The sequence below is a fragment of the Thermococcus sp. genome (assembly GCF_026988555.1).
Lineage (GTDB): Archaea > Methanobacteriota_B > Thermococci > Thermococcales > Thermococcaceae > Thermococcus.
On sequence record NZ_JALSLB010000054.1, the window covers coordinates 54,889 to 108,452 of the forward strand.

Genomic DNA, 53,564 nt, shown 5'->3' on the forward strand with positions numbered 1-53,564 from the left:
TGAACCCAAGAAGCTCCGCGGTGTGGAAAGCCAGGGAATGCTCTTAGCGGCCGACGACGGCGAGAACGTTGCTCTCCTCATGCCGGATAAGGGGATAAAGCTTGGCTCAAGAATAAGATGAGGGGCTCAAAACCTGAGCTCCACCCAGTTCTCTTTCTTTCCCTTCAGTATCCTCACGAGACCCTTCCTCTCGAGCCTTCTGAACATCCTCCATGCGGTCGTCTTCGGGAGACCAAGGGCTTCTCTGACCTCCGCCTGGCTGGCCTTTCCGCCCCTGTCGTACACGTAAAGTAGGGACCTTCTCTCGTCATCGTTCAGGTCAAGATCCCCCAGCATTCGTTCAAATTCCTCCCTGCTTAGTGCCGTCTTTTTTGTTTCCTCCCCTCTGGTGCTTTTTCTTCTCCTCGTGAAGGTCAGATAAGCCCCAGCGATTCCTCCCGCCAAGAGGACCAGAAGAACCCACGTCCAATCACGGGCTCCCCCCCGCTGTGCGTTCTCCGGGGTGTACGATTGTGTAGTGGAGTATATGAGGGCGTAGGAGATGCTTTGATTCCCTGGCGGCATCGTTATCGAGTTGCCCGCGATCTCAATGGGGATATCGCTCAGGTCGACGACCACCGCGCTCTTAGGGAGGACAACCGTGAAAGGCACGCTGAGGTTAACACTGAGTGTCCACACCAGACCTTTCTTGGAAGTCAGGTCGGGGGTTACGTAAGAAACGTTAACTAGACTATCTTTCTCAAGGTAGACAACGAGGGTGCCGTTCTCGTCCTGGAAGTTGAGGGGATCCCCGTTTTCATCGGCCACGAACAGGTTCTCAACGTGAGATCCCAACAGTGGAACACTGATCTGAGAGGTGTAGTTCGGGGGGACGATGTCATATTCCACACCAACGTACCCATCAGGGTACACCGTCAGTGTCACGGAGGATGTGGTGTACTCTGCATGCACAAGGCCGAGCAACAAGATCATGACCAGCACCGGGGATACAAGCCTTTTTAGCACACCATCACCCCCCGTTCGACGAGTGAGCTCTTATGAAGTACTCAACGCGGTTCAGAAGAAACCTCGCCGCCAGGAAGTGCTTCATTGCTTCCACCCTCTGGTCCCTTTGGTAAAACATAACCGCCGCGTTGAACTCCCTCACGGCCGTCATCAGCTGAAGCTCCGCGATTCTGGTGTTTGCTCCCATTTCTTTGAGTCTTTCAAGTGAAAGTCTGTCCGTCAGGATCCTACCACGGGTTTCGTTGATGAGGGTCCCCACGTCCGCCGTAGTTCCTCCCTTCCCCACCACCCCAAGTCTCAGCCGTACGTACATGATGTTCGTCTGGAAAGATGTTATGACCCTTCTGTTTGTTTGGATGACCCTCAGCGCCCCCTTGTAATCCCCCGCACTTTTCAGCTTCAAAACCTGCCCGTAGACGCGTTCAAAGGCAACGAGTTGCACTTGGAGCATCTTGGTATCTATCCCTTGTTGAGATGCAGTATCCACGATGTTTCGGGCCAGGTTTATCGCGCTTCCCCCGCGGGTTATAAAGCCCTCAACGATTTTGACCGATGCTTCATCCATCAACGAACCCCGCAGTGGAACAAGCACCTCCTCCAGAAGGGCCCGCTTCGTCTCCAGTGTTCGAAGGTCTGCCGGGAGCCCATCGAAGTTCCCTTCCCTCAGGTCTTTCCACACCTTCTTGTAAGCGACCACCGTCTGGTTGTATGCCTCGGTGATGTTGCTCACATTGAGTCCAAGAGAGCCAGCAAATTGGATCAGCCTTCCAACGGACTTCAAATAATATCCCATCCTCACAAGTTTGGCCCGAGCGTTCTCCCCTGGAGGGATGTCCGTTCCGTTCAGTTGGCTCAGAACCGCTCTGTAATAGTGCATAGCCCGCAGAGCATCAGCAATGGCCGAAGGATAATCCTTGGAGTGGTACTCCTCAAGTGCCCTCACACGGTAGGCCTTCGCTGAGGCATATCCCGGGGATTGCTGAGAATGAGCGGACGCCATTACCCCCTCGGTGAAGTTGGCAACGGCGTTCAGCTTTTCAACTAGGGCCCCCGCCGTTTGCGCCTCTTGAAGGGTCTCCCCACCTGGTGATGAACCATACGTACCATTCACGGCCCCGCTCCACTGAAGCGTTCCAACGGCGAGAAATATGGCAAGCAAAATCACAGCGAGCCCCTGCGCCCTCATGGTATCACCGCACCTCTCTCACTTATCCTCCAAAACGTTCTTCGATACTTCAATCCCCTTCACGAGGAGTGCCACATTGCAGATGCCCTCAAGAACGCTCCTAAACTGAGGGTTTTTCCCGAACTGAGCAAAGAGGCTTCCGAAGTCTTGGTGCCATGCATCTACCTGATTCCTTCCCTTTGAGGTTATTATGTAAACCACCCACCCCCTCTCCTTGAGGGCCTCTACCAGCTTCCAGGCGGAGGTCATATCATTCGAATCACGAATTTCAATGTTGTACTCATCCTTTATCCTCGTGAAGAGGTCCTCCATCATCACCAACATCTCCTTCGGCATCGGTGGTTAAAAACATGTTTCGACGGTCGGTTAAACGAGCATCTTGAGAGCAACCAGGATGAGGAGCAGTGCAAACGTGAGCTTGAGCTTTGTTGGACTTACTGAGTGGGCAGCTTTTGCCCCGATGTGTGCACCAATTATAAGCCCTGGTGCAAGTAGCAGAGCGGTTTCAACTCTAACCTGCCCCAGGTGATAGTGCGCCCACGTTGCGGCAAAGGCCGTAAAAAATAGCGCTAAGCTGGAGGTACCAACAGCGTACCTCATAGGCAGCTCTATAAAGGTGTGAAAGAGGGGAACGTTCAGAACCCCCCCGCTGATTCCCAAAAGGCCAGATGTGAGGCCCGATATTACTCCCACAATAGGAACACGGCGGTACCTGACGCCGGCTGTCCCAGTCCGGGCGGAACACTCTCCCCTCCGGACCATCGTGTAGGCAAGGTAGATGAGGAGAAACGCAAAGATGCCGCGAAGGAGCCCCTCCGGAAGCATCGCCGCCAAGTACGCACCCAGGACGGCAGAAGGTACTGAAAAGGACTCTTTTACTATGACTACCCTAAAGAGCACTGCACCTTTCTTTAGATGGGTGTAGGCGGAGGAGAGGGAGCTTATAGTTATGCACGCGAGGCTGGTCCCGATGGCTTGGTGTACCGGGAGTCCCATGAGGGTCAGGGTAGGCACTATTAGAAAACCTCCCCCCACTCCAAGGAGACCTGCAACGCTCCCAATTGCGAGACCGATGACGAAATCGATGAGATACTGAATCATGGGAAAACCTCCGCCTCGGCCCTTAAAAGGACTTCTGTGAACAGGACTTCAGGGGACTGGCAAGCCGATTCCCTTCAGTATCATCCTCAGGGCAAGGAGGGCCATAACGACCGCGAAAGCTCTTTTCAGGGAAGACGCCCTCGTCCTCTTCGCTATCCTCGCACCGAGCTGGGCGCCGATTATGAGGCCCGGAACGAGGAGGATCAACCACTGAGTTTCAACGTTGCCCATGGCGTAGTGCTTGAGCGCTCCGGCGGTTGCTGTGAAGACTATCGCAAAGCTTGAGGTAGCGACCGCGTAGTGTATCGGCAGGCCGAGGTACGTCAGGAAAGGAACATTGATTATCCCCCCGCCGACGCCGAGGAGACCGCTGGCGATTCCCGCGAAGAAGCCACCGAGGGGAACGAGCTTGTAGTTGACCTCAACTTCCTCAAGCTTAACCTCGCTCGGCTCGGCTGTCTTCTTCCGGTATATCCTGATGGCCACTACAACGAGGGCCGCACCGAAGATGACCTTGAGCTGACCGGCGCTTATGAAGCTCGTCATCCATGCACCTATGTACGCTCCTATCACGGCCGTTGAAGCCAAGAGGAGGCCGACCTTATAGTGTATTCTCTTCTGCCTTGAGTATGCTATGGCTGAGCTGAGGGAGGTAAAGACGACGGCCGCGCTGGAAGTTCCGACGGCGTGGTGTATCTCAACGCCGAGGAAGTTGAGCGTAGGGACTATCAGGAATCCCCCTCCAAGGCCAAAGAGGGCCGCGAGGATGCCTATGAAAACTCCGACAGCAAAGTATCCAAGGTATTTTAGCAAGGAATCACCCCCAGAGCTCTTTCTTCGAAAGCGCTCGCGGAAAGCCTTTTAACTGTCAGACCTTGATTTCTCCTGAGATGGAGTGCTCCCCCACCTGCAACCCTTCCATTGTTCGCTCCCTTGAGCGTGCCTGGCGGCAAATGAGCGCGAACCTCACCAAAGGCGATCATTTCTTAAACACCCCCTACGAGCTTCTTCGCATTCCCTGCCCATAGCTGACTCATAGACCTTACATCTCCAGCGTTATCGCCTCTATAAGCTTTATCAACGCCTCAAGGTCGGCCAGATGAAGGGTCTCGACCTCGCTGTGGAGGTACCTTATCGGAACGCTCAGGGCGAGAACCTCGCTCTTGCCCTGGAAGACCGACGCGTCCGTTCCGCCGCCGGTGACGCCGATCTGGAGAGGGATGTCGTTCCTCGACGCTATCTCGGCAACCTTTCTGGCGAGCTTCCTCGTGTAAATCGCGGAGTTATCTACGGCCCTTATCACCGCTCCCCCTCCGAGCCTTACGTCTCCGGTTATCTCACCGCAGCAGGCGAATGAATCGACGGCAAAGGCGTACTTCGGGGTGTAGTGCTCCGCCAAGAACTTCGCTCCCTTGAGGCCTATCTCCTCCTGGACGGTGAAGGCGAAAATCCACTTTCCATCGAGGTCATGGTCAACGAGATCCTTTATGGCTTCAATGAGGGCAACGACGCCAAAACGGTCGTCTAGAGAGCGCGTAGAAACATAGCGGTCCTTGAGAACCGCGAAGTGCTTCTTGAAGACCGCGTAATCCAACACCTTAACGCCGAGGGCTTCCGCCTCCTCCTTGCTTTCAGCCCCGATGTCTATTACGAGCTTGTCCCAGGTAACGGTGCCGAACTTCCTTTCAAGGTTCAGGTGCACCGGAAGGACACCTATAACGCCGTCGAGCTTCCCTTTCTCGGTTATAACGTCGAGATGCCTGCCGTAGAGGAGCCTGTCGTCTATTCCACCGATCTTCCTGAAGGTAAGCTTTCCGTCCGGCCTTACGCCTGTTATGAGAAGCCCAATCTCGTCCACGTGGGCCATGAAGATGCCCTTGAGCGCACCCTCGCCGAGCTCGACGGTGAGGTTTCCTATCGTGTCAACCGCATAGTCGGCGTATGGTTCAAGCCACTCAGCTATCTTTTCCCGGATCCTCTCCTCGTAGCCCGAAATACCTGGGATCCCGGTTATTTCCCTCAGCTCCTCAACAAGCATCACGACCACCTCAAAGCATCTTAACGTCCTCTGGGGAGCGTATCTCAACCACCTCGCGGTTCACGAGCGCCTCCAGGACCTCCCCCCTGAGAACGGCGAGGAGATTTCTAACCGCCTGGAAGCCCATGTCCTCCATGGCCTCCCTCGAAAGGCCGGCGTGGTGGGGGGTCAGAACAGTCTCCCACTCATGTTCAAAGAGTTCGTGCTTCTGAACTGGCTCGTTTTCAAAGACGTCCGTTGCGTAGCCCTTCAGCTTTCCTTCTTCAATGGCCTTCACGAGGGCCTTCTCGTCTACCAGCGTCCCGCGCCCGATGTTGACGAGGTATTTGCCTTCGAGGAGTTCCAGCCTCTCCGCGTTTATGATGTGATATGTCTCCGGTGTGGACGGCAGGGCCAGAATCACGATATCGCTTTCCCGCAGAACATCTTCGAGCGGCATATATCTGGCCCTGACTTCCTTTTCAATATCGGGCTTCTGAGAGCGGGACCAGTAGAGTATCTCCGTGCCCATCGCCTTCATTCTTCTCGCTATGGCCTTTCCAATGGCACCCATGCCGAGGATTCCAACTTTCTTCCCGTAGACCGTTTCTATGTCCCTGAACCCGCTCCAGACGGTTCTGTGGGAGTCCCACTTCCCGGCACGAATGAAGCTGTCGGAGTAGGCGATCTTCCTGAGGAGCGCTATGGTCAGACCGACGGCGAACTCGGCAACTGCCTCGCTCAGAACACCGGCTACCTTCGTTACGTAGATTCCCCTCTTCGTTGCTGCCTCAACATCAACGTGGTCGTAGCCGGCGGAATGGCAGCTGATGACCTTCAGCCTTTCAGCCCTCTCGATGACTTCGCGCGGAAACCTGTTCAAAGGGGAGATTATGACGCCATCAACCTCTCCTATCCTTTCTTTGAGCTCATCGACGCTTGGATACAGTATGGATTCAACGTCCGCGTACTTCTTGAGCTCCTCAACGGGCTTGCTCTTCATCTTAAAGAGAACGGCCACCTTCGGCCTCATGGTATCACCTTAAGATGCTTATCGAAACGGCCCTAATAAGGTTTTGCATGGTATGGAGAAATCCTGGTGCCACCGGGAAAACTTAAAAACTTTTCCGGTTTCTCCCTCTAGGTGGTGCAGATGGCGGGTAAAGTTAAGAGGAAAAAGTGGAGCGAGAATTTCAGCGAGTGGTACAACGAGCTTGTGGAGATGGCTGAAATTCAGGACAAGAGATATCCGGTCAAGGGAATGAACATCTGGCTCCCGTACGGGCTGAAAATCATGAGGAACATTGAGAGGTTCATCCACTCCGAGATGGAGAGGACCGGACACGAGGAGGTTCTCTTCCCGGCGCTCATCCCCGAGACAGAGTTCCAGAAGGAGGCCGAACACATAGCCGGCTTCGAGGGAGAAGTTTTTTGGGTCACCCACGCCGGTCACGATCCCCTCGACGTCAGGCTCATCCTCCGTCCTACGAGCGAGACGGCGATGTACTCAATGTTCTCGCTTTGGATAAGGTCGCACGCCGACCTGCCCTTCAAAGTCTATCAGATAGTTAACGTTTACCGCTACGAGACCAAGCACACGAGGCCCCTTATCAGGGTCAGGGAAATCAGCAGGTTCTTCGAGGCCCACACAGCCCATGACAGCTACGAGGACGCCGAGAGGCAGATAAAGGAGGATCTTGAGATATTTGACAACCTCGCGAGGTTCCTCGCGATTCCCTACATCGTCTCCAATCGCCCCGACTGGGACAAGTTCCCCGGTGCCTACTACTCCCTTGGAGCCGAGGTCATGATGCCCGACGGCAGGACGCTCCAGATAGGCACCATGCACAACTACCGCCAGAACTTCGCAAAGGCCTACAACATCCAGTACGAGACGGAGAGCGGCGACCACGAGTACGTCCACCAGACCACCTTCGGAATGAGCGAGAGGCTTTTGGCGGCGGTCATGGCCATACACGGCGACGACAGTGGTCTTGTCCTTCCCCCTACCATCGCCCCGATACAGGTCGTGGTCGTCCCGATACCGAAGAAAGACGCCGAGGCCGACGTCTTTGCCTACGCGAGGGAGATAGCGGAAGAGCTCAGGAACGCCGGGATACGCGTCCATGTGGACGAGCGCGATATAAGACCCGGAAGGAAGTACTACGACTGGGAGCTGAAGGGAGTTCCCCTCAGGATAGAGGTAGGCCCGAGAGACGTTGAGGGAAAGAAGGCTGTCCTCGCGAGGCGCGATACGCTCACCAAGGAGGTCATTGATAGGACTGAACTCGTCGATGCCGTCAGGAGGACCTTCGACGAGATCATGGAGAACCTTTACAGCCGTGCGAAGGCGTTACTTGAGAGCCACATCAAGCGCGTTGACACCATCGAGGAAGCGAAGGAAGTTTTCGAGGACAGGCGCGGTATAGTGGAAATCGCGTGGTGCGGTGAGGAGAGCTGCGGGCTTGAGATGGAGGAAATACTGGACGCCAAGATGCTCGGAACCCCGTATCCGGACGAAGAGGCCAGAGCCCCGGAAGGGAAGAAGTGCCCGGTCTGCGGCAGGGAGGCCAAGTTCATAGCGAGGTTCGCGAGAACCTACTAAACCTCGATCTCCCTTCTTATTCTACGCTAAATATAAAAGGGAGTCAAAAGCCGAAGGTTTTAGTCCAGTTGATTCCCCTCTCCTGAAGGGCGGTCCTGAGCATATTGATCGCAGCCTCAATGTACAGATATGCCTTTCTTATGTGAATGCTAAAGATCATCCATCCGAAGTCCCGGTAGTCCGTGGGTATGCCGTACTGCATGGACTCGTTGTATTCCCTACTAGCGTTTGTGTAGAGGTCCATAGCGAGCTCCAGGGTCTTGTTGCTGACGTTTGCCTGGACACTGAGATTGTAGAGCCCGTTGAATTTCTGGTCATCGCTCCGGTACATGTAGTACCAAGCGAGGGACTGTTTCAGGAAGTTCTTGTAGTTCCACTGGAGCGCTCCGGCGGTTCCTGCAAGAGGAGCCAAAAGGACAAACGCCGCCAGTATGAGCACAGCGACCTTTCTCATAATCCCACCTCCTCCAAATGTATCCATTTGTCAAGACTTTTAAATATTCCTCCGTGAAGCTTTAAAAGCCAGGTGTCAATGGACGACTATGCTGCTCGGAATCCACGACGGTCACGACGCCGGTGCGGTTCTCATAGACGGGGATAGGTTATTCGCTGTCAATGAGGAGAGACTCAACGGGATTAAAAAATATCGAGGATTCCCGGTCTTGAGCCTGAAAAAGGTCATGGAGATAGCCGGAGCAGAACCGGAGGACGTTGAGATTATAGCCGTTGCCGGCATATTCAGGAAGAGGAAGCGCCTTCTTGAGATTGAAGAGAACCTCCGCGCGGTTTTTGGGAAGGAGTTCAAGAGGAAAGTAACTTTTGTTGAGCACCACCTGGCCCACTCAGCCGCGGCCTACTACACCTCGGGCTGGAGAGACGCCCTCTCAGTGAGTATCGATGCCGCCGGGGATGGGCTGAGCGCCTCGGTTTACGCCGCGAGAGACGGCGAGATGATACGAATCGCTCAGAGCACTTACCTAGACTCCCTGGGCGACTTCTACGCCTCAGTTACAGAGCTTCTCGGCTTCAAGCCGATGCGTCACGAGGGTAAGGTGATGAGCTTGGCCGCCTACGGCAGGCCAACCTACGACCTGAGCTCAATAATCGAGCTGAACGGTCTGAGCTTCGACAACCATCTCAGGTTTATCGGGATTGAGGCCACGAGGAAGCTCGCCGAGCTCTTTGACTACCCCCTCAGACACGCCAAGGAGATTGCCCTCCAGATGAAGCGTGGAAATCTTGAGGGTGAGCTCCAGAGGAAGGCCATAGAGATAGCCGCCAGCGCTCAAGCGCATCTGGAGGAGCTGATTGAGGAGCTCGGGCTGAAGCTCGTAGAGAAAAACCTCCCCCTCGCCTACGCCGGCGGAGTTGCCCAAAACGTCAAGGCAAACGCGGTGCTGAGGAAAATCTTTGGCGATGATAATCTCTGGGTCTTTCCGGCGATGGACGACGGCGGTTTGGCATTCGGGGCGGTGGTCTTTGTGAAGGCTCAGCTTGATAGGCTCGACGGAAGGTGGAGGCCGTTCAGGCTTGAGCACGTCTATCTTGGGCCGGGGTACTCAAAGGAGGAGGTCGAGGAATTCCTGAAGAAGGAAGGGGTCAAGTACGAAGAGATAGGGAACGCCTCCGGCTTCGTTGCCGATGCTCTCGTTGATGGGAAGCTCGTTGGCTTCTTCCAGGGAGCAATGGAGTTTGGGCCGAGGGCTCTGGGCAACCGTTCCATTTTAGCCGACCCGAGGGATGAGGGCGTCAAGGATAGGCTCAACGTTGCATTGAAGAGAGACGTCTTCCAGCCCTTCGCGCCCTCCATGCTCTGGGAGAAAGCCGAAGGATACCTCGAAGACCTCGGCGGGATGCCGAACGAGTTCATGACGATGAGCTACAGCGCGAGTGAAAGCTTTAGGGAGCTTGCCCCGGCAGTCGTTCACGTGGACGGTACAACGAGGCCGCAGGCGGTGAGGAGGGAGATAAACCCGGATTACTACGAGATCATCAAAGCCTTCGAGCGGAGAACTGACCTGGGTGCGGTGCTGAACACGAGCTTCAACATACACGGCGAGCCGATAGTCTGCTCACCGAAGGATGCGCTTAGGACTGCCAAAAAAGCGGGTCTTGACGTCCTTATGATTGAGGGTTTTGCAGTTTGACATTGACGACCGTTATCCAATGAACGTCCCTCAATCCTCAGAGGAGGATTCCATCTCGAATACCCTTTCAAAGACCGTCTTGTGGTTTCCAAAGGCCTCGAACATCCTGCTGGAGTAGCTGGTGGACGCGGTTTCAAGAAACTCCCGCAGGTTTCGACTTATCCTCTCGTTCATAGGAACGTGAAGTGGAGCGGGCTCGTAGTAGTCCAGACCTTTCATGAGGGCCGTTGAGAAGTACCAGAGGGTTTTTCTGACTTTTCTACCTTTTATCCGGGAGAAACTGGCTTCCATACAGTTGAACGCCGCATGTAGAAGGACTATCATGTCGATTTCAACGCCCTTTCTAAGCAACTTTTCCCTCCTTTCATCCCCACTCATGTCTTTGATCCGGTATCCGCTCCTCGTCTGCTCATCGTACGGGACCCTAACGTCGTAGATGCCCTCTACCCTTGGGTCGTAGACTAGAACCTCGGTCCCACCAATGATGTAGAGTCCTCCTTCCCTAACCTCGACGACGGTGTTCTCGGTGCTCAACACCGGGAGCCCACGGGCCAGTGCAAGGACGGACATCGTGCTCTTGCCGGTGTGTGGGTAGCCCACGAACAGGACCGCCTTTCCATTCGGTGCAACGACCCCAACGGAGTCGGTTATGAACATCCTACCTTCCTTGGCACCCGCCCTAGCAGCCGCCTGGAGGATGAAGAAAATCGGCGCCTCGTTTCCATAGGCGGAGGGGACATCGGATTCAATCTTGTAAGAATCAACACCTAGGTGATCGTAGCTGGCGCTAAATACACGGAAGTTCCTCCCCTTAAAGCGCTCGACGACAACTTGCGGGCCGCCGGAACGAACCTCAACGTCAGGGAGGTACCGTCTCGCAAAAAGCCCAAAGAAACCGTCTTTAAAGCCATCATCGAGCTCACCCGTGAACCGAATATTAACTCCACCCGTTCTCATGTCTCCCAACCCTCCCCGTATGGAGGCCAGTGGGGGTGTTTATAACGTTTCCGTAAAAAGCCATCGTGGGAAGAACGTGTGACATGGGTCTGAAAATCAAAGTGAAGAAGAGGGCGAGCCTCACTCGAGGGCGGCCAGGAGTTTCTCCATAAACATCTTCTCGGGGTAGGCACCCTCAAATTGGATCTTATCCTCACCGTCCACCTGGATAACTATCTTCGGAACGGCCATGACGCTGTACTGGTCAGCCCACTCCGGGTACTCGATGGCCTCGACCATGTCACCGAGTATCCTGCCTTTGCCGGCATTGGCGTTCTCGATGGCGAACTTATGAGCCATCCTGACGGCAAGCGGACAGTACGGGCAGGTCGGAGTGACAAAGACCAGTATCCTAACGTCCCTCTCTATTTTGGAAAGATCATCCTTGCTCTCCGGCATGAGATCTGTGTTGGTGTTGCTGACGTCCACTATATCTTCAAGGAAGGCCGAGAATTCGTGTCCAGCAGGAAGGCCAAAGAAGCGGACCCCCATGTCCCTGCCGTCCTGTGTTACGGTCGTTGCGGGAGCGCGGTCGATCCTGTACTTCGCGGCCAGCTCCTTTCCCTCGTCGGTATCAAAGTCAACGATCTCGTAGTCGAGCTTGTCGCTCAGTTCGGAGAGCTCGCTAACCAGTTGCTTGAGCTGGTCGCAGTACTGGCAGTGCTCTTTTCCAATGAACACGATGAGTTTTACGGGGTTGGCCATTTTGGAGAAGAACTCCTCTTTGATGACCTTCTTGTCCCCATCACCGATCAATCCCATCCTTACGCACCTCCAACTAAAGGTTTATAACCATCTGAACGCTATATCATGCAACGGGGACTAATCCCCGAGTTTGCAACCTAAGGTTAAATGTTCACTATATAAGCTTTACGTCACAGATATGGGTGGTGTGGGTCATGACTGAACCGGATATATTTTACATCTTGGGGAACAAAGTGAGGCGCGATCTTCTCAGCCACCTCACCTGTACGGAGTGCTACTTCAGCTTCCTCAGCAGCAAGGTCAGCGTTTCTTCAACGGCTGTGGCCAAGCACCTTAAAATCATGGAACGACAAGGAATCCTGAAGTCTCACGAGAAGGAGGGACCATTTATCGGACCCGCGAGGAAGTACTACGACATTGCCATATCAAGAACCTACGTTGCCACGGTTACCCCGAACGTATTCTGGTACCACGGCTTGGACTTAAAAGACCCAAACGAGGGCACCTTCAACATCGAAGTGAGTCTGCCCGAAACCAAAGACTCCGACCTCACTGAGCTGGTGACCCAGTTCCTGCGCCTCAACAGGGAGCTCAACAAGGTTCTCCAGGCCCTGGGATCCGTGGAACATGGCCGTGATGTTCTTATGAGCCGGATAAAAGAACGTTATCTCCGCGAGATAGGTGACATGACCCAGCTGGCCATCCTCCATTATCTGCTCATCGAGGGCACCGCAACCGTTGATGAACTCAGTGACAGACTCAACTTAAAGGAGAGGGAGGTCGTGGCCAAAGCAGAGGAACTGGGCAGATTTATACCGTTAAGGATAAAAGATGGCGTTATCGAGATTGATTCAGAAAGGCTTCAGTCAGAGGGTGAAGGTGATGGTAGAGAAGATTAGAATCGTGGTCAACACGGACAGATGCTACCTCTGCGGGGGCTGTGCCGGAGTTTGCCCAACGCTCGCAATAGAGGTGAGCTCCTCGAGCTGGAACTTCTACCAGGATAAATGCATCTCATGCAGGATATGCGTTAACACCTGTCCCGTTGGGGCGCTGACCGCCGAACCCCTGGAGGGAGAAGAATGAAAGGGATGAAATATGACGTAGTCGTAGTCGGTGCCGGAATCGCCGGCCCGATAATTGCGAGGAACGTTGCCAGAAAAGGATACTCCGTTATTCTAATAGATAAAAAGTGGGCGATCGGTACGCCGAAGCAGTGCGCCGAGGGAATCAGCGTAAAGGTATTCGAGAAGTACGGGATACCCTACGACAGGCGCTTCATCAACCGCGAGGTGTACGGTGCCAAGCTTTATTCCCCAAGCGGCTACGAACTTGAGATGAGGTACAAGGACGTCAGCGGTGTCATCCTGGAGAGGAAGGTCTTCGATAAGATGCTGGCCTACTACGCGGCGAAGGCCGGGGCCGATGTCCTCGCCAGAACTGAGGCGGTGGACGTCATTAGGAGAGACGGTAGGGTCGCTGGAATTAAGGCCAAGCACGAAGATGAGCCGGTAGAAATCTACGCAGACGTTATCGTCGCGGCAGATGGTGTGGAAAGCACAATAGCGAGGAAGGCCGGCATAAACACCTACGCTCCGCCACACGAGTTCGATTCGAGCTATGAGTACGAGATGCTCATCGAAGGCTACGACCCGGATCTGATACACCTATGGTTCGGCAACGAGGTTGCCCCTAGGGGTTACGTCTGGGTCTTCCCGAAGGACGAGGACAGGGCCAACGTCGGCATAGGGATCAACTCGGACAACCCGCAGACGGCCAAGTACTACCTCGACAAGTGGCTGGGGGAGAACAGGATTCCGGCTAAGAAGATCCTCGAGGTGAACGTTGGAGTCGTCCCCGTCGGCGGTTTCGTCAAGGAGCTCGTCAAGGATAACGTTCTCGTCGTTGGAGACGCGGCGAGGCAGGTAAATCCAATGCACGGTGGTGGAATGGGTGAGGCCATGGAGGCCGGAACCATCGCGAGCGAGTGGATAATCCAGGCCCTTGAGGAAGAGAACATCACCCTCCTTCAGAACTACGCCAGAGAGTGGTGGGAGAAGGAAGGGGGGAGACTTGAGAAGATCCTCAAGGTCAGGAAGATTACAGAGAAGCTCACGGATGAGGATCTGGACCTCTTCATCCAGCTCCTCAGCGGTGCCGACGCCGAGAAGATAGCCGGCGGCAATTACTTTGAGGTCATCAAAGCGCTCCTGAAGAACCCGAAGGTTCTCATGAGTCCAAGGAGGATGAAGCTCCTCAGACAGCTCCTGTGATTCTCCTTCTCTTTTCCGGTTACTTGGCCTTTCTGGTGCTCCTTCTATAACGGTATTCATCGCAGTTCATGTCCAGACAAACCTCATACTCCCGTTCACCCTCACGTATCTTAACGACAGGTGCACCGCCACAGCAGGTTTTGTTGGTTGGTATCACCTCGCCGCGCTGGAGCAGAGGGTAGGTGACGTTGCACTTTGGCCAGTTGGAGCAACCCACAAACCTCTTTCCGGTTCTCCGGTTGTACCTCACCACGAGGTCGCCACCGCACTTCGGGCATTTTCCAACGACGAGGGGCTTTTTCCTCCCTTCCCCTTTGTCAATGGTCTTTTTAACTCCCCTTTCCTCTTCCTCGCTGAGCTCCTTCACGGCGCCGGCCGTTCTGGCGGCCGTTTTTGAGGTGGTCGCACCGGTTCCAGTAGTCTCCATGAGCATCTTTCCGATGTCGAGCTCCTTCTCCTTGAAGATCTGGAGGATTTTGATGAGCTGGTTCTTGCTCTCCTCGATGACACCTTCTCTGTCGGCCTTCCCTGCCATAATCTCCTTCATCCTCTCCTCGAAGGCTTTTGTGAGCTCGACACTGACTATGTCGGGCACGTTCCTCTCAAGAGCCTCCACGACCCTCATTCCAAGAGGGGTTACTTTTATCTTTCTCTTACCCTCAATATAGCCGCGGCTGTAGAGGGTCTCCAGAATCTGGGCGCGGGTGGCCTTGGTTCCTATGCCGAGGTCCTCCATCCTCTTGATAACCGCGGCGGGTGAGTATCTCGCCGGCGGTTTCGTCTTCTTCTTCTCTCGCTTTATCTGGATTACCTTGACCAGCTCGCTCTCCTTAAACGCGGGGAGGATCACCTCGTCAAACTTGACGTACCTTCCGTATACCTTCAGCCAGCCCTCCTTAAGGGTCCTGGCCCCACTCAATAGGAAGCGGTGACCGTTGGAGGTTATGACCACCTTCATTATCTCCCTGACGGCCGGCTCCATGAAGAGGGCCAGGAAACGCCTGACCACGAGATCGTAGATGTTTTGCTCATCTTTCGTCAGGTCACCTGGCTTTGGAAGCTCTCCCGTTGGGTAAATGGCCGGATGAGCAGGGTCGTCCTTCTTCCCCTCAACAGGCCTTAGCTTCTCTCTCCCAAGGAGCTCGTGGGCGAAAGGCTTGTACGCCTCAAGCTTCGCTAACCTCTGTATTATCGAGCGGAGGTTGAGGTTTTTGGGAAGCTTTTGAGAAGAGGTACGGGGGTAGGACTGGAGACCCTTCTCATAGAGCTTCTGCGCAAGATCCAGCGTTTTCTTCGGAGAGTAGCCGAATGCTGAGTAGGCCTCCCTCTGGAGGGTTCCAAGATCGAAGGGCACAGGGGGATACCGGTTCTGCTTCTTGACCTCAACTTTCTCGACGAACGCGGGGCCTTTCTTGGCCTCTTCAACGATGCGTTTGGCCGATTCCTCGTCCAAGATGCGCTCCTTCTCATAGACCGCCGTGTACTGCCCCCCATCCTTCTCAAGGAGCATTTTGATAACCCAGTAGGGCGTGGGCTTGAAGTTCTGAATCTCTTTCTCCCGGTCCACAAGGAACTTGAGCGTTGGGCCCTGAACTCGACCCGTGGAAAGAATCATCCACTTGCCGCTCGCACGCTTTATCGCTGATGTTAAGGCCCTTGAAAGGTTGACGCCCCAGTACCAGTCAAGGATGTGGCGCGCTATTCCTGCATCAGCCATCCCGAAATTTATGGTGGGTTCAAGGTTGTACCACGCGCGGAGAAGGTCTTTCTTCGTCAGGGCCGAGAACTTCATCCTCTTTGCCTGGGTGGGGTTGATGCCACAGGCGTACTTGAGGGCCGTGTAACCGATAACTTCACCCTCCGTGTCGTAGTCGCAGGCCACTACGAACTCGTCCGCCTTCTTCGCCAGAGAGGCCAGGGCGTTGATGTAGTCCTTAGCGTAGCCCTTCCCTTTTTCGGCGACGTGAACGGGGACCCACTCCACATCGAATATCGGATAACCGTAAGTCTTTACTCTAGGGGCCAGGGAGAAGAGGTGTCCGACGGCGGGGGCTACCACGGCCTTTTTCCCATCACGGGTGAACTCGTAATAGTTCGCCTTTCCTATACTCCTCCGCAGAGGTTTTCCCTCAGCGAGTGCGTACGCTATCTTTCTGGCAACGTTTGGCTTCTCCGCGATGATGAGCGTGACCATGGCGACACCTCTATCCCATTGGAGCGGTACTATAAAAATCCTGCGGAAAGCTTTGGGGTGCCCTCCTGAGTTCTGGTGCTCAGTAAAAGCCTTCAGGATGTCATGAAGTTCAACCCGGTACTCTGGCCGTTGTTCTCCCTCCTGTATTACCCCATTCAATACCGCCATCTGCTGGGGAGAGGCCAGGAGCGGAACACGAACTGTATGAAGTTGCCAAAATGGAGGTTAACAGATATCAGAATCTGCTGTCGTGGAGCTACTGCTCCTGATGCCACGGCATCGACCTCAGGTGCCGCGCTTTTCTAAAGGGCATCCAAATCCCCCTCGGAGTAGATGCCCAACAAAAGAACAAACACTTATAACCACGTACTCTATTCAAGATAGGTGCGGGATGTGGCTGGAACCGTGAGCAAGATAGTGGGATTTCAGGACGAGGAGGAGTTCATCGATAACATGGACGAGGCTATAGAGCGCTTTTCCTATCTGGCGGGCAAATACGGTCGCAACCCCGTTGAGGGAATTCTCCTGTGGGACTACATCGGAGTTCAGGACGACGAAGGGGTAAAAGTCTTCCGCGTTGGTGAGTTTCCCTACGCTGAGGGAACGCTGAAGGTTGACCTGGAGACTCTCAGAACAATGGAGAGGTACTTCGATGAAATGGAGAGCAAACGGGATGAGCTGACCGTTGAGGACATCGCTTACTTCGTAGAGATGCTCAACGAGGCCCTTGGTAAGAAGATCGTCTACTACGAGGCCTACGACCTCGGCTTGGATCGAAACACCGCTTACATAATTTTAAACCTCGCCAGCCTCCACTACCTCGAGAGCGTTCTCGATGGAAGGGACAGGGAGATACTTGAAGAGGCCGTTGAACTGCTTATGAGATACATTTAAGTTATTTAATTAGTTAATCATGCTATTATTTAATTAATGTCGGAGGTGATGATGGTGCTCTTCAAGAAGGGTGGAACCTTCACCGAGGAGGACGCCCGGAAGGTCATCGAGATCGTGAGCGAAAGGCCCAACGAGCGGGAGATAATCGTTATGGCCGAGCACGTTACAGAGGGAGCCAAAAGGCGCCTCTGGGACTACGCTAGGGGAGTTCAGCTTATGGCCGATATGACCGGTGAGGACCGGAGCGTAAGAGTCGAGATTCTTGAGGGCTACGTGAGCAAACACATGAAGGGCATCGAACTCTGAACATGTTCTCACGCCTTTCCCGTGCTCAATGGGAAGGTTTATATAACAGGTAAACAAACATTTACCCGGTAGAATAAACGTTGACTGTAATGAAAACTGAAGGAGGAATGAAAGATGCCCGTACCCATGCCTCCAGGGATGGACTTCCTGGGCTGGCTCTTGCTCCTGATGGTTGTTGTGGGCGTGGTTTTCCTCATAACCCGCTGTTCCGGTCCATCTGAAACATCGAAACCGATAAACCCCGATACGGATGATGCCATGCCTGCCCTGCTTGAGGAGATAAGGCTTCTCAGAGAGGAAATACGGGAACTGAGGGAGGAACTCAAGGAGTGATGGACTGATGGCCGAGGGGGATGCCGAGGAGAACATCCAGAGACTTTCCGAGACGTTCAAGATCCTCTCCAGTACAACCCGACTCAGGATACTGATACTGTGCATGGATGCGGAAAAAACCAGCAGGGAGCTCAGGGAAGCACTGGGGATATCAAAGCCCCTGCTCATCTCGCATCTCCGGAAGCTTCTGAATGCAGGATTCCTTGAGTATCGGGCCGAAATGGACGAAAAGCGCATGATAGTCAGGAAGTACTACCGAACGCGAAGCGATGTTCCGTGCATCGAGGAAATCCGAAGGAGAGTTAGAGATTGGTCTGAAACTTGAGTGATCGAAAGCCAAACCCTTAAAACCGTTCCGACGTATTGTCTGACATGAAACTCGTAATGGCCGAGGTCTTTAACAGCTGGCAGGGTGAAGGCGGGAGCGTCGAGGGCTCTGCTTTTGGGAGGAGGCAGATCTTCGTCCGATTCGCCGGCTGCGACCTTAACTGTATTTGGTGTGACTCCAAGGAATACATCAACGCCTCCCACGTTTTCCGCTGGCGCTACGAGGTGGAGCCCTTCACAGGGAAGTTCGAGTACAGACCAAACCCTGCGGAGCTCGATGATGTCGTCGATGCAATTATACGCCTCGACACAGGGGACATCCACTCGATAAGCTACACCGGCGGCGAGCCGACGCTCCAGATAAGGGCGCTCAAGGCGATTATGGAGAAAATGAAAAACCTCGGCTTCAACAACTTCCTCGAAACTCATGGGGGCCTTCCGGAGCGGGTTAATGAGGTTGCCCCCCTCACGGACTACGCGAGCGTTGATATAAAGGATGAAACGGCTAAGGCTACTGAGAACTGGAAGGCTTTGGTTCTCCGCGAGGTCGAGAGCATAAGAACCCTGAAGGAAGCCGGGACAGAAGTTTACGCCAAGCTCGTCGTTACGTCAAAGACGAAAATCGAGAACGTTCGATGGTATGCGGAGCTGCTGAAAGGTCTGGCCCCCCTCGTGATCCAGCCGAGGGAGCCGATGGGAATAAGTCAGGAAGGACTCATGGCCGTTTATCGTGAAGCCGCCGTGGTAATGGGGAGGAAGAACGTCGGCCTGAGCTTTCAGGTTCACAAGTACCTCCATGTGCTTTGAGAGAGTTTTTAAAGACCTGGTATAACCCTTTCAGGCAATGAGGATATTGGCCTTTGGGGTTAACGATGCCCGCATCGACCACGGCTGAGCCGCTCCGTCAAATTTTTAAACCCCTCCCTCTTTTAGTAACCCTTGGAAAGATTAAGGGGGTGGGAACATGCCTGTTATCGAGGAGGTCGCCACCAGGAGCTTTGAGAGGGTTGGAAGCCATTCCCACATAAGGGGGCTGGGACTTGACGAGAACGGAAAAGCTCCGTTCATGGCGGATGGAATGGTAGGACAGGTAAAGGCAAGGGAAGCTGCAGGGATAGCGGTCCATCTCATCAAACGCGGCAAGCTGGCTGGAAAGGGGATTCTCCTTGTTGGCCCCACGGGCAGTGGCAAAACCGCCATAGCAATGGGCATAGCAAGGGAACTCGGTGAAGATGTGCCATTTGTCCAGATAGCGGGAAGCGAGATTTATTCGGCTGAGATTAAGAAAACAGAGTTCCTCAAAGAGGCCCTGAGGAGGGCAATAGGGGTTAGGATAAGCGAGGAGAAGAAGGTCTACGAGGGCGAGGTCAAGGAAATACGGATAAACAAGACGCGGCATCCGTTTAATCCCTACGCGGAGGTGCCAGAGAGCGTCACGGTAACCCTCCGCACGAAAGACGATGAGAAATCCGTGAGGGCAGGTAGGGAGATAGCGTATCAGCTCATGGAAATGGGCATCGAAGAGGGAGACGTAATCCAGATAGACGCCGAAACAGGTAGAATATCAAAGATAGGGACAACCAAGGAAGAGGAGGGCCTTTTCTTCAAGAGAAGGGTGAACCTGCCAGGTGGCCCAGTTCTTAAGATAAAGGAGTTCACGTACACAGTCACGCTCCACGACCTAGACGTGGCCAACGCCCGTGGAAATATCTTTGGCCTGCTGTTCAGTACAGGAGCAGAGATAAGCGACGAGGTCAGGGCCCGCGTTGATGAAACCGTTAAGCAGTGGATTGAAGAGGGCAGGGCAACGCTCGTTCCAGGGGTGCTCTTCATAGACGAGTGCCACATGCTCGATGTGGAGGCATTCTCATTCCTGGCTAGGGCAATGGAAGGTGAACTGGCACCGATACTCATCCTGGCCACCAACCGCGGGAGAACGAAGATAAGGGGAACTGACATCGAGGCGCCGCACGGCATTCCAATCGACATGCTCGACAGGTTACTTATAATCAACACAGAGCCCTATGGAAAGGATGAGATCCGCGAGATAGTCAGGATAAGGGCCAGGGAGGAGAATATAGAGGTCAGTGACGAAGCGATGGAGTACCTGGCCGAGCTGGGCGAAAGAACCAGCCTGCGCTATGCCGTTCAGCTCCTAGCACCGGCCAGTATCCTCGCTGGAAATAACAGGGTCGAGAGGGAGCACGTGGAAAAGGCCCAAGAGTACTTCGCCGACATTGGGAGGAGCATGGAATTCGTGGAGAGTCTCAAGGGGATGCTGAGCTGATTTTCTCTTTCCGGGAGTTCTTTCCATAACACTTTTAAGCTTTAATTTCTTGATGTTATTGGTGAGAGAATGCGCCATGTTAGTGCCATCGCTGTTGTGATGGTTCTCATGGGGGCACTCATGAGCGGGTGCATCTTGACCTCGGACACGACTCAAACCCGGACCGGTAATATAGGAGGCAGCGTATCAACAGCTTCCACGGGAAGGAATCTCAGTGGGACTTCATCCTTCACGACCGCTGTCGGGAGCGCCAAGATAAACGGCACCTTCTCCGGCTGGTTAACTGCCCCTATGGGCCTTTTCAACGAGACCCAGAAACTCCTTGAGGATACCAACGCAACACTGTACCTCTTCGAGGTCGAAATCATCGGGAAGGATTTAAACGCGAGTATAACGATTCCTGTTCTGAGACTGGTTCCGCCCTTCGTCCCGGAAAACTTAAACATCACCATCAACGGGGAGCCTCTACGTAGAGTCACCTACGTGGCCAATGTCGAGAAGATGCCTGTTTACATTGAGGTTGAAAGTGGTGGAAAAAGCCTTGGAACAACCTCCTATCTGGACGTTAAGCCCCGGCGCATAGAGAAAGGCTCAGGTGTTTGGAAGGCAGAAGAGCTCAATCTGAAGAACGGCTCCACAATAATGAGGATTGACAATCTCAGTCTGACGGTGACCGTCAGAGGACCTGGCAACTACCTCTTTAAGGTCCTCTACAACGGGAGTGAGGTTTCATCCGGCGGATTGGAGGTGGGGTGAATTAGGAAACCCCCGTACGCGCTTCCGTTCCTACTCTTTGGAGGCTTAGGAGTTCCATCCCCTCATAATTCCCATCAACTTCCTGCTGAGCCTGAGGTGGAATCCGAACTCATTGTAGATCCTGTCTTCTTTCCCAAAGACCAGCTTCAGCTCGTTTAGGCCCCTTTTCCCGCCGAACTCTCCAAAAATTAGGGTTCCATTTACCTCGATTACTCCAAAAACAGCCGCGAGATTGAAGAGAAGTGTTCTAAGCTGATACGCCGAGACGCTATGCCTCCCGATACTGGCACTGGGATATTGGAACAGGAAGTACTCCAATCCTTCCATCTCGGCGACATCGGTCACTGCAACGTCCGCTGTCAGGAAAACAACAAGAACGGGGCTTATATCATCGTACCTCTTGAGTGATTTGACTATTATCTCGTCGTTGTTGTGGGCGATTTCGTTTACATTCTCCGCGATGACAACACGATCCTTAAGGCGCTCGAACTCCTTCAGGGCTATGTATGCCGCCTTGCGGGATTTCTTAACGCGGCGGTTGCTGAGCTCTTTTAACAGCCAAGAGTTTTTCACAGCCCGTTTCATCTCGTCAAGCTGATTTCGCCGATATTTGTAGTTCATGGCGTTCTCTACTTCCTTCTTCACGCCTTCGGCTATTACAATCTGGTATCCGTCCAGCTGTCGAAAATTCGAGATAAATCTGTGGTAGAGGACATTTGTATCCGGCGCAAAAGCAACACCCTTCTTCAGGTAATCGTACAGCTCAAGGCTTCGTTTGAACTCATCAACGTTATCGTAGAGGATTATCCCCGATGCCATAAATGTCTCGTAAAAGTCGCTGTAAGTTGGAAGTTCGTGGCTCAGGTGCTCAATCCCATGCATCGCCTTTGAAAAATCGTGGTAGCCTGCGAGGGCGTCAACAATATACCCATTCTCCCAACGCCTAGCCCTTATAAGAGGGAGCTCGTAGAGTGGAAAGCTGACCTCGACCTCATCGAGAACGTTCAGGAGGATCTGAAGCTCAGGTTTTCTTATAAGTTCCTCATGGTACATCGCTGTCCCACCCGAAGACGTTGAGCCGCTGCATGTGAGCTGGTATCATCATGTAGGGCCGGTTCGGGGAATCCCTGTCAAGGAGGGCCAGGTAGTTGATCTCACCGTTTTTATGCCTCGCCATCTTGAGTACGGCCAACGCGACCATGGCCTTTCTCCCGGATGTTATGTCGAGTTCTATCGTGTACCCCTCGGAGTCCAGGGAGTCAAAGAGGTTCCTCAGCCTCTCCTCAGCGTCCTGCAAGTTGTCGTCTTTGATTACAAGGCGACTTATATCGGGGTTGAACGAGTACGCCCTGGATATCTCTTTCAGTGCATCAACGACCTTTGAAAGTGTTTTCACGTGCCTCTCCCCAGTCACGATGAGGATCCGTTCGGGCTTTTTCCCATTATTGACCACCGCGTAGTATGTGTTCACCAGTGCCCACTCTGAGCGTCCCAAAAGTGCGACGTAAGCGATTTTGACCATGCATCGCCACCTCAAACGGATAATTCCTCTCTAATCAACTAGCACCATCCCGTACAAAACACTTTCGGAGAAGTCAAGTTCCACAAGGGAAGCGAGTTCTATCCCAACCGCATCGATGCTCGGCCTGACCTTAGTCGGCAGTCTGCAGGCCTCTCCCCTTTCGAAGGGACAGTCGTCGCAGAGGTTGCAGGAACCGGGGAAGAGGGCTGTTGCATACATTTTTCCCTCCCGGAAGAACTCCTCCTCCCTCTTCAGAAGATACCGGAGGACCCCCCGTTTCTCCCTCTCGAAGTTGTCCATGTCTATCTCGAACTTCACTATCATGGCCCTCTTGAAGTGCCGCACCCACTCCCTCACCTCCGTCCAGTTCGGGGCATGTGGAGGACAGCTCGGTCTTTTGCCGTACATCGGACAGGAGCGGCACTTCCAGACAGGCCTGGGTGAGACGACTATCTCATCAGCTGGGATTTCCCCCTCCCACAGCACCTTCATGGGGCATCAAGAAAAAGATGGAGGAAGAGCTTAAAAATCAATCCATCAGCCTGCCGCCGTTGACATCTATAACCTCGCCGGTTATGTGGTCGTTTTCGAGGAGGAATACCACAGCGTGGGCTATCTCCTCCGGTTTGGCTATCTCCCCGGTCAGCGAGAGCGAACGGAGCCTTTCCTTTATCTCAGGACTTATCAGCTCTGTATCAACCGGTCCCGGGGCCACTGCGTTGACGAGGATGTTGGGAGCAAGATGCCTTGCGAGGTTGAACGTGAGGGCTATCAGTCCGCCCTTCGAGGCCGCGTAGTGAGGCCCGACCGTTCCACCGTCCTTGCCGGCTATCGAGGCTATGTTAACTATCTTTCCCTTCTTCATGTACCTGAGAACCTCCTGGGTGACGATGAAGGCCCCCTTGAGGTTGACGCCGAGAACAGCGTCCCAGTCATCGTCGGTGACCTCCATGGGCTCCAGGGCCTTTCCAAGGATTCCGGCGTTGTTCACGAGGATGTCTATCCTATCAAAACGCTCGATGGTCCCCTCAACCATCTTCCTGACCTGCTTCCTGTCAGTGACATCCGCCTTTACTAAGAGGGTCTCCGCACCGTGGATCCTGCAGAACTCCGCCGTTTTTCTAGCCTCATTATAACTGTGAGCGTAGTTTATGACAACTTTTACCCCCCTCTTAGCAAGCTCAACCGCTATGGCTCTGCCGATTCCCCTTGCAGATCCCGTAACAACAGCCACTTTCCCCTCAAGCCGCATGGGTATCACCTACGACGGTTTCCCATGAAACCTAAAAAGGGTTCGGGCGAAATGTTTTTACGTTTGGAAATACAATTGTTACCATGAAGGCAGTCCCCCTGCTGGTAGCGTTCGTGGTGTTCCTGGCTGGGTGCCTGTCCTCTACCAATGGAGGTGGTGTTATGAACGCTGAAAAAAGCCTGAAGATTGGTTCTATTTTCCATGACGGCAGCTTTATCCCCTCAAAGTTCACCTGCGACGGGGAAGATATCAACCCGCCTATCTACATCGGCAACATAAGCCCCAAGGCCAGGAGCCTGGTCATAATTATGGACGACCCAGATGCCCCCAGAGGTACTTTTACACACTGGATAGCATGGAACATTCCGCCAAGAGGCGAGATCCCGGAGAACCTCCCCAAGGTGGCGGAGGTTAAGAACCCTATGACCCTCATCCAGGGGAGGAACGATTTTGGCAGGGTGGGGTACGGGGGTCCGTGCCCTCCACGTGGACATGGGACACATCACTACCGCTTCAGAATATACGCGCTGAACGTGGAGCTCAACCTGAAGCCCGGGTCAACAAGGGAAGAACTTGAAGAGGCCATGAGGAACCACGTGATCCAGTGGGGAGAGCTGGTAGGCCTATACAAGCGGATATAAACATCGAGTCACTTTTCTTTAAGCTTTACCACCAGGTTTACCGCACTCTGAAACGCCGATAGGAAGTTGAGGGTAAAGAAGATCCAATCGCCGATCACGTAGGAGTACACCGTAAGCATCGTCGCGGCGGTCACGTAGATGATTATAAACTTCAGATTAAGAGGGCACTGTCGCGTTCTTACTGTTTCGATCGTTTGGGGCACCCATGAACTCACCAGCAGTATCATTCCGATTAACCCTATTATCTCTCCACCGTTCATACTCGTCACCCAAACGGGAGAACCGTAAAGACAAAAAAGCATTATGCACTTCTTTAAGTTAAAAGTGAGGGAATAATTGGGTGGGATAGGCACTTAAAACTAAAGTTGACTCGCAAGCCTTGACATCGCCCAGGTCTTTACATCGTCATCGATTATGCCCTCTATGAGGTTCATTGCCTCGGATACCCTTCCTGACCTAGCCAGAACCATGGCAACCTCCGCCTGTATCTTGGACTTGTTCGAGAGATCCCTCATGTACTCCGCTATCTTCAGGGCCTCATCCGTGTCTCCCATGTTGAGAAACTCAAATGCCAGGCTCATCAGGGCTTTAGTGCTCTCCGCTTCGGTTTCTATGTCCAGGGCACTTTTAATGGCCAGCTCAAGGGCGTCCCTGTAGTCACCACCTTTCCTAGCCAGCTCAAGGGCTATACGGGACATTGCTTTAGAGCGAACAACCTTATCCGGAATGGCCCTGGCCATATTGACAGCTTCATCATAGTTGCCGGCCTGAATAAGCTTTAAAACCGCTTCGTAAAGGGATCTAGAGCGATACCACTCCTGCATGGCTACCCCCAAAGGTTTTAGAGCTCAAAGAATTTAAGCCTCCCGTGGCTAGCGATTGAAGAACCGTGCAGGTCACCAACATCAAGACTTATAACCCTACACGACGAGTGGTAGATAGGTGGGAAAATGAAGAGGTACGCGATCTTTATCGTGCTCTTGGTTCTTGGGGGATTTGCGGCCGGATGCATATCGGGCGAAACTTCACCAGGCACTTCAACAACACAGTCGATGGGACCCTCAGGGTACACGATTATCAACGGCACCAAGATATACTTCAACGAACTCCACTTCTACATGTACGGTATGAAAACGTGCCCGCACTGCAGGCACATGCATACCTTAATTCCCGCAACCTTCGGTGAGAGAAGTCTGACTTATTATGAACTGGTCGGAAACGCCACAAATGACGAGATATTTAGAGAACTCTCAAGGCTGACTGGGATCTCGGGAGTGCCGGCTATTGGAATAACTTACCAGGGAAAGCTTAGAGGGGTCATTGAGGGGGAATTCAACGTAAGCGCCACCCCACAGATAGTGTACCAAGCCATGAAACATTCGGGGGTCTTTCTTGAGGTGGGAGGAGAGTGGTACATCCTGCCCTACAACGACACGAAGTCCCAGGTGTACATAGGGCAGCTCTACACCATCTTCGTCAAGAACCGGCTACCGAAGACGAATCAGACGTCCGGTTGATCTCTTTTGGAGTTATTGCACAGTAGGGGGCCATTAAAACACCCTGGCATAGCCCCATTTCCTTACACTCATGAGGATGGAGGTCTCGGTGCTCCTTATCCCCCCTATCCTTCCGAGCTTCTCTATAAGGAAGTTTTCAAGCTCCTGAAGGTCCCTCACCGTGACTTGCATCAGGATATCGTGAGCACCCGTTGCGATCCCCAAGACATCCACCTCAGGGAGTTTACTGAGCTCCTCCGCTGCCATTTTTATCCTGCTGGCCTCAACATCAACCGCTATAAAAGCGACTATTGAGTAACCCGCCTTGAAGGGATTGATGAGCGCAGAGAACTTTCGTATAACCCCTATCTCCTGGAGTTTTTTGACCCGAAGACGCACTGTGGACTCTGGAACCCTCAACCTCCGAGCCATTTCAGAGTAGCTCGCCCTCCCGTTTTCCTGGAGTATCCGAAGGATGCCCCTATCAAGTTCATCGAGACGAATCTCAGCCATACAAACCACCGATCTTAATATTTCAGCATTTTATTTATAAAGATTTATATGTAATACGTAAAATTTAACCGAAATCTCTATTAATTTCTAAGGAGTATAACATCTAGGGTGTGACCATGGACGAGGAGGATGTTGCCAGACGGTACTCCCACATGTTCCCAACATCATCGCGGGTAACCTACACCCCAATAGTAGGGGTCAAAGCGGAGAACGCGCGTGTTTGGGACATCCGTGGGAGGGAGTACATAGACTTCCTCAGCGATGCTGCCGTCCAGAACGTTGGCCACAACAACCCCAGGGTGGTGCAGGCAATAAAGGAACAGGCCGACAGACTCGTTCACTTCACGTTTATATACGGCTTTCCGATAGAGCCTCTCCTCCTGGCAGAGAAGCTGGCCGAGATCTCACCGATCGAAGACCCAAAGATAGCCTTTGGCCTCAGCGGAAGTGATGCAAACGATGGTGCAATAAAGTTCGCCAGGGCGTACACGGGAAGACGTTCAATTCTCAGCTATCTGCGAAGCTACTACGGCTCCACGTACGGCGCTATGAGCCTTACAGGGCTGGACTTTGAAGCCCGGGCTAAAGTGGGGGAACTCAACGGCGTTCACTTTATCCCATACCCAAACTGCTACCGCTGTCCATTCGGGAAGGAACCCCAAAGTTGTAGGATGGAGTGCGTGTCCTACCTGAAGGAGAAGTTCGAAGGAGAGGTACATGCCGAGGGTATCGCCGCCCTCTTTGCCGAACCAGTACAGGGGGATGCGGGCATGGTTGTTCCACCCAGAGACTACTTCAAAAGGGTGAAGCGCCTTTTGGACAAGCACGGGATCTTACTGGCCGTCGATGAGGTTCAAAGCGGGATGGGAAGGACGGGCAGGTGGTTTGCAATAGAGCACTTTGGAGTCAAACCCGACATAGTAACCCTCGCCAAGCCCCTGGGGGGTGGACTGCCCATAAGCGCCATCCTCGGACGGAGAGAGATCATGGACACCCTGCCCCCGATGGGACATGCGTTCAGCCTGAGCGGGAACCCCATTGCAAGTCGGGCGGCGCTGGTGGTCATAGAGGAGATCGAGGAAAGGGATCTCTTAAAGAGGGCCGAGAAACTGGGGACATACGCCAAAAAACGGCTGGAGAAGATGAAGGGAGAACATGAACTCATCGGTGACGTTCGTGGCCTCGGCCTGATGCTTGGGATTGACCTTGTGAAGGATAGAGAGACGAAGGAAAGGGCATACTCCGAGGCCAGGAAGGTCGTCTGGCGGGCCTATGAGCTCGGACTTATACTGGCGTTCCTGCAGGGCAACGTGCTCAGGATACAGCCACCGCTGACGATAGAGGAGGACCTGCTTGAAGAGGGGCTCAACCGATTGGAACAGGCAATAAACGACGTGGAGGAGGGAAAAGTACCCGATAGGGTGCTCTCAAAAGTTCAGGGATGGTGAAGAAGTTCAGAAGATGACCTCATCCATCCCCGTTTCAGTGGAGCCCTCTCCCGGCCTCAACTTTTCAGGCATGTTCGAAAACGCCAGTATCTGGTAGATCGCGGAGATCAAGAGTAGAATCGCGCCCACCAGGATTATCAAGGTCAACGCCCCCCACCAGAGCCATTTTGCAGTGTCCGCGAATTCTTTGACACCGGTTATGTCGTACATGGCCTCCCACGCTTTTTTCTGGAAGTAGGCCGCCAGGATGAAGACGACAATAACGGCGATGGCCACGATGACGATCAGACCCAGCACAGTGGAGCTTTGAGTCCCCTGATCCAGATCGTAGACCACAGATGTTGACTCCCCTATCCCTATAGGATGGGACCCATGGAAAACAACTCCCTCCCCTGAGCTCGGGTGAAGGGCTAAGACACCGGCCAGCACGATGATAACGGCGAGCACAATACCGCCCACTGCAACTATGAATCCGTAGAGATAGTACCTGAACGGTCTGCCGTCTCCCGCCTTGTCCCCAACTCCTTTGAGAGCTATCAGTATGAGTACAAAGCCCACCAGAGAGAGGATGCTTCCAAAAACCCCTATGTACGGCACAGCACCGAAAAATCCCGCCGCAAGTGCTAGTATGGAACCTATTAGACCAAGGTTCCTTTCACTACTCACGTCAACCTCCACTGATACCACCATAAAATGTAAAGGTGCAACTTCTTAAAAAACTTTAGGAGGGGAAAAGCATACACCAACGATGAAAAAAAGCCGGGGGAGTTACCCCTTCCCTTTCTCGGTCTTTGAGCCCTCGTCCTTCTTGCTTGACTCTGCGGATTTCTGAGCAGGTTTTGCGGCAGGTTTAGGTCTCGCCGCGGCAGGGGGCTTAAGGCCGTAGCCAATTACCTTGAACCTGAACTCTGTTCCGTCCCTCAGGTAGTACGTGGTTTCCTTGGTCTCTTTGTTGAATGTGATCCTCTCCACGGGGAAGCGGTAGTCCCCGAACTTCTCGTTGAGCTCCTGAACCTTCTTGGGATCGATGGGAACCCAGTCGTACAGCTCCAGGTCTTCCTCCATCCCCGAGGTGGTCAGGTAGCAGTTCTCCACGTGCCCGAGCGCCCCTGTGGGACACACATCCACACAGAACTGGCAGAAGGTACACCTGCCGTAGTCCACCTTTGGATGCGGTCTCTTCTCAATTTTTCCATCGATCTCTATCCAAGTCATCTCTATTGCCCTGGCCGGGCATATCTGACCGCAGAAGTTACAGCCTATGCACTTCTTCCAGTCGAGAGTGTGGAACCCCCTGTACTTGGGTGCCGGCTCTATCTTCTCGAAGGGTATCTTTATCGTGACCGGCTTTTTGAAGAGGTACTTGATGCCCAACCATGGTTTGACGAATGACTTCTTGAGCCTGACCTTCTCCTCGCCGACGATCCTAACTCGGGGTTTTTTAACGCTCTCCATCTTCATCACCTGTCTATGTCCGGCGGGCAGTTGTCAAGGGTCTTCAGGATGACCGGCACGTCCGCGAGGCGTGCTCCCTTAAGCAGTTCCTCGAGCACGGTAACGCCGTGGCTCTGGCTCGGTCCGCGAACGTGGACGCGGTAGGGCTTGTGGGTTCCGTCGCTGACTACGTAAGCACCAAAGTCACCCTTAGTGCTCTCGACGTGTGCGTAGGCGTCTCCCTTCGGCGGTTTGAACCTCGGTAGTGCCTTGAGCCTTGGATCCTGTACCATATAAGGTCCGCTTGGCGGCCCCATATCGAGGAGCTGTTCGAGTATGTAAAGGTCCTGCTCAATCTCGTACCTTCTCACAAGGACCCTCGCGAGACTGTCGCCCTCCTTCAAGACCGGAATCTCGAAGTCAAGCTCAGGGTAGAGATAGTAGGGGTCGTCCTTTCTGACGTCGTAGGGAACACCGACCGCGCGAAGGTTCGGCCCGGTGACCGCATGCCTCAGCGCAAACTTCTTGTTCATGACGCCTACTCCCTCGGTCCTCTCTATCGTGATGTAGTTGTCGAAGAGAATCTCGTCAAAGTCCTTGAGCTTGCCCTTGAGGTACTCGACGGTGTCGCGGAGCTGACGGAGCCACCTGTCCCCGGGTATGTCCCTCCTGACGCCACCGGGGACGGTGTAGATGTGGTAAACCCTGCCACCGGTGAGCTCTTCAAAGAGGCGCATGAACCTCTCACGGTAGGCAGCCGCCCACTGACCGGCCGTGTAGAGGCCTATCTCGTTTCCAAAGCCCAGTACCCAGAACATCCATGCGCTCATCCTCGCCATCTCAAGGACCATCGTCCTTATCCACTGGGCCCTGTCTGGAACCTCCCAGCCGACTATCTCATCGACTGCCATTGAGTAGATGTTTTCCGGAACGTCACTCTCGGGGACGCATATACGGAGGAGCAGGGCTATATTCGTGAAGTATGGCCTGCCCTCGGCCAGCTTCTCAAAGCCCCTGTGCAGAAAACCCGGATTGACTATCGCCTTCTCTATCCTGTTGCCGTCCATCTTCAGGATTATGCTGAAGTTCTCGGTGGCCATGTGCTGCGGTCCAAAGAACAGTTCGTAGGTGCTCTTGTCTATCGGATGCAGGTACATGTCGTGCCCCTTTGCTTCTTCCCTAAGTTCCTTCGGTACTTCCAAATCGGCCATGGTCATCACCTCATATCACGTAGTTGGTCTTGCTCTCATCGTACCTGTCGAAGTCCTCGCCGTATATCCCCTTCACGTACCCAAGCATGTTGAAGTCCTTCCTGAAGGGGTGCTTCTCGTATTCCCTCGGTTCAAGGATGAACGGCCCGAGCCTTGGGTTGCCCTCGTACATAACTCCGAAGAACTCATGACCTTCGCGCTCGTAAGTCTCCGCCACGGGCCATATATCCATGACCGTCGGGAGTCTGGGGTCCTCACGTGGAATCCTAGTCCTTACCGCAGCATGAATGCTCTCATCCACGCTCCAGAGATGGTAGATCACCTCAAACTCCCCCTCCTTGAGCCAGTCCACGACGGTTATCTGTATGAGCATCTCAAACTTTTTCTGGGCGGTCTCAAGGAATTCTTTTATCCTTTCTGAGGGAACCTTGAACTCAACGCGCCGCTCGCGCCTGACGTTTCCTTCGGCGTAAGGCGCTTCTCTCAGTATTTCCTCAACGAGCCTCCCCTCTTTGGTCTCGGGAATTTCAGGCTTGGTCTCCTCGGTGTTCGCGACTTTCTCTTCGACCTTGGGTTTCTCGTTCATATCCATGCCAGCCACCTCCTCGCTTCTTTCTCACGCCAGTCTTCACCAAAAAGCTCATCCTGGTTCTTCCTGTAGTACTCGTAGTTCTCCCGGTACCTCTTCCATCCGTCAGCGGTTCCCTCATCTATCTTGCGCATTATCTCCATTATCCCGTCCATAACGGCTTCGGCCCTCGGCATGCAGCCCGCTATGGCAACATCAACCGGCAGGTATCTGTCGAACTGCTTCACCACGTTATAGGAGTCCCAGTAAACGCCGCCGTTTATCGGGCATGATCCGTGTATCATGATGTACTTCGGGTCCTGCATCAGCTCGTAGGTTATGATGATCCTCTTGAGGGTCTTCGGGGTGACGTAGCCTGTGATGAGGAAGAGGTCACCCATCCTCGGCGCAGGGTTGGGCATTACTCCAAAGCGCTCGAAGTCATATCTGGCTGTGGCAAGGGGTGGCATCTCGATACCGCCGCACCCCGTACAGAACGCCACTATCCAGAGGCTCTTCTTTCTGGCCCATCGAAACAGGGGCTCGAAGAGTTTGAACTCCTGGAGCTCGTAGCTTATGAAATCGTCATTTTTCTTCTCGCTCATTCACATCACCTCACACCGTCAGCAACACGGCTATTATTCCGATTATCGTCGGCCACTTCCAGAAGAACTTCGCAGCCTGGTCGATGGTGAACCTCGGGTAGATACTGGCCACGAATATCGCAATGAACAGCACCGCTATCTGCTTGATGAGCAACTCAAGGAGGTTGCTCGCTCCGCCGAGGAACAGTATGGCGAAGAACGCCGTCTCAGCGAAGAGCTGAACCGCGTGCTGGGTGAAGAGTATCGCCGCCTGTTTGCCGCCGTACTCAAGCATTGGACCCATAGAGATTTCCGCTGGGGCGGTTATGATGTCGAAGGGTTCCAGCCCGATCATCGCTTGGAAGACTATGTCAAAGACTATCATCGCCAGCAGGAGTGCAGGAACCAGGATACTCCATCCGTGGATCTGCTGAAGGGCCACTATCTCGCCCAACTTGAACGTTCCGAAGTGCTGGACGATGGCGATTATCGCAAGGCCGTAGGGGAGTTGCATGGCAACCATTGTGAGGAGGCCACGCTGAACACCGAGAGCCGAGTACGGGTTTCCAGAGCTCATGGCACCGAGCATTATACCGAGCATCGGCACCTCAAGGAGGTACGCGACGACTATGAGGTCCGCGTTGCTGCTGAAGAGTTGGAAGTTTGCCAGGGGAAGGAAGAGCAACGCGGTTATGCTGGCGCCGAGGGCAAATATCGGACCGAAGTCGTAGATGAAGCCGTGGCTGATGCTCTCCTTTTTTCCAAGCAGTTTGAGGGTGTCTATAATCGGCTGGTATATCGGCGGACCGACCCTTCTCTGTATCCTCGCCATCGCCTTTCTCTCGATTCCCATAAATATGAAGCCCATGAAGGTGGCGTAGAGCAGCATTCCGATAACTTCAAGGACTAGCCTGACGTCGAAGTTCATTCACAACACCCCCCACAGTGCGAGTATCAGCAGCACTATTGCAAGGTACCATGAGTAGGACTGAACGTTGCCGTTGTAGACGCTCTTCCTGAGAACGTCGGCAAAGTCCTCCGATAACTGGCCCAGCCTCTCGTAGAACCTGTCCCAGCTGTACTTGAGCCAGAAGTCAAGGGCCTCGGCGAGCGGCCTGTAGAAGTTCCACCTTATGCTGAGGTTGTAGTCCTCCGTGACAGGGTTACCCGACTGGTATGTGTCCGTGACCGGAACCTTCCTAGCTCTGGCTCCGTACACGTACAGAAGCCCCGCTATCACTATACCTGCAACGAGCACCAGAGCAACACTCAGGGCGTTGTAGGTTCCGTTGGGGGTTATCATCTTGTAGTAGTTTCCGGTGATGACCGGCTTCCTGAACAGCTTGTTGATGTACTCAACGACCAGACCCGGGGCTATTCCAAAGACTATGTTCAGTATTCCAAGTATGCCCATTCCGATGAGGAGGGGTGCTGGTGCTTCTTTAACGTCGTCAAGGTCACTCGGTCTCTGCCCGAACCACAGAGAGTACAGGAACCTAACAACGTAGGCAAACGCCAGCGCGCTTCCGAGGAATATCGCACCGGCCACCAGGGGCATGTGCGCCTGGATTGCCGCCTCGTAGATCAACCACTTACTGGCGAAGCCGGCCATCGGTGGTATTCCCGCGAGGCTGAGCACCGCCACGAGGCCCATTGCGAAGGTTATCGGCATCTTCTCAGCCAGTCCTCCGAAGTCCTCGAACCTAGTCTTTCCAGTTCTTAGTATGACCGCGGCGGTCACGAGCCAGAACAGCCCCTTGAATATCGCGTGGCTGAGGACGTGGAAGAGCGCCCCGCTAAAACCAAGGGCGGTACCGGTTCCTATCGCCAAGAGGATGTAGCCGACCTGTCCGACCGAGGAGTAGGCAAGGAGCTTTCTGAGGTCCTCCTGAAGCACCGCAAGGAAGCTGGCCACCACAACGGTTATCGCCCCTATCCAAGCGATGATGTAGAGAAAGAGCGGATGGCCGTGGAAGGTCCCGAGGCTGAAGTAAAGCTTGGCACCCATCATCATGAGGAGGACGTAGAATATACCGTAGACTCCAGCTTTGCTGAGAACACCGCTGAAGAACGTGGTGTAGCTCTGATCCGTCTCACTGTAGGCGTCGGGTGCCCAGACGTGGAGTGGAAATGCTCCCGCCTTGACACCGAACGCCGTCAGGAAGAACGTGAACAACAGGATCATGTCGGTTCTGCTGAACGTGAGTGTGGCGTGGTAACCCATGCCGGAGAGTCCGGTGAGCTGGGCATCCTTGGCAAATATCTGGGATATCGTGGTGAAGTCAAGGGCCCCCGTTCTGGCGTACACAAGGGCGATTCCAAGGAGCATCGAGTAGGCACCGATGACGCTGAGGACGAAGTACTTTAACGAAGCGTGCCTGTTGTACTTGAGCACCATCATAAAGCTGGCGAACGTCATGAGCTCCCAGAACAGGAAAAAGCTCACGAAATCCTGGGCTGTGAAGACACCGAGCACGGCTGTGAAACTCATGAGGGCAAATAGCCAGTTGTAGCCGCTTTTCGCGGTCGACACCATGCCGAGTGCCATTGTAAGGCCCAGAACTGCCCCAATGATGGCGAAGTACCACGTCATGGTGTTCAGGGCGAAGCTCATGTTAAAGCTCCCCAGGGTGAAGGAGTAGGTGATGGACTTCCCATCCGCCACCGTGGGGTAGGCTTTTATGAGGTAAGCCACCGGGACGACCGCACCCGCAAGGCCGATGAGCTCCCGCACGCCCTTAACATCGAGCACCCAGGCAAGGATCCCCGCCAATATCGGGACGAAGAGGATTATTGTAACCTCGTTGATCATGCTCCCACCCCCATCAAGGGCACGTTCTTAATGTACTGGGCGACGTTGAAGATATCGGCCCCGGCTTTCTGGGCAAGGTTCCAGACGTAGTCCGGGTAGACGCCGATGACTATTACAACGGCCACCAGAAGCAACATTATGGCACCCAGTGCAGCGCTCTCTGTGATCCTCTCCCCGCTTCTCTCGAACCACATCACGTGTAGCAGCCTCAGGTAATAGACCGCCTCCACGACGCTGGCTATCAGCACGAGGGCCGCGGCCCACGTGTAGCCGACGTCAACTGTCGCCAGTATTATCCTCAGCTTGCTCCAGAACACGTTAAACATCGGGATTCCAATGACCGCCAGTGAGCCGATCGTTATACTGAACGCCGTGATCGGCATCCGCCTCCCGAGCCCTCTGAAGTTCTCCACCTCGTCACCCCCCAACTCCACCGCAACGTAGCCGACGGCGATGAAGAGGAGAGCCTTGACTATCGCGTGGTTCACCATATGGAAGACCCCAGCGTCAACGCCAGCCTGGGTCCCAAGGGCAAGCGCTAGGGCTATGAAGCCCACCTGGGATATGCTGGAGTAGGCTATCATCCTCTTGACGTTCCTCTGTCTCAAGGCCGAGAACTCAGCCACGATCACCGTCAGGGTCGCCATGATGACCACCAGTTTGAGCACGGAGTGCCAGCTGCCCACAGCCTGCATGAGGTAGAGCAGTCTCGCGGCCGCGTAGAGACCCGCCTTGACAACGAACGCTGAAAACATGACGGTCACGGGGTGCGGCGCGGCCTGGTAGGCGTCGGGTGCCCACGCATTGAGCGGGAAGAGCTCGGCCTCAACCGCAAGGCCAAAGATAAGCAGGGCCAGTCCAGCCTGAGCGGCGGTGGCGTTCATGGAACCTGCCAGTTGGGCGATCTGTGCCATGTTCAGGGTCCCAAGGGAGCCGTAGATGATGGCTATGCCTATCAGGAAGAAGCTTGAACCTATGCCACCCAGGATCATGTACTTCATAGAGGCTTCTGCCGCTTCCCCAGTCTTGTTGTAGGCGGTGAGCGCGTACGCGGTTATTGACGTTATCTCCATAAAGACGAAGAGGTTGAAGATATCGCCCGTTGCTATCATCCCAGTTGCCCCAAGCATAAGCAACAGGAACAGCATGGCGTACTTGTCGATCGGCTCGATTTTGATTGTCTTGAAGTTGTATATGCTGAGCAGAAAACTTACCGCGGCTACTATGAACACGAACAGCGCCGCAAAGTGGCCGATGTAAAGGTCGATTCCAATGGGGGGCTGCCATTTACCCGCCATGACGATTATTGGCTTTCCTGTGGTGTAGACCTCATTGAAAACCCATGCAGCCGCTGCCGTCTGAACCGCCGTGACAAGCACCAGAAACGGCATCACTGCCTTCTTGCTTGCGGCCTTGATTACCGGAACGAAGAACGCACTTATCAGGGGTATAGCTATGAGGAGTGATGCGTACTGACCGTTCATCCTCTCAACCTCCTTATCTCCTCGATGTTAAGGGTTCCGTACTTCTCGTACAGGATTATGGCGGCACTAAGGGCCATGGCGGTCGTTGCAACGCCGATGACGATTGCGGTGAGGACAAGGGCCTGGGGAATGGGGTCAACGGCGCCCTTAGGGCCGACCCCCTCGCTGAGAATTGGGGCACTCTTCCCATTGATGTACCCGATGCTTATGAGGAGCAGGTTGACCCCCGTCTCCATGATGCTCAGGCCCACGAGCATCTTGAGCAGGTTCTTCTTGACCAGCACAGCGTACAGGCCGATCATTATCAGGGCTATAGCTCCGAAATAGTAGGCGCTGATTTCAATCATTGCCACTCACCCCTTCCTTGAGCATGTTATCTATGATTCCGCTGAGCTCGGTTCCAACCTTGAGGCCTATCAGGATGTAGATTATTGGAATGAAACCGCCACTGAAGAGCTTTCCAACGGTTCCAACATGCCAAGTCTGCCATATCCAGTCGTACAGGAAGTAGCTGCCTATGAGCAGCCCGATAAGGCCGACCGCTACGTAGCTCATCCCGACCAGTCCCTCGGTCACCTCGAAACCCTTGTGCGGTATCTCGTACACCGTGAACGCCATGTACAGGAGCAGGAAACCCGTTGCTATAGTGGCACCACCAGGGAAGCCTCCTCCCGGAGTGAGGTGTCCGTGGATGAATATGTAGGCACCGAAGAGCACTATGAACGGGAACAGAAACCTCGTACCCGTGGTGAGCACGACGCTTCCAGGGACTCTAGCCGTCCTCTCCCTCTTTCTTTTCCAGAGCAACGCTCCAACGCCGGTGGATGCTATGAAAAGCACCGTGACCTCACCGAGCGTATCGAATCCACGGTAGTTGACGACTATCGCGGTAACGGCGTTTACCGCACCAGTTTGGTCTTTAACGTGGTTGAGGTAGTACTGGCCGACCAGCATCTTATCCTGACCAAAGGGGATGTGGGACATCGCCACGGCCAGCCAGTATCCGATTATCAGTATCGTAATGATGGCAAGAGAGCGTTTCAGGATGCTCACCATCTCACCCACCACCCTGGCTTTTCTTCCTCCTCGGTTTCAAACCTCCTCGTCCGCTTTATGGCGAATATAAAGACGGCCCCGCTGAGGGCGGCACCTATGGCGGCCTCGGTCATGGCAACGTCGGGTGCCTGCAGGAAGAAGAACAGCAGCGACGCAAACAGGCTGACCGCCGCCATACCAACCACTGCCGCCAGCAGGTCCCTCCACTCCACCGCAAACACTGCTGAGAGTACCATAATCCCTATGATGATGTAGTCGATACAGCTGATGCAGTTCATTCCTCTCCCCCCTCCTGCTTCAAGTGCTCCCCGTACTTGTCAAGGACGCTGCCATGCCACAGCGGGATGCCCTTCTTGTAAGCTGCCCTTATCAGCGCATGGGCGCTTATGGGGTTCGTCAGCAGGAGAAATGTGGCTATGGTTATCGTCTTCACCAGCCATGACCAGCTTCCGTAGCTGGTTCCAATGGCCCAGATTCCAGTGCCAACCACAACACCGAGTGAACCGAGTGTGGCGCTCTTAGTTGAAGTCTGCATCCTGTTGTAAACATCCGGCATCCTGATGAGACCCAGCGCTGAGAGGAAGTAGAAGAACGTACCTATCAGCACCAGGGCTTCTCCGATTACGGCCGCGGCGTTCATATCCCTCCCTCCAAGTAGCGCGCGAAGGCGATGACGCCTCCAAAGGCCAGGACCGCGTACACCAGTGCAACGTCGAGGAATATCATCCTCTTGTAGTAGAGTGCGAAGAGAACCATGAGGCCGGCGGTTATGGTTGTCATGATGTCCACCGCCACCAGCCTGTCAACCGTGGTCGGCCCCCTGAATACCCTGTACATGCTGAGCAGAAGCGCGATCGCTATCAGGACAAGATAAACGTTGACTCCCATCATCCGAAGATCACCTTCAGGAATTTTTCAAAGGGCACCGTTATTGCGGAGGATGCGTTTTTTACATGCTCATCCTCAGTCTCTGCGTGGAGGACTTCATCCGGAACCCATATCCAGTGTATGAAGTAATCGTCGTCGTCCACGTCGAGTGTTATCGTTCCAGGCGTCAGGGTGATTGAGTTTGCTAGCGCCAGTTTTCCGGCGTCGGTATTCAGTACCGTCCTGCAGTGAACGATCCCAGGGCGTATCGGGCGCTTTGGATGGAGAACCCGGTACGCCACGTCAAGGTTGGCCACTATCATGGCCCACAGAAAGTACGGTATGTACGCCGCAGCGTAGATGATCTTCTTTGGATGGAGGTTCGCCAGCCCCCCGGTGGTGAAGATCTCGTACGTAAAAGCCGCCACTATAAGCGACAGCAGCAAACCGAATCCCAGCTCCTGTGGGTCGATACTGGCCGTTAGGAACAGCCATATTATGAACAGCACGATCACAGTGTACAGATACCTACTTACTCTGCTTGCTTCCCCCATTGAACAACCCTCCAGTTGAGTTTCAGCTCGAAGCTAGCAGTAGCTACAGGTGACTTTTAAACAATTACTTATAAACGTTTCCGGAAAAACCCCAGGTTTAGAACTTTTGGTTAAGGTGCCGGCGCCAAAAATGTCCCCCTTTGCAGAAAAGAGTGCGTTAGAGCCAACGAATGGTCAAGTATGCCCCGCGGAGTTTCACGGGAAAGGGCGTCAAAGGGGAAAAAGACACCGGTTCAATAGATTGAAATCCTCTTAACACCCTCAAGTTTGGAGAGCTCGTTGATCAAATCCCCCGCCACGGGCCTCTCCGTGATTATCGTCAGGGTTGCCTCCGGGTACAGTTCCGGATCCTCCGCGACAACCTGGACTATGTTGATATCCCGTTCGGCTATTTTCTGTGCGATCTTGGCCAGGATGCCGATGGCACGCGGCTCGGGCTCTATCTCGATGACACCGTATCCAACGTGTCTCCCGACGTACTTCATGTGCACCGTTGGTTCAAGGTTCATGTATATGTCCCTGAGTTCCGGAATCTTGAGTATCATACCCACCGTTTCCTTGACAACCCGTCGGTCAACGTCTAGGGCCTTGGCTATTTTGGTGTAGGGGACCTCAATATCACCGGCTTTGATCTTCATATCATCCGAAACCTTGAGACCGTACTTCAGAAGTGTCTTTGCGATCTGTTTTCTCACAGGGTATTCATCAAAGTAATGCTCCACCTTTCCCCACATCTCAACCACCCATAGTAGTCCATCGCTAGACTCTTTAATTCAATAATATTAAAATGTTTCCATGCCAGCATGCTCACACTGGTTAAAGCTTTAAAAACTTTTGGTATCCCTGAGCATCCACGAACATCCCTGGACGGATATTTTAGCCATCGCCGTATTTTTAAATGCCCCTCTGTAGTCCATAAACATGATACGGCTCAGGCTACCCCACTCCAGATTTGAAGAGGCCGATGATAGAATCAGACTGATATGGCGGAACACCCTTTATGCAGACTTTGAGAAGAGCGAGCTTGAGGAGATCATCCGGAGAAAATTTCGAGTGAGCCCCCTAATCTCCGTTGATGACGGGGCCCTAATCGTGGGAACGGACTATGAAAGAGTTGAAAAGTTCATCGCCCTTTTCCTCCAGAATAACCTTGGCAGTCGCCTGATGAACGTGTACACCGGACGGTCGATCGTCTACATTCACGAAGGCATGGATGTCCCACTCCTGGGCTACAACGCGTTCGGGCTCATCGACAGGGGCACCAACCTCATTCAGGTACGCGGTGTCACAGGCTGCAATCTCTCCTGCGTATTCTGCTCGGTCGATGAGGGTCCTTATTCCAGGACGAGAAAGCTCGACTACGTCGTTGACATTGATTATCTCTTGGAGTGGTTTAACAACGTTGCGAGGATCAAGGGAATGGGCATTGAAGCCCATCTTGACGGGCAGGGGGAACCGCTCCTCTATCCTTTCCGCGTAGAGCTCGTCCAGGCCCTCCGGGAACACCCCAACGTATCGGTTGTCTCCATGCAGAGCAACGGCGTTCTACTAACGGACAAACTCGTCGAAGAGCTGGCAGAGGCCGGCCTCGACAGGGTTAACCTTTCCATCCACTCCCTCAATTCAGACAAGGCAAAGATGCTCATGGGGATGAGGAGATACGACCTTGATCACGTCCTTGACATGGCCGAGGCCCTGGTAAACGCGGGGATAGACGTCCTCATAGCTCCGGTCATAATCTTTGGAATCAACGACGATGAGGCCGAGGCATTCATAGAGTTCGCCCGGAGGATTGGGGCAGGGAAACGCTGGCCCGCCATCGGATTTCAGAACTACGTACCCTACAAATTCGGAAGGAATCCCACAATAGCCCGAGTGGTTCCGTTCAGGGAGTTCTACGGATGGCTTAGGGGACTGGAGAAAAAGACGGGCATGAGGCCCCTCGTCCTCAAACCAGGCCACTTCGGCATGGAAAAACGGGAGTTCATACCCCTCTCCTTCAGGCCAGGTGAGGTTGTTAAGGCTGAAGTCGTCCTCCCGGGTAGAATAAAGGGGGAGATGCTTGCAAAGGCCCGCAACAGGCTGATAGAGGTAATCAACACGGAGGCTGAAGTGGGGGACAGGATAAGGGTGAAAATAGTACGGACGAGGCATGGAATCTACATTGGAACCCCATTTTAGCGGGCGGAAAGGATCCCTAGATAAACCTGGAGGTCGTTACCTTTAACTCCCCATTCTCCCAGAGATTCAGAAGGGCCTTGGCTATCCTCTCGCCGGCCTTTCCATCGCCGAAGGGATTGGGTGCAGTTGCCATCATACTGTAGAACCCCTCATCAGTGAGCAATTTATCTACATAATGAAGGACCCTATCCAATTCAAGCCCGACAAGGACGTTTCCACCGGCTTTTACCGTTTCCGGTCTCTCGGTGTTGTAGCGGAGCGTCAAGCATGGCACATTTAAGATTATGGCCTCCTCTTGAATTCCCCCAGAATCCGTCATGATGAGCCTCGCGTTCCGTTCCAGCCTCAAGAAGTCAAGATAACCGAGGGGCTTTGTTATCATCAAGTTGTCGATAACCTCAACGCGCCTCATGAGGCCGAACTCCCCAAGTTTGCCCCTCGTACGCGGATGCATTGGATAAACCGCCTTGATAGGAAGGTTCTCCAATATCTCGACTAGCTTCTCAAGATTTTCCTTTCTGTCGGTGTTCTCGGCACGGTGAGCAGTTACGAGGATGTATTTCCCCGATTTCAGGCCAAGGCGTTCAAGAACGTTGCTTTTTTTCTCTGCCAGTTCCGAGTTCTGAAGAACGGCATCAACAACCGTGTTTCCGACAACGTAAACGTTCTCCACTATCCCTTCCCGTTCAAGGTTTTCTCTGGCCTCCTCCGTTGGAGCAAAGAGGATCTCACTTGCGTGATCCGCCAGAACCCTGTTTATCTCCTCCGGCATCGTCCTATCGAAGCTCCTCAATCCTGCTTCAACGTGAGCCACCGGAATCCTCAGCTTGACACTCGCCAGAGCTCCAGCCAGAACAGTATTTGTATCACCTTGGACGAGAGTTACGTCCGGTTTCTCGTCCATCAAAACCCGTTCTATCCCCATCATTGCCCTTCCGGTTTGTTCGGCCTGGGTTCCAGAGCCAACTTCTAGGTGGTGGTCTATGTCGTCCAGTCCGAGTTCTTCAAGGAACACCCTGCTCATCTCATAGTCGTAGTGCTGGCCGGTGTGTATTAGAAGGGATTCAACCCCCAGTTCATCAAAAGCCCTTACAACTGGCGCGAGCTTTATTATCTCCGGCCGGGTGCCGAATACGAAGGCGGGCCTCAATACTCCCCCCTCCCGACGCCCTTAAAGAGGAAGCCCCTCGGCGGGTTCTCGACGACGTGCCTGCCGTCTATCAGGATTCTCGTTCTCATGAGCTTCCCGAGCTCCTCCCAGTTGAGGGACTTAAAGGCGGAATGGTCGGTTGCTATAACGACCGCATCGCTTCCTTCAGCGGCTTCCTCGATACTTCTGCTCGTGCCCGGGACTAAGGGATCGTAGGTTCTAACCTCAGCGACGTCTTCCCTGATACCCTCAACGAAGGTAAGTGCCGGCGAGTTCCTCGTGTCGTCGCTGTCGCCCTTGTAGGCTATCCCAAAGACAGCCACCTTCGCCTCTTCCGGCGGAATGTTGAGAGTTTTCAGGGCTTCGAAAAGAAGGTCCTTCGTGAAGAGGGGCATCGAATCGTTTATCTCCCTCGCAAGCTTTATCAGACCAAAATCCTCCTTGGCCGGCCAGACCAAAAGGTGCGGATCCTTCGGAAGACAGTGACCGCCAACGCCTATCCCCGGGGTGTGGATCCTGACCCGGGGGTGCGTGTTGGCGAGCTCTATGGCCTCAAAGACGTCTATCCCGTACTGGTGTGCAAGAAAGGCGAACTCATTGGCCAGCGCTATGTTAACGTCCCTGAACGTATTCTCCATCAGCTTTACAACCTCACTAACGGTTGAACTGGTTTTGAAGGTCTGGCCCTTGACAAAGGAGCGGTAGAGCAGTTCCGCCAGCTCGGCACTCTCTGGGGTCACACCGCCGAAAATGCGTGAGTTGTACACCAGCTCCTTGAATATCCTGCCGGGCATGACCCTTTCCGGGGCGTGAACCATGTAAAAATCGTCACCACGTTTGAGTCCGGTGAGTTCCTCGATGAGCCCCGCCATCTTGAGGGTCGTAAGAGGGGGTACCGTGCTCTCTATGATTATGAGGGAACCTTTTTTCATGGCCTTTGCGGCGGTCTTGACCGCACTCTCCAGGTAGGATAGGTCCGGGGTGCCATCGTCGCCAAGGGGGGTCTGGACGCACACCACATAAACATCCCTGTCCCTTATGTCCTCGGGATTGGATGTAGGGTTCAGCCTGCCGCTTTCAATGGCTTCCCCAAGGAGGTCCTCGATTCCGGGTTCAGCTATGTGAGACGTGCCGTTTTTGAGTCTCTCAACGACCTCCTCCCTCACCTCAAAGCCGGTGACCTCAAAGCCGGCACTGGCGAACATTATCGCCGTGGGCAGACCTATGTAACCTAGACCGATAACCGCGATCCTTGCGTTTCTGCTCTCTATAAGTTCCCTCATGAACCTCACCGCAGAAGATTTTCGATCAGGGGATAAAAGTCTTTTCCAGAAAACGGTTTCAAAAGGGTCTTTAAGTTTTTTCCGAGGTTTAAACCACTTTCGTAGTTCGAAAGAGCCGGGTTGCCCACGTTCATTTCTACCATCTCCGGTTTCACCGAGAGAAAGCGTTAGGACTGGGTTAAGGCCAAACGGAAAGATGGGGAACCATGTGAAACGGGGATTAAAAACCGTTTTTGGGAAACCCTTATATTGAACAGAGTTGTCCAGTAGTATGGTGGGTAGAATGAAGGTATGGGTGGATATAACTAACGCTCCTCACGTTCACTTTTTCAAAGGGGTGATCCGGGAACTTGAAAGATCAGGCCACGAGGTTCTCGTGACAGCGCGAGAGTTCGACGGCCTGACCGACATTCTTGACATGTACGGCTTCGATTACTACGCCGTGGGTCAGCACGGGGGTGCCACACTGGAGGGCAAGCTCCTGATGAGCGCCGAAAGAATGTACAAACTATCGAAACTCATCATCGAGGAGAAGCCGGATATTGCCCTCTACAAACATTCCACGGAGGCCCCTAGAGTCGCCTTCGGGCTAAAGGTCCCAACCATAGGCTTCGTTGATAACGAGACCGCAGTTGCACAGAACAAGCTTATCCTCCCGTACACGAGCCTTCTCGTCTACCCTAAGGCCATAGATGCCTACGAGCTTCTCAGGTGCGGCGCCGACCCCAACGGCATGCGCCCCCTGAATGGTTTCGCTGAGCTCGCCCATCTCTACGGTTTTACCCCGGATGACGGCGTCCTTAAGGAGCTCGGATTGAAGCGCAACGGTTACCTCGTTATGCGCACCGAGCCCATTAAGGCCAACTACTTCACGGGCGACGCCGAAAAGAGCATCTTGGAGGACGTGATTCCTCTCCTCCCGGACATTCAGATAGTGCTGTTCCCACGTACCGAAGGGCAGAAAAAGCGGCTGGAACATTTCTCAAACGTTATAATACCAGACCATGCCGTGGACAGTTTGAGCCTTCTGTACTACGCAAAGATTATGATAGGAGCAGGGGGGACGATGAACCGGGAAGCGATAGCCCTTGGAACCCCGACCATCTCAACTTACCCCGGAAAACTGCTGGCGGTTACCGAGTGGCTGGTTTCCAAGGGGTTGAAATTTCACTCGACTGACCCACTGGAGGTTGCCCGTGCCGCCGAGGAAATGATGGAGATGAACGGTAGCTACCGAGCCTACATTCGGAGCATTGTCGCGGGCCTAGAGAACCCGATGAACGTGCTGCTCAGGGAAATAGAATCCTACGAGGAATCGGGGACCTTCACAACTGTAAAAATAGAAGAGCTATCCCAGACCGGCAACCCTGGGGGTTATATAGGCCTCAACAAACGCCGCAACGAGAAGGAGCAGAACTGATGCCGCAAAGAGCTTCAGAGCTCTCACTGCCCCTTCCTGGAATCTTTTACCCGCCTCACCATCACCCCCAACGATCTCCCTGTACCATACTATCCCTGCGGTTCCGGCCAGGGCCAGGGCCGGTATCTCAAACACACCATGGGGAATGAGCCCCAGGAGGATACGCTCCATTGAGAACCCCCGTACACTCTGAACCACCCTAACCACCACCCCCACCACGAAGCCGTTGAACCCCATTATGAGCCAGGGGCCCAGGCCGAAGAAGAGCCCAGATATCATCATAAAGAAGGCAACCGTAACGTTGTTCGTGAATATCTTGAGGAAGTTCCTGAAACTCGAGTCGTAAAGGGGGCCCATCCTCTGTGCTATAGACCGTGTAACGGTCAGAGCACCGCTGTTGTTTAACGCCGCGAAGGCGTAGCCCAGAAAGCTAACCCCTAGGAAAATGCCCAGCAGAAGAAGAAATGACCTGCCCGGAGAGAATCGCTTTGAGTTCCCTTCGCTCACCGTCCACCCTCCAACGCCCTTTTTAAAGCTATCTTGAAGTCCTCCAAGTTCACGTAGGGTGTTTCCACGTCAAGTCTAAGTGCAAAAAACTCGTCTATCATGCCATCCAGCTCGGCTACCCTTTGGCCCTCCAGTCTTCTTTCCAGTTCTGCAAGCGCGTCTTCGGGGTGCATGAAAAAATCCCCCGTTATCTTAACGTGTCTAGCGATCCCGTTCTCCTCGTCGAACTCAATCCTTATGAGGCCCTTTTTTGCTTTGTGTTCGCCCACCCTGTGTTCCATCCTACCTACCCCTAGAGTAAATTAGCGGGAGAAGTTTTTAAAGGTTGGGCCCAAGTGGGAGCGGTGGTGTGAATGGGATACGGCGAAGTTAAGGAGAAAATGAAGCTCATCCTTCAGGAAACCCTTGAGGACATGCTGAAAGAGGCGGGGAAAGAATGGAGCGGGGAGATAACGTTCGATGACACCCCGAACATCGAGCTCGGCGACTTCGGAACGGCGGTTTCGTTCCAGCTTGCCCGGGTCTTCAGGAAGGCGCCAAAGCTCATAGCGGAGGAACTCACGGAGAGGCTCGGTGGGAAGCTCCCCGAGGAAATCTCAGAGGTCAGAGCGGTCAACGGCTACATCAACTTCTACCTGGACTACGGCACCTTCGGACGGGAGCTCGTCCGCGAGATACTTGAGAAGAAAAACGCATACGGCGAGAGCGCGCTTGGGGAAGGGAAGAAGGTCATCGTCGAGCACACTTCCGTGAACCCGACTAAGCCACTCCACATGGGGCACGCCAGGAACTCGGTTCTCGGCGATACCATGGCAAGGATAATGCGGAAGCTCGACTACACCGTCGAGGTTCAGAACTACATAGACGACCTCGGCGTCCAGTTTGCCCAGGTTCTCTGGGGTTACCTGAACCTCAAAGAGGAATTCGACAGGATCGAGGCGGAGATGAGGGAAAAGGGCCTCAAGGAGGACTTCATTGACCACGTAATGGGGCTCCTCTACGTCGAGGTTAACAGGCGCATAGAGGAGAACCCCGATGTTGATGGGGAAGTTCGTGAGCTGATGAAGAAGCTCGAGGAGGGGGACAACGAAATAGCGGAAATCGGCAGAAAGCTCGCGGAGAGGGTTGTCAGGGCGCAGATGCTCACTACCAGCCGCATGAAGATAAACTACGACCTCCTCAGCTGGGAGAGCGACATAATGCGGAGCGGAATCTTCGATGAGGCCTACAAGCTCATCGAGGCCAACGAGAACTTCTTCTGGGCGGAGGAAGGCAAGTACAAAGGAGCCTTCGTGATGGACCTTAGAAAGCTCTTCCCGGACATGAAGAATCCCTTCCTCGTCCTCAAGAGGAGCGACGGAACCGCTACATACACCGGAAAGGACATAGCCTATCACCTCTGGAAGTTCGGAAAGGTCAGTGCCGATATGCTCTACAAGCCGTGGGAGAACGAAGAGCACGAAACTTGGACGACCGCCCCCGATGGGAAAGCGATGCCCGGGAAGTTCGGGAAAGCCGATGTGGTCATCAACGTCATCGGTGCCGAGCAGAAGCACCCCCAGATGGCCATCAAGTACGCCTTTCAGCTTCTTGGCTTTGAGGACTCCGCCGGGAACTTCCACCACCTTGCGTACGAACACATTGTCCGCGAGGAGGGCAAGTTCTCGGGCAGAAAAGGAACCTGGGTTGGCTTTACCGTCGATGAGGTTCTCAACGAGGCCGTTCAGCGTGCCAGGGCCCTCGTGGAGGAGAAGAACCCCGGCCTGAGCGGGGAGGAGAAGGGGCACATAGCCGAGGCCGTCGGGGTTGGCGCCGTCCGCTACAACCTCGTCAAGTACAGCCCGGACAAGGTGATAACCTTCCGCTGGGATGATGTTCTCAACTTCGAGGGAGACAGCGCCCCCTACGTTCAGTACGCCCACGCCAGGTGTGCGTCCATCCTCAGAAAGGCCGCGGACGGTGGCATCGAGACCGACTGGGAGGCCCTCATGGAGAGGGCGGACTTTTCGAGGCTCACCAACAGGGAAAAGGAACTGGTAAAGCTCCTCGCCAAGTTCCCCGAAGTCGTGGAGGGGGCGGGCAGGGACGTCAAGCCCCATCTCATCCCGTGGTACGCCAACGAGCTCGCCTCGCTCTTCAACAAGTTCTACATGGACCACCCCGTGCTCAAGGCGGAGGAGGGGATACTGGAAGAGCGCCTGCTGCTCGTCCTGGCGACGAAGCAGGTGCTGAGGAACGCGCTCGAGCTGCTTGGAATAGAGGCGCCGGAGAAAATGTGATCACTCCCTCAGCACTTTTTCCACCACGGGGTCTATTATCCTGTATCCCCCGTTCTCCTTTTTTATCCACCCCATCTTTTCCAAGTTCCTGATGAGATTGGTCAGCCTGGCGTTCGTTATGGGGCCACTCTTTGCTTCCACGTAGTCCTTTAACTCGGACCATCTTGATAGTCCGATGGAGACCGCGCGTAGGATGAGGGTGTACCTCGGGGAGCGTCTTTCAAGTTCTAGTAGTTCCTCCCGTATCATGCTCCTCGCCTTTGCCATCGTGGTTTCCAGGGCCTTTTCTGGGTCTCCCTTTTTCCAGTAATTGAATCCAAACTCAACGAGCCACCCGGGTATTCCATCCAGCTCGTCAACGGCCCTTCTGATGTCGTCCTTCGGTACGTTCAATCCAACCTCTGAGAAGCCCACTCTAAGGAACTCCTCGGAAAGCTCCCTCGGAAACGGTCTGACCTCAACCTCCTCGTAGATTCTTCCGTAGAGGGGGCTTGAGTAGTCATCCAGTCCCAGAAAGTCGTGGAGAAGTCCAACCTCCGAGCCTGTGAATACAAAACCCAGGTTGGGCATTGAGTCGTAGGCGTGGGCTATGGCAGCCAGCAGATCCTTTCCACCCCGGGAACCGTAGAATCTTAGATACTGGGCTTCGTCAAAGGCCAGGATGGCCTTATGGCCCGTTTTTTCCCCAATCCTGTTGATAACCTCAATGACGTCCATAAACCCCATGTCGCGGGATTTGATCTGGATTCCCCCAATGTTCACCTTCTCAATGCTCATGCCCCTGAGAAATCCAAAACGGCCCCTTCCAATGAGTATTCTACTGAGCTCGTCCGTTATCACTGAGGCGCTTATGTTTCCGCTCCCTGCCGCGTAGAGCCTGCGGGCATCGAGGTAGAGTCCGACTCCCTGATATTCGTTAAGGGCCGCCTTTAGAAGGGAGCTCTTACCCACGCGGCGGATTCCTATGATAAGGGTTATTGGGTACTCCCCCATGCCTCTGAGGATGGCTTCAAGTTCCTCCTCTCTGTCAAACATCTCCTCCCTTCTCTCCTTTGGTCTCGGGTCAAAGAGCATAGGTATCGCCCCCGATACCAGGTATCGGTACCGGTACTTAAAAACTTCCCGGAACCCTAAAATACCCCTTTCTCCAACACCTCCCGGTGGTTCCATGCGCGGTGTTATAGTGCCCCTTGTAACGCCCTTCAACGAGGACTACTCCATTGATGTTCCGGCCCTCGAGGAGCACATCGAGTTTCTCCAGAAGGTCGGCGTCCACGGGATATTCATCAACGCGACGACCGGTGAGTTCACGAGCCTGAACACCGAAGAGATGAAGTTCCTTGCCGAGAAGGGGCGCGAACTGGTCACTTCATCGTTCTATCTCGTGGGAACCACATCTTCCAACACCGTTGAGGTCGTTGAGCTTACGAAGCATGCCCAGGACATCGGCGCGGACTACGTCGTGATAGCGCCCCCCTACTACTGTCCCCTGGACGACAACGCCCTGTTCGCCCACTACTCGATGATCGCTGAAAAAACTGATATCCAGATCATCCCCTACAACATCCCCTCCTGCGCCAACCCGCTCAGCGTTTCCCTCATCAAGCGCCTGGCCCTAGAATATTCAAACATCGCCGGCGTAAAGGAGACCATCGACAGCATAAACCACATCAGAGACGTTATCCTTGATGTCAAGGGCGAGAGGAATGACTTCAAGGTCTTCACCGGCCTAGACCAGCACTTCCTTAACACCCTAATTCTCGGTGGGGACGGGGGGATAATGGCCTGCGCCAACTTCGCCCCAGAGGTTCACCTGGTCCTCTGGAAGGCGTTCCAGGAGAAACGGTTTGAGGATGCCTTTGAGCACGCCAGGAGGCTGGCAAAGCTATCCCGGGTCTACGACGTTGCATCATCCTTCGGCTCCGCGATAAAGCTGGCGATGTCGGTGAGGGGCTTTTCAATAAAACCGATTTTGAGGCCACCTTACGCTGTAGACGGGCCGGAGGTAAAGGAGAGGATAGAAAAACTCCTCACGGAGGTTCTTGGTTGAAAACTACCTTCACAGAATTTTATACCTCAGAAAAGCCGCTATTCCACCGAAGGCCTTGTAGAACTGCTGACCCTCCTCGGTGTCGAGGGATATTATCTCAACGTCCGCACCGCTATCCTCAGCCATCTTTATGAGCTCCTCCGCCACATCCCACTTTTCAACCGCAACGTTCTGACTGCCGCACTTGGGGCAGTGGGTGAGCTGTTTTCTGTAAACGTGGAATTCGGGCTCGTTCATCGTCTTGAGTTCCTCCCAGCCGCAGTTGTTGCACTTGGCCTTCACGCGCACCTTGTCGTAACCCTCACTGATAAGAAGCTTGTCCACCGCGCCAAGCTCCAGGGCTTTTCGAACCTCGTTCTCACCGTAGGTTATCATTCCGGTGTCCTTAACGAGATGGCGGAAGAACCCCTGGATGAGGTGGCGCTCCTTTATGGCCTCGTGTTCGCTGAGTATATCACTGGCCTTCTCAACCAGTTCCTTAAGGCCGTACTCTCCACTGTAACTTATATCGACGACACCTATTATCTTCTTTCTGAGCTCATGGTGAAGGTACTCCTTCTCTATGAAGTCCTCCTTGGTCGGGCCGGGGCCGCCGATTATTATACCCTTTAGCTCCCCCTTTTCGAGAAGCGGAAGGAAGGCATTCGCCGCGTGATCCGCTATGCGCTTCATGAATTCGTGGGTCTCCTGCTCGCGAATCCTCTCGTAACGCCTCGCAGACTGTCCACCGGCTCGGGTCTTTCCGGGGACATTCGACGTGAGGTCATCTATGAGCTCTATCCTCTTTCCCCTAAGCAGACCGATGGTCGCTTCGTTCTTCTCAACGGTGATGAGGCCATAGGCATCTTTGACGCGGAGCATCTCCTCCAGGGGCTCGGTAATGAACGTCTGGTCGCATCGGTAGAGGCGAACCCTGAGCGGCTCGGGCGGGACTATGGCCCAGAGCCTTATGTCGCTCACTCCCTCCTGCTCACTAACGTTGCCGGTGAACAGTGCCAGGCCATTCTTGGGTGTCTGTCTGTAGAGTTTGAGATGTTGCATGGCCCTTTCCAGTGCCCCGAGGACGTTTTTTCGCGTTGACTTGCTTTTGATGTTCTGAGCGGTACCGTATTCTTCTCTGAGCTGCTGCATAACCTTGTTTATATCGTAGCCGTCGGGAATGTAGAGACTGACGAGTTCAGTTGCTCGACCTCGATAACCTTTCAGTTCCTCCACCTTTTTTTTGAGTTCGTACATCTCTGCTGACTTATGAGACATGAGGATCACCTTCCGAACCTGTTCTTCTCGCCAAGGGAAGCACGAAAACGGAATTTATAAAGGTTTGGAAAGCTAAATCAGGGAGAGAAAGATCAGGATAAACACGCCCACGACACCGCCCACGGCTATTATAAAGAAATTTATCAAGGTCAGATGGATGTTTGTGACGCCGAGGAAGTTCAAAACGCCCACCAGAAGAAGGCCCACAATGGCGTTGACGGCAAGCCACTTGATTATCGCCAGCGTGAGCTTCAAAACTATCCACACAACGAATATCAACAGAAGGATGAGCAGGAGGGACGGCAGTATCATCTCCCCTCACCCGAGTTTTTCGAGGGACTCACGCGCGATTTCGCCGAGTGGAACCCATTTCTTGCCCTCAAAGGGCAGTATGACCTTTTCCTCCACGTCCACCAGACCCTCCAGCTTTGGAACGGCCTCGATGGCATTTAGCTCTCCAAGTATAAAGGCTGCAAACGCTTTCGTCGTGCTGTCCCCCTCGTCGATCTCTTCGATCAGCTCATCAACGACTTCGCCCCTCAGGGTTCCAAGTTCCGTGGGGAGCTCCCTAATCATGCCATAGAGGAGCACCATCGCGTTCTCCTTGACGTAGGGATTCCTGTTCCTTGTCATCTCCAGTGCTTTTAGGAGAACGACCTTAACATGAGGCTTCAGGACGTCGCGGTTCTGCCTGAGAACCTCCCCCAGGAGAAGGAGCGTATCCCCCCTTATCCCCGGCGCAGGATCGTCCAGCAGTTCAACAAGCCCGTTGAGTGCCTTTTTGTCCTTGATGACCATCGGGAGCACTTCATCAAAGCGCTCATTCATTATGAGCTTCTTTATCTTATCCCTCTTCGAACCAAAGGAAAGGAACGCCATAGATCACCACCCAGATAACGCTAAAACGACAACCTAAAAAGGTTTGTCCCCCTCATCCAGTACTGCTGTTGCTTAAATTATGAAGATTTTCGGAGATTTCGTTGCCGGTGGTGTTCATCTTGGACCCCGCCCATATCGCAAGCCCCTTAACCCCTATCAGCTTGTAAATTATTACAGCCGCTATTAACATCCCTACAGCAAACATCAGTATATACTCCAGGGATGCCTGAGCTTTTCTACCCATTACTAGCCACCCATGTACATTCGTTGGTGCACGAACAGAAGGAACTACATGAATAGAAAAATAAAACGATAGTCCAAAGATCAACCACTCTGGTTCAGCTGGTTGAGGGTGCTGTTAAGCTCAGTCCCCGTGCTGTTTATGGTGTTGGTGGCACTCTTTGTCCTACCCCTGAGCTGCCTGACCACGATCAGGATTATTATCAGGGCAGCTGCAATCATAAACAGGTACTCAATTGCACCCTGGGCCTTTCTCTTCATGGTTTCACCTCCAGAGGGATTACTTCATCCACTAATGCACAGAAAAAGCTTATATATATTTCTGCTCAGATTTGTGAGTAATGTACTCAATATTGCCGGGTGAACAGGGGTGGTCACGTGCAATTGATTAGTATCCAATGTGAATCGGCTAGTGTTGAGGATTGTGTAAATACCATTGTAATTAAATCAAAAGAGATACTTTCCTCTGCACCAGGTTTCATATATTCATCCAAAATTTCCCTAAGCTTTGGGGCGTTTATGAACCTGAACGTGACCATATTGCTCGACACGACGGTTACAATGGCTAAAGGGGTTCTGGTAGAACACGCAACCGGCAGAAACAGAGGGGATGCAGTCTCTAAAGCTCTTGAGCTCCTCAATGCGAAGCTGCCGGAAGAGGCGAAGGTGGTCGACTTTGAGGTTGGAACTTACACCACCCCCGTTACCCGAAGAACCTACGGTGTTGCCGTGGCTATTTACAACATATCCCCAGAGCACAGGGCACTTCCGAACCTGACGATAAAGGAGCGGAGGGCCCTGCTGGCCAATGTCCTCCGGATATTCAACTACAACCCTAGGGTCCTGAACATCTCGGAACTGGCGAGAACGTTTGGGGTCTCACGGGACTCGATATACTACGATATCGAGCAGATATTGAAGGAGAACGGACTCAGCCGGTGACCCAGAATGGCCTGGGTGTGGCCGAGAGTACGAAGATTATAACGGCAATGAGCGCCAGTACCACCCTCCTCCTAGATATTGGACTCGCCTCATCCAGAGCCCCGGGATTTCCCATGGCACCCATCATCAGGACGAGGATCCCCCACAGGGCCCACCCGACCCACAGGTAGCTCATGGCCAGCATGCCGAGCCCCAGTGCCAGAGTGAAGTAGTAGTGCGCCTTCTCCCCAAGGAACGCCCTGGCTATATGCCCCCCATCCAGCTGGGCGGCCGGGACGAGGTTCAGAAACGTCACGAGGATACCCACCCAGCCGGCAATCGCCACGGGATGAAGGAAGACGGTGCCGTTCTGAGGAAAGTTAACGATGTATTTCTCTAGCAGGATGAAGAACAGATTCTCGCCGAACAGGATACTCTTACTGGTGGCGGGCATCGACACCCCTGGGACCACCGCTGAGAGCCGCAGTCCTATCACACTTACGGGAATCGCAACGAGAAAACCCGCGATGGGCCCGCTGACGCCGAGGTCTATCGCAGCGTTTCTTGTTGGAAGGGGTGATTTAACCCGTATGATGGCCCCTAGAGTACCCAGAAAGTTTGGAAACGGGATAAAGTACGGAAAAGTTGACCTTACGTTGTGGTAGGCGGCGGCCACCTTATGCCCCATCTCGTGGGTTCCCAGTATGGCCATGAGGCTGACCGAGAACGCAATCGCATCCAGCCATGGGTTTCTGATCCCGGGTAACCCGTACTCATCGAGCAACGCGATGTAGTTCACGGCCAGGTAGTAGCCGGCTAGAAG

The 53,564-nt window shown here is 53.7% G+C and carries 66 protein-coding genes (2 of these 66 only partly in view); 21 read left to right on the forward strand and 45 right to left on the reverse strand.

Translation table 11 applies throughout. The annotated features are described in order from the left end of the window. Positions 1-121: the 3' end of a methionine--tRNA ligase gene (metG, locus tag MVK60_RS08070; protein WP_297438215.1), read on the forward strand. Its footprint begins 2,108 nt before the window's first position; only the last 121 of its 2,229 coding nucleotides appear in the window; the start codon falls outside the window, past its left edge; it ends in the stop codon at positions 119-121. A 5-nt stretch (positions 122-126) separates the two neighbouring features. On the opposite strand, the gene MVK60_RS08075 is transcribed toward metG, so the two are convergent. The 7 genes from MVK60_RS08075 to MVK60_RS08105 form a co-directional block, all read right to left on the reverse strand. Next, positions 127-1,005: a MarR family transcriptional regulator gene (locus tag MVK60_RS08075; RefSeq protein ID WP_297438217.1), complete on the reverse strand. Its 879-nt coding sequence runs from the start codon at positions 1,003-1,005 to the stop codon at positions 127-129. Between the two features lie 4 nt (positions 1,006-1,009). Next, positions 1,010-2,191, reverse strand: a complete 1,182-nt coding sequence (locus MVK60_RS08080) for a hypothetical protein (RefSeq protein ID WP_297438219.1) — start codon at positions 2,189-2,191, stop codon at positions 1,010-1,012. A gap of 18 nt (positions 2,192-2,209) precedes the next feature. Beyond that, positions 2,210-2,506: a hypothetical protein gene (locus MVK60_RS08085; protein WP_297438444.1), complete on the reverse strand. Its 297-nt coding sequence runs from the start codon at positions 2,504-2,506 to the stop codon at positions 2,210-2,212. Positions 2,507-2,557: 51 nt separating this feature from the next. Continuing rightward, positions 2,558-3,292 carry a sulfite exporter TauE/SafE family protein gene (locus tag MVK60_RS08090; RefSeq protein WP_297438220.1) on the reverse strand — a complete coding sequence of 245 codons (735 nt, stop codon included), beginning with the start codon at positions 3,290-3,292 and terminating at the stop codon, positions 2,558-2,560. A 48-nt stretch (positions 3,293-3,340) separates the two neighbouring features. Then, complete coding sequence (locus MVK60_RS08095; RefSeq protein ID WP_297438222.1) at positions 3,341-4,105, reverse strand: sulfite exporter TauE/SafE family protein; 765 nt, start codon at positions 4,103-4,105, stop codon at positions 3,341-3,343. A 229-nt stretch (positions 4,106-4,334) separates the two neighbouring features. Then, positions 4,335-5,330 carry a M42 family metallopeptidase gene (locus tag MVK60_RS08100; protein ID WP_297438224.1) on the reverse strand — a complete coding sequence of 332 codons (996 nt, stop codon included), beginning with the start codon at positions 5,328-5,330 and terminating at the stop codon, positions 4,335-4,337. Between the two features lie 10 nt (positions 5,331-5,340). Next, positions 5,341-6,342 carry a 2-hydroxyacid dehydrogenase gene (locus MVK60_RS08105; protein WP_297438226.1) on the reverse strand — a complete coding sequence of 334 codons (1,002 nt, stop codon included), beginning with the start codon at positions 6,340-6,342 and terminating at the stop codon, positions 5,341-5,343. Positions 6,343-6,462: 120 nt separating this feature from the next. Between MVK60_RS08105 and proS the strand changes: the two genes are divergently transcribed. Next, positions 6,463-7,914, forward strand: a complete 1,452-nt coding sequence (proS, locus tag MVK60_RS08110; RefSeq protein WP_297438447.1) for a proline--tRNA ligase — start codon at positions 6,463-6,465, stop codon at positions 7,912-7,914. A gap of 43 nt (positions 7,915-7,957) precedes the next feature. Here the strand turns inward: proS and MVK60_RS08115 are convergent, their stop codons facing one another. Further along, positions 7,958-8,368 carry a pyrolysin gene (locus tag MVK60_RS08115; RefSeq protein ID WP_297438228.1) on the reverse strand — a complete coding sequence of 137 codons (411 nt, stop codon included), beginning with the start codon at positions 8,366-8,368 and terminating at the stop codon, positions 7,958-7,960. Positions 8,369-8,456: 88 nt separating this feature from the next. Between MVK60_RS08115 and MVK60_RS08120 the strand changes: the two genes are divergently transcribed. Next, on the forward strand, positions 8,457-10,061 hold the full coding sequence (locus MVK60_RS08120) for a carbamoyltransferase (protein ID WP_297438230.1): 1,605 nt from the start codon (positions 8,457-8,459) through the stop codon (positions 10,059-10,061). Between the two features lie 30 nt (positions 10,062-10,091). Here the strand turns inward: MVK60_RS08120 and MVK60_RS08125 are convergent, their stop codons facing one another. Together MVK60_RS08125 and MVK60_RS08130 are read right to left on the reverse strand one after the other, a co-directional pair. Next, positions 10,092-11,018, reverse strand: a complete 927-nt coding sequence (locus MVK60_RS08125; RefSeq protein WP_297438449.1) for a hypothetical protein — start codon at positions 11,016-11,018, stop codon at positions 10,092-10,094. Between the two features lie 120 nt (positions 11,019-11,138). After that, entirely contained in the window at positions 11,139-11,819 is a 681-nt protein-coding gene (locus tag MVK60_RS08130) for a thioredoxin family protein (RefSeq protein WP_297438232.1), read from the reverse strand. Between the two features lie 137 nt (positions 11,820-11,956). On the opposite strand from MVK60_RS08130, the gene MVK60_RS08135 reads away from it, so the two are divergent. Genes MVK60_RS08135 through MVK60_RS08145 form a run of 3 tightly spaced genes read left to right on the forward strand, consistent with a single transcriptional unit; the run spans position 11,957 to position 14,035 of the window. Then, positions 11,957-12,661: a helix-turn-helix domain-containing protein gene (locus MVK60_RS08135; protein WP_297438234.1), complete on the forward strand. Its 705-nt coding sequence runs from the start codon at positions 11,957-11,959 to the stop codon at positions 12,659-12,661. After that, positions 12,645-12,848: a DUF362 domain-containing protein gene (locus MVK60_RS08140; RefSeq protein WP_297438236.1), complete on the forward strand. Its 204-nt coding sequence runs from the start codon at positions 12,645-12,647 to the stop codon at positions 12,846-12,848. Before MVK60_RS08135 ends, MVK60_RS08140 begins: the two co-directional genes overlap by 17 nt. 5 nt (positions 12,849-12,853) lie before the next feature. After that, the gene (locus tag MVK60_RS08145) at positions 12,854-14,035 is read left to right on the forward strand and encodes an NAD(P)/FAD-dependent oxidoreductase (protein ID WP_297438450.1); all 1,182 of its coding nucleotides are present in this window, start codon (positions 12,854-12,856) and stop codon (positions 14,033-14,035) included. A 19-nt stretch (positions 14,036-14,054) separates the two neighbouring features. On the opposite strand, the gene topA is transcribed toward MVK60_RS08145, so the two are convergent. Further along, positions 14,055-16,229: a DNA topoisomerase I gene (gene topA / locus MVK60_RS08150; protein ID WP_297438238.1), complete on the reverse strand. Its 2,175-nt coding sequence runs from the start codon at positions 16,227-16,229 to the stop codon at positions 14,055-14,057. 393 nt (positions 16,230-16,622) lie between these two features. On the opposite strand from topA, the gene MVK60_RS08155 reads away from it, so the two are divergent. The 7 genes from MVK60_RS08155 (at position 16,623) to MVK60_RS08185 (ending at position 21,132) form a co-directional block, all read left to right on the forward strand. After that, positions 16,623-17,123 carry a hypothetical protein gene (locus tag MVK60_RS08155; RefSeq protein WP_297438452.1) on the forward strand — a complete coding sequence of 167 codons (501 nt, stop codon included), beginning with the start codon at positions 16,623-16,625 and terminating at the stop codon, positions 17,121-17,123. A gap of 54 nt (positions 17,124-17,177) precedes the next feature. After that, positions 17,178-17,429 carry a hypothetical protein gene (locus tag MVK60_RS08160; RefSeq protein ID WP_297438454.1) on the forward strand — a complete coding sequence of 84 codons (252 nt, stop codon included), beginning with the start codon at positions 17,178-17,180 and terminating at the stop codon, positions 17,427-17,429. A gap of 114 nt (positions 17,430-17,543) precedes the next feature. After that, positions 17,544-17,762, forward strand: coding sequence for a hypothetical protein (locus tag MVK60_RS08165; RefSeq protein WP_297438239.1), 219 nt, complete (start codon positions 17,544-17,546; stop codon positions 17,760-17,762). A 7-nt stretch (positions 17,763-17,769) separates the two neighbouring features. Continuing rightward, the gene (locus MVK60_RS08170) at positions 17,770-18,087 is read left to right on the forward strand and encodes a helix-turn-helix transcriptional regulator (protein ID WP_297438241.1); all 318 of its coding nucleotides are present in this window, start codon (positions 17,770-17,772) and stop codon (positions 18,085-18,087) included. Between the two features lie 47 nt (positions 18,088-18,134). Then, positions 18,135-18,896 carry a 7-carboxy-7-deazaguanine synthase QueE gene (locus tag MVK60_RS08175; RefSeq protein WP_297438244.1) on the forward strand — a complete coding sequence of 254 codons (762 nt, stop codon included), beginning with the start codon at positions 18,135-18,137 and terminating at the stop codon, positions 18,894-18,896. A 157-nt stretch (positions 18,897-19,053) separates the two neighbouring features. Then, a complete protein-coding gene (locus tag MVK60_RS08180; protein ID WP_297438246.1) occupies positions 19,054-20,376 on the forward strand; it encodes a RuvB-like helicase in 1,323 nt (440 codons plus the stop codon). 69 nt (positions 20,377-20,445) lie between these two features. Continuing rightward, positions 20,446-21,132, forward strand: coding sequence for a hypothetical protein (locus MVK60_RS08185; RefSeq protein ID WP_297438247.1), 687 nt, complete (start codon positions 20,446-20,448; stop codon positions 21,130-21,132). A 45-nt stretch (positions 21,133-21,177) separates the two neighbouring features. Here the strand turns inward: MVK60_RS08185 and MVK60_RS08190 are convergent, their stop codons facing one another. Genes MVK60_RS08190 through MVK60_RS08205 form a run of 4 tightly spaced genes read right to left on the reverse strand, consistent with a single transcriptional unit; the run spans position 21,178 to position 23,906 of the window. Then, the gene (locus MVK60_RS08190) at positions 21,178-22,185 is read right to left on the reverse strand and encodes a PIN domain-containing protein (RefSeq protein WP_297438249.1); all 1,008 of its coding nucleotides are present in this window, start codon (positions 22,183-22,185) and stop codon (positions 21,178-21,180) included. Next, entirely contained in the window at positions 22,175-22,654 is a 480-nt protein-coding gene (locus MVK60_RS08195) for a hypothetical protein (protein WP_297438251.1), read from the reverse strand. Before MVK60_RS08195 ends, MVK60_RS08190 begins: the two co-directional genes overlap by 11 nt. Positions 22,655-22,684: 30 nt before the next feature. Next, positions 22,685-23,146, reverse strand: coding sequence for a DUF2284 domain-containing protein (locus tag MVK60_RS08200; RefSeq protein ID WP_297438253.1), 462 nt, complete (start codon positions 23,144-23,146; stop codon positions 22,685-22,687). 37 nt (positions 23,147-23,183) lie between these two features. Continuing rightward, positions 23,184-23,906, reverse strand: a complete 723-nt coding sequence (locus tag MVK60_RS08205) for an SDR family NAD(P)-dependent oxidoreductase (protein WP_297438456.1) — start codon at positions 23,904-23,906, stop codon at positions 23,184-23,186. Positions 23,907-23,989: 83 nt separating this feature from the next. Between MVK60_RS08205 and MVK60_RS08210 the strand changes: the two genes are divergently transcribed. Beyond that, positions 23,990-24,547, forward strand: coding sequence for a YbhB/YbcL family Raf kinase inhibitor-like protein (locus MVK60_RS08210; RefSeq protein WP_297438254.1), 558 nt, complete (start codon positions 23,990-23,992; stop codon positions 24,545-24,547). 8 nt (positions 24,548-24,555) lie between these two features. Here the strand turns inward: MVK60_RS08210 and MVK60_RS08215 are convergent, their stop codons facing one another. Together MVK60_RS08215 and MVK60_RS08220 are read right to left on the reverse strand one after the other, a co-directional pair. Next, positions 24,556-24,807: a hypothetical protein gene (locus MVK60_RS08215; protein ID WP_297438458.1), complete on the reverse strand. Its 252-nt coding sequence runs from the start codon at positions 24,805-24,807 to the stop codon at positions 24,556-24,558. Positions 24,808-24,906: 99 nt separating this feature from the next. Beyond that, entirely contained in the window at positions 24,907-25,371 is a 465-nt protein-coding gene (locus MVK60_RS08220; RefSeq protein ID WP_297438256.1) for a hypothetical protein, read from the reverse strand. 126 nt (positions 25,372-25,497) lie between these two features. On the opposite strand from MVK60_RS08220, the gene MVK60_RS08225 reads away from it, so the two are divergent. Beyond that, complete coding sequence (locus tag MVK60_RS08225; protein WP_297438258.1) at positions 25,498-26,064, forward strand: glutaredoxin; 567 nt, start codon at positions 25,498-25,500, stop codon at positions 26,062-26,064. Positions 26,065-26,097: 33 nt separating this feature from the next. Here the strand turns inward: MVK60_RS08225 and MVK60_RS08230 are convergent, their stop codons facing one another. Further along, complete coding sequence (locus MVK60_RS08230) at positions 26,098-26,556, reverse strand: Lrp/AsnC family transcriptional regulator (RefSeq protein ID WP_297438460.1); 459 nt, start codon at positions 26,554-26,556, stop codon at positions 26,098-26,100. Between the two features lie 116 nt (positions 26,557-26,672). On the opposite strand from MVK60_RS08230, the gene MVK60_RS08235 reads away from it, so the two are divergent. Further along, the gene (locus MVK60_RS08235) at positions 26,673-28,004 is read left to right on the forward strand and encodes a leucine/methionine racemase (RefSeq protein ID WP_297438260.1); all 1,332 of its coding nucleotides are present in this window, start codon (positions 26,673-26,675) and stop codon (positions 28,002-28,004) included. Positions 28,005-28,010: 6 nt separating this feature from the next. On the opposite strand, the gene MVK60_RS08240 is transcribed toward MVK60_RS08235, so the two are convergent. The 15 genes from MVK60_RS08240 to MVK60_RS08310 form a co-directional block, all read right to left on the reverse strand. Further along, positions 28,011-28,694, reverse strand: a complete 684-nt coding sequence (locus tag MVK60_RS08240) for a DUF996 domain-containing protein (RefSeq protein WP_297438262.1) — start codon at positions 28,692-28,694, stop codon at positions 28,011-28,013. Positions 28,695-28,772: 78 nt separating this feature from the next. Beyond that, positions 28,773-29,459, reverse strand: a complete 687-nt coding sequence (gene nuoI, locus MVK60_RS08245; protein WP_297438462.1) for an NADH-quinone oxidoreductase subunit NuoI — start codon at positions 29,457-29,459, stop codon at positions 28,773-28,775. A gap of 5 nt (positions 29,460-29,464) precedes the next feature. Beyond that, positions 29,465-30,649: an NADH-quinone oxidoreductase subunit D gene (locus MVK60_RS08250; protein WP_297438264.1), complete on the reverse strand. Its 1,185-nt coding sequence runs from the start codon at positions 30,647-30,649 to the stop codon at positions 29,465-29,467. Between the two features lie 10 nt (positions 30,650-30,659). Continuing rightward, positions 30,660-31,241 carry an NADH-quinone oxidoreductase subunit C gene (locus tag MVK60_RS08255; protein WP_297438266.1) on the reverse strand — a complete coding sequence of 194 codons (582 nt, stop codon included), beginning with the start codon at positions 31,239-31,241 and terminating at the stop codon, positions 30,660-30,662. Beyond that, positions 31,232-31,822, reverse strand: a complete 591-nt coding sequence (locus MVK60_RS08260) for an NADH-quinone oxidoreductase subunit B family protein (RefSeq protein WP_297438268.1) — start codon at positions 31,820-31,822, stop codon at positions 31,232-31,234. Before MVK60_RS08260 ends, MVK60_RS08255 begins: the two co-directional genes overlap by 10 nt. Before the next feature lie 10 nt (positions 31,823-31,832). After that, positions 31,833-32,729, reverse strand: a complete 897-nt coding sequence (locus tag MVK60_RS08265; protein WP_297438270.1) for a respiratory chain complex I subunit 1 family protein — start codon at positions 32,727-32,729, stop codon at positions 31,833-31,835. After that, positions 32,730-34,613, reverse strand: coding sequence for a proton-conducting transporter membrane subunit (locus tag MVK60_RS08270; RefSeq protein ID WP_297438271.1), 1,884 nt, complete (start codon positions 34,611-34,613; stop codon positions 32,730-32,732). It lies immediately after the preceding gene. After that, entirely contained in the window at positions 34,610-36,097 is a 1,488-nt protein-coding gene (locus MVK60_RS08275; RefSeq protein WP_297438274.1) for a proton-conducting transporter membrane subunit, read from the reverse strand. The genes MVK60_RS08270 and MVK60_RS08275 overlap by 4 nt, the downstream gene beginning before the upstream one ends. Further along, on the reverse strand, positions 36,094-36,444 hold the full coding sequence (locus MVK60_RS08280) for an NADH-quinone oxidoreductase subunit K (RefSeq protein ID WP_297438276.1): 351 nt from the start codon (positions 36,442-36,444) through the stop codon (positions 36,094-36,096). Before MVK60_RS08280 ends, MVK60_RS08275 begins: the two co-directional genes overlap by 4 nt. After that, positions 36,437-37,144, reverse strand: a complete 708-nt coding sequence (locus tag MVK60_RS08285) for a Na(+)/H(+) antiporter subunit B (RefSeq protein WP_297438464.1) — start codon at positions 37,142-37,144, stop codon at positions 36,437-36,439. The genes MVK60_RS08280 and MVK60_RS08285 overlap by 8 nt, the downstream gene beginning before the upstream one ends. A 2-nt stretch (positions 37,145-37,146) precedes the next feature. Continuing rightward, entirely contained in the window at positions 37,147-37,431 is a 285-nt protein-coding gene (locus MVK60_RS08290) for a DUF4040 domain-containing protein (protein WP_297438278.1), read from the reverse strand. Then, positions 37,428-37,793, reverse strand: a complete 366-nt coding sequence (gene mnhG, locus MVK60_RS08295; protein WP_297438280.1) for a monovalent cation/H(+) antiporter subunit G — start codon at positions 37,791-37,793, stop codon at positions 37,428-37,430. The genes MVK60_RS08290 and mnhG overlap by 4 nt, the downstream gene beginning before the upstream one ends. Continuing rightward, positions 37,790-38,044, reverse strand: a complete 255-nt coding sequence (locus MVK60_RS08300; RefSeq protein WP_297438282.1) for a monovalent cation/H+ antiporter complex subunit F — start codon at positions 38,042-38,044, stop codon at positions 37,790-37,792. Before MVK60_RS08300 ends, mnhG begins: the two co-directional genes overlap by 4 nt. Further along, complete coding sequence (locus tag MVK60_RS08305; protein ID WP_297438284.1) at positions 38,041-38,574, reverse strand: Na+/H+ antiporter subunit E; 534 nt, start codon at positions 38,572-38,574, stop codon at positions 38,041-38,043. The genes MVK60_RS08300 and MVK60_RS08305 overlap by 4 nt, the downstream gene beginning before the upstream one ends. Before the next feature lie 233 nt (positions 38,575-38,807). Next, on the reverse strand, positions 38,808-39,308 hold the full coding sequence (locus tag MVK60_RS08310; protein ID WP_297438286.1) for a regulator: 501 nt from the start codon (positions 39,306-39,308) through the stop codon (positions 38,808-38,810). 187 nt (positions 39,309-39,495) lie between these two features. Here MVK60_RS08310 and MVK60_RS08315 point away from each other — a divergent pair, with 187 nt between their 5' ends. Beyond that, a complete protein-coding gene (locus MVK60_RS08315) occupies positions 39,496-40,755 on the forward strand; it encodes a radical SAM protein (protein ID WP_297438288.1) in 1,260 nt (419 codons plus the stop codon). A gap of 16 nt (positions 40,756-40,771) precedes the next feature. Here the strand turns inward: MVK60_RS08315 and wecB are convergent, their stop codons facing one another. Genes wecB through MVK60_RS08330 form a run of 3 tightly spaced genes read right to left on the reverse strand, consistent with a single transcriptional unit; the run spans position 40,772 to position 43,331 of the window. Further along, a complete protein-coding gene (gene wecB / locus MVK60_RS08320; protein WP_297438290.1) occupies positions 40,772-41,905 on the reverse strand; it encodes a non-hydrolyzing UDP-N-acetylglucosamine 2-epimerase in 1,134 nt (377 codons plus the stop codon). Continuing rightward, entirely contained in the window at positions 41,902-43,188 is a 1,287-nt protein-coding gene (locus MVK60_RS08325) for a UDP-N-acetyl-D-mannosamine dehydrogenase (RefSeq protein WP_297438466.1), read from the reverse strand. The genes wecB and MVK60_RS08325 overlap by 4 nt, the downstream gene beginning before the upstream one ends. Before the next feature lie 5 nt (positions 43,189-43,193). After that, entirely contained in the window at positions 43,194-43,331 is a 138-nt protein-coding gene (locus tag MVK60_RS08330; protein WP_297438292.1) for a hypothetical protein, read from the reverse strand. Positions 43,332-43,471: 140 nt separating this feature from the next. Between MVK60_RS08330 and MVK60_RS08335 the strand changes: the two genes are divergently transcribed. Beyond that, positions 43,472-44,608, forward strand: a complete 1,137-nt coding sequence (locus tag MVK60_RS08335) for a DUF354 domain-containing protein (RefSeq protein WP_297438467.1) — start codon at positions 43,472-43,474, stop codon at positions 44,606-44,608. Here MVK60_RS08335 and MVK60_RS08340 read toward each other — a convergent pair. Together MVK60_RS08340 and MVK60_RS08345 are read right to left on the reverse strand one after the other, a co-directional pair. Then, positions 44,537-45,115 (reverse strand): stage II sporulation protein M, encoded by a 579-nt coding sequence (locus tag MVK60_RS08340; RefSeq protein ID WP_297438294.1) that lies wholly within the window; start codon positions 45,113-45,115, stop codon positions 44,537-44,539. The two genes, MVK60_RS08335 and MVK60_RS08340, sit on opposite strands and share 72 nt — an antisense overlap. After that, positions 45,112-45,396, reverse strand: coding sequence for a lipoate protein ligase C-terminal domain-containing protein (locus MVK60_RS08345; protein WP_297438296.1), 285 nt, complete (start codon positions 45,394-45,396; stop codon positions 45,112-45,114). The genes MVK60_RS08340 and MVK60_RS08345 overlap by 4 nt, the downstream gene beginning before the upstream one ends. Before the next feature lie 72 nt (positions 45,397-45,468). Here MVK60_RS08345 and MVK60_RS08350 point away from each other — a divergent pair, with 72 nt between their 5' ends. Continuing rightward, positions 45,469-47,394 (forward strand): arginine--tRNA ligase, encoded by a 1,926-nt coding sequence (locus tag MVK60_RS08350; RefSeq protein WP_297438298.1) that lies wholly within the window; start codon positions 45,469-45,471, stop codon positions 47,392-47,394. Here MVK60_RS08350 and MVK60_RS08355 read toward each other — a convergent pair whose 3' ends face one another. Beyond that, positions 47,395-48,468 carry an ATP-binding protein gene (locus MVK60_RS08355; protein WP_297438300.1) on the reverse strand — a complete coding sequence of 358 codons (1,074 nt, stop codon included), beginning with the start codon at positions 48,466-48,468 and terminating at the stop codon, positions 47,395-47,397. 94 nt (positions 48,469-48,562) lie between these two features. Here MVK60_RS08355 and MVK60_RS08360 point away from each other — a divergent pair, with 94 nt between their 5' ends. Continuing rightward, the gene (locus tag MVK60_RS08360; RefSeq protein ID WP_297438302.1) at positions 48,563-49,444 is read left to right on the forward strand and encodes a dihydrodipicolinate synthase family protein; all 882 of its coding nucleotides are present in this window, start codon (positions 48,563-48,565) and stop codon (positions 49,442-49,444) included. Between the two features lie 9 nt (positions 49,445-49,453). Here MVK60_RS08360 and prf1 read toward each other — a convergent pair whose 3' ends face one another. The 5 genes from prf1 to MVK60_RS08385 form a co-directional block, all read right to left on the reverse strand. Continuing rightward, positions 49,454-50,701, reverse strand: coding sequence for a peptide chain release factor aRF-1 (gene prf1, locus MVK60_RS08365; RefSeq protein WP_297438304.1), 1,248 nt, complete (start codon positions 50,699-50,701; stop codon positions 49,454-49,456). Positions 50,702-50,773: 72 nt separating this feature from the next. Continuing rightward, positions 50,774-51,013: a hypothetical protein gene (locus MVK60_RS08370; RefSeq protein WP_297438306.1), complete on the reverse strand. Its 240-nt coding sequence runs from the start codon at positions 51,011-51,013 to the stop codon at positions 50,774-50,776. 6 nt (positions 51,014-51,019) lie between these two features. After that, complete coding sequence (locus tag MVK60_RS08375) at positions 51,020-51,580, reverse strand: hypothetical protein (RefSeq protein WP_297438308.1); 561 nt, start codon at positions 51,578-51,580, stop codon at positions 51,020-51,022. A gap of 52 nt (positions 51,581-51,632) precedes the next feature. After that, entirely contained in the window at positions 51,633-51,824 is a 192-nt protein-coding gene (locus tag MVK60_RS08380) for a hypothetical protein (protein ID WP_297438309.1), read from the reverse strand. 80 nt (positions 51,825-51,904) lie between these two features. Then, entirely contained in the window at positions 51,905-52,081 is a 177-nt protein-coding gene (locus MVK60_RS08385; protein WP_297438311.1) for a class III signal peptide-containing protein, read from the reverse strand. 258 nt (positions 52,082-52,339) lie between these two features. On the opposite strand from MVK60_RS08385, the gene MVK60_RS08390 reads away from it, so the two are divergent. Further along, positions 52,340-52,762, forward strand: a complete 423-nt coding sequence (locus MVK60_RS08390; protein WP_297438313.1) for a hypothetical protein — start codon at positions 52,340-52,342, stop codon at positions 52,760-52,762. On the opposite strand, the gene MVK60_RS08395 is transcribed toward MVK60_RS08390, so the two are convergent. Next, positions 52,752-53,564, reverse strand: the 3' portion of a protein-coding gene (locus MVK60_RS08395; protein WP_297438315.1) for a site-2 protease family protein. The gene runs 453 nt beyond the window's last position; the window shows 813 of its 1,266 coding nt (coding positions 454-1,266); the start codon falls outside the window, past its right edge; the stop codon is at positions 52,752-52,754. The genes MVK60_RS08390 and MVK60_RS08395 overlap by 11 nt on opposite strands.

Bases quoted from the DNA above. Each gene is read 5' to 3' on its own strand.
- prf1 (WP_297438304.1), bottom strand. From the start codon at position 50,701: ATGTCTCATAAGTCAGCAGAGATGTACGAACTCAAAAAAAAGGTGGAG.
- MVK60_RS08305 (WP_297438284.1), bottom strand. From the start codon at position 38,574: ATGGGGGAAGCAAGCAGAGTAAGTAGGTATCTGTACACTGTGATCGTG.
- MVK60_RS08230 (WP_297438460.1), bottom strand. From the start codon at position 26,556: ATGGCTGAGATTCGTCTCGATGAACTTGATAGGGGCATCCTTCGGATA.
- MVK60_RS08100 (WP_297438224.1), bottom strand. From the start codon at position 5,330: ATGCTTGTTGAGGAGCTGAGGGAAATAACCGGGATCCCAGGTATTTCG.
- topA (WP_297438238.1), bottom strand. From the start codon at position 16,229: ATGGTCACGCTCATCATCGCGGAGAAGCCAAACGTTGCCAGAAAGATA.
- MVK60_RS08335 (WP_297438467.1), top strand. From the start codon at position 43,472: ATGAAGGTATGGGTGGATATAACTAACGCTCCTCACGTTCACTTTTTC.
- MVK60_RS08190 (WP_297438249.1), bottom strand. From the start codon at position 22,185: ATGTACCATGAGGAACTTATAAGAAAACCTGAGCTTCAGATCCTCCTG.
- MVK60_RS08315 (WP_297438288.1), top strand. From the start codon at position 39,496: ATGATACGGCTCAGGCTACCCCACTCCAGATTTGAAGAGGCCGATGAT.
- MVK60_RS08370 (WP_297438306.1), bottom strand. From the start codon at position 51,013: ATGATACTGCCGTCCCTCCTGCTCATCCTTCTGTTGATATTCGTTGTG.
- nuoI (WP_297438462.1), bottom strand. From the start codon at position 29,459: ATGGAGAGCGTTAAAAAACCCCGAGTTAGGATCGTCGGCGAGGAGAAG.
- MVK60_RS08140 (WP_297438236.1), top strand. From the start codon at position 12,645: ATGGTAGAGAAGATTAGAATCGTGGTCAACACGGACAGATGCTACCTC.
- MVK60_RS08175 (WP_297438244.1), top strand. From the start codon at position 18,135: ATGAAACTCGTAATGGCCGAGGTCTTTAACAGCTGGCAGGGTGAAGGC.
- MVK60_RS08330 (WP_297438292.1), bottom strand. From the start codon at position 43,331: ATGGTAGAAATGAACGTGGGCAACCCGGCTCTTTCGAACTACGAAAGT.
- MVK60_RS08390 (WP_297438313.1), top strand. From the start codon at position 52,340: ATGAACCTGAACGTGACCATATTGCTCGACACGACGGTTACAATGGCT.
- MVK60_RS08165 (WP_297438239.1), top strand. From the start codon at position 17,544: ATGCCCGTACCCATGCCTCCAGGGATGGACTTCCTGGGCTGGCTCTTG.
- MVK60_RS08170 (WP_297438241.1), top strand. From the start codon at position 17,770: ATGGCCGAGGGGGATGCCGAGGAGAACATCCAGAGACTTTCCGAGACG.
- MVK60_RS08135 (WP_297438234.1), top strand. From the start codon at position 11,957: ATGACTGAACCGGATATATTTTACATCTTGGGGAACAAAGTGAGGCGC.
- MVK60_RS08130 (WP_297438232.1), bottom strand. From the start codon at position 11,819: ATGGGATTGATCGGTGATGGGGACAAGAAGGTCATCAAAGAGGAGTTC.
- MVK60_RS08240 (WP_297438262.1), bottom strand. From the start codon at position 28,694: ATGGTGGTATCAGTGGAGGTTGACGTGAGTAGTGAAAGGAACCTTGGT.
- MVK60_RS08120 (WP_297438230.1), top strand. From the start codon at position 8,457: ATGCTGCTCGGAATCCACGACGGTCACGACGCCGGTGCGGTTCTCATA.
- MVK60_RS08360 (WP_297438302.1), top strand. From the start codon at position 48,563: ATGCGCGGTGTTATAGTGCCCCTTGTAACGCCCTTCAACGAGGACTAC.
- MVK60_RS08280 (WP_297438276.1), bottom strand. From the start codon at position 36,444: ATGATTGAAATCAGCGCCTACTATTTCGGAGCTATAGCCCTGATAATG.
- MVK60_RS08350 (WP_297438298.1), top strand. From the start codon at position 45,469: ATGGGATACGGCGAAGTTAAGGAGAAAATGAAGCTCATCCTTCAGGAA.
- MVK60_RS08215 (WP_297438458.1), bottom strand. From the start codon at position 24,807: ATGAACGGTGGAGAGATAATAGGGTTAATCGGAATGATACTGCTGGTG.
- MVK60_RS08300 (WP_297438282.1), bottom strand. From the start codon at position 38,044: ATGATGGGAGTCAACGTTTATCTTGTCCTGATAGCGATCGCGCTTCTG.
- MVK60_RS08345 (WP_297438296.1), bottom strand. From the start codon at position 45,396: ATGGAACACAGGGTGGGCGAACACAAAGCAAAAAAGGGCCTCATAAGG.
- MVK60_RS08355 (WP_297438300.1), bottom strand. From the start codon at position 48,468: ATGCTCTTTGACCCGAGACCAAAGGAGAGAAGGGAGGAGATGTTTGAC.
- MVK60_RS08105 (WP_297438226.1), bottom strand. From the start codon at position 6,342: ATGAGGCCGAAGGTGGCCGTTCTCTTTAAGATGAAGAGCAAGCCCGTT.
- MVK60_RS08375 (WP_297438308.1), bottom strand. From the start codon at position 51,580: ATGGCGTTCCTTTCCTTTGGTTCGAAGAGGGATAAGATAAAGAAGCTC.
- MVK60_RS08080 (WP_297438219.1), bottom strand. From the start codon at position 2,191: ATGAGGGCGCAGGGGCTCGCTGTGATTTTGCTTGCCATATTTCTCGCC.
- MVK60_RS08200 (WP_297438253.1), bottom strand. From the start codon at position 23,146: ATGAAGGTGCTGTGGGAGGGGGAAATCCCAGCTGATGAGATAGTCGTC.
- MVK60_RS08255 (WP_297438266.1), bottom strand. From the start codon at position 31,241: ATGGATATGAACGAGAAACCCAAGGTCGAAGAGAAAGTCGCGAACACC.
- MVK60_RS08250 (WP_297438264.1), bottom strand. From the start codon at position 30,649: ATGGCCGATTTGGAAGTACCGAAGGAACTTAGGGAAGAAGCAAAGGGG.
- MVK60_RS08275 (WP_297438274.1), bottom strand. From the start codon at position 36,097: ATGAACGGTCAGTACGCATCACTCCTCATAGCTATACCCCTGATAAGT.
- MVK60_RS08265 (WP_297438270.1), bottom strand. From the start codon at position 32,729: ATGAACTTCGACGTCAGGCTAGTCCTTGAAGTTATCGGAATGCTGCTC.
- MVK60_RS08385 (WP_297438311.1), bottom strand. From the start codon at position 52,081: ATGAAGAGAAAGGCCCAGGGTGCAATTGAGTACCTGTTTATGATTGCA.
- MVK60_RS08325 (WP_297438466.1), bottom strand. From the start codon at position 43,188: ATGAGGGAACTTATAGAGAGCAGAAACGCAAGGATCGCGGTTATCGGT.
- MVK60_RS08225 (WP_297438258.1), top strand. From the start codon at position 25,498: ATGAAGAGGTACGCGATCTTTATCGTGCTCTTGGTTCTTGGGGGATTT.
- MVK60_RS08125 (WP_297438449.1), bottom strand. From the start codon at position 11,018: ATGAGAACGGGTGGAGTTAATATTCGGTTCACGGGTGAGCTCGATGAT.
- MVK60_RS08145 (WP_297438450.1), top strand. From the start codon at position 12,854: ATGAAATATGACGTAGTCGTAGTCGGTGCCGGAATCGCCGGCCCGATA.
- MVK60_RS08380 (WP_297438309.1), bottom strand. From the start codon at position 51,824: ATGGGTAGAAAAGCTCAGGCATCCCTGGAGTATATACTGATGTTTGCT.
- MVK60_RS08220 (WP_297438256.1), bottom strand. From the start codon at position 25,371: ATGCAGGAGTGGTATCGCTCTAGATCCCTTTACGAAGCGGTTTTAAAG.
- MVK60_RS08115 (WP_297438228.1), bottom strand. From the start codon at position 8,368: ATGAGAAAGGTCGCTGTGCTCATACTGGCGGCGTTTGTCCTTTTGGCT.
- MVK60_RS08185 (WP_297438247.1), top strand. From the start codon at position 20,446: ATGCGCCATGTTAGTGCCATCGCTGTTGTGATGGTTCTCATGGGGGCA.
- MVK60_RS08270 (WP_297438271.1), bottom strand. From the start codon at position 34,613: ATGATCAACGAGGTTACAATAATCCTCTTCGTCCCGATATTGGCGGGG.
- MVK60_RS08310 (WP_297438286.1), bottom strand. From the start codon at position 39,308: ATGTGGGGAAAGGTGGAGCATTACTTTGATGAATACCCTGTGAGAAAA.
- MVK60_RS08260 (WP_297438268.1), bottom strand. From the start codon at position 31,822: ATGAGCGAGAAGAAAAATGACGATTTCATAAGCTACGAGCTCCAGGAG.
- MVK60_RS08195 (WP_297438251.1), bottom strand. From the start codon at position 22,654: ATGGTCAAAATCGCTTACGTCGCACTTTTGGGACGCTCAGAGTGGGCA.
- MVK60_RS08205 (WP_297438456.1), bottom strand. From the start codon at position 23,906: ATGCGGCTTGAGGGGAAAGTGGCTGTTGTTACGGGATCTGCAAGGGGA.
- MVK60_RS08210 (WP_297438254.1), top strand. From the start codon at position 23,990: ATGAAGGCAGTCCCCCTGCTGGTAGCGTTCGTGGTGTTCCTGGCTGGG.
- MVK60_RS08180 (WP_297438246.1), top strand. From the start codon at position 19,054: ATGCCTGTTATCGAGGAGGTCGCCACCAGGAGCTTTGAGAGGGTTGGA.
- proS (WP_297438447.1), top strand. From the start codon at position 6,463: ATGGCGGGTAAAGTTAAGAGGAAAAAGTGGAGCGAGAATTTCAGCGAG.
- MVK60_RS08085 (WP_297438444.1), bottom strand. From the start codon at position 2,506: ATGATGGAGGACCTCTTCACGAGGATAAAGGATGAGTACAACATTGAA.
- MVK60_RS08235 (WP_297438260.1), top strand. From the start codon at position 26,673: ATGGACGAGGAGGATGTTGCCAGACGGTACTCCCACATGTTCCCAACA.
- mnhG (WP_297438280.1), bottom strand. From the start codon at position 37,793: ATGAACGCCGCGGCCGTAATCGGAGAAGCCCTGGTGCTGATAGGTACG.
- MVK60_RS08090 (WP_297438220.1), bottom strand. From the start codon at position 3,292: ATGATTCAGTATCTCATCGATTTCGTCATCGGTCTCGCAATTGGGAGC.
- MVK60_RS08290 (WP_297438278.1), bottom strand. From the start codon at position 37,431: ATGAACTGCATCAGCTGTATCGACTACATCATCATAGGGATTATGGTA.